Source organism: Companilactobacillus farciminis KCTC 3681 = DSM 20184, assembly GCF_002706745.1.
In the GTDB taxonomy this organism is placed as follows: Bacteria; Bacillota; Bacilli; order Lactobacillales; family Lactobacillaceae; genus Companilactobacillus; species Companilactobacillus farciminis.
In genome coordinates this window covers 346,027-403,697 of the sequence record NZ_CP017702.1, presented here as the reverse complement: position 1 = coordinate 403,697, position 57,671 = coordinate 346,027, and the positions used below count along the sequence as shown (strand labels likewise).

Annotated in this window: 58 protein-coding genes (2 of these 58 only partly in view); 20 read left to right on the top strand and 38 right to left on the bottom strand. The window is 36.6% G+C overall.

Going from position 1 to position 57,671, the window contains the following annotated elements; translation table 11 throughout:
* From LF20184_RS01905 to LF20184_RS01845, 13 genes are all read right to left on the bottom strand, one after another.
* Positions 1-1,915 carry the 5' portion of a M13 family metallopeptidase gene (locus LF20184_RS01905; protein ID WP_010021060.1) on the bottom strand. Its footprint begins 23 nt before the window's first position, so the window shows 1,915 of its 1,938 coding nt (coding positions 1-1,915); its start codon is at positions 1,913-1,915; the stop codon falls past the left edge of the window.
* A 442-nt stretch (positions 1,916-2,357) separates the two neighbouring features.
* Positions 2,358-2,822: a universal stress protein gene (locus LF20184_RS01900; RefSeq protein WP_010021062.1), complete on the bottom strand. Its 465-nt coding sequence runs from the start codon at positions 2,820-2,822 to the stop codon at positions 2,358-2,360.
* A 15-nt stretch (positions 2,823-2,837) separates the two neighbouring features.
* Positions 2,838-4,058 (bottom strand): carboxylate--amine ligase, encoded by a 1,221-nt coding sequence (locus LF20184_RS01895; RefSeq protein WP_050783105.1) that lies wholly within the window; start codon positions 4,056-4,058, stop codon positions 2,838-2,840.
* A 412-nt stretch (positions 4,059-4,470) separates the two neighbouring features.
* Positions 4,471-5,634, bottom strand: coding sequence for a BspA family leucine-rich repeat surface protein (locus LF20184_RS01890; protein WP_268869557.1), 1,164 nt, complete (start codon positions 5,632-5,634; stop codon positions 4,471-4,473).
* Between the two features lie 650 nt (positions 5,635-6,284).
* A complete protein-coding gene (gene asnB, locus LF20184_RS01885; RefSeq protein ID WP_010021065.1) occupies positions 6,285-8,204 on the bottom strand; it encodes an asparagine synthase (glutamine-hydrolyzing) in 1,920 nt (639 codons plus the stop codon).
* Between the two features lie 14 nt (positions 8,205-8,218).
* Entirely contained in the window at positions 8,219-9,388 is a 1,170-nt protein-coding gene (locus LF20184_RS01880) for a metallophosphoesterase family protein (RefSeq protein ID WP_010021066.1), read from the bottom strand.
* Between the two features lie 116 nt (positions 9,389-9,504).
* Positions 9,505-10,029, bottom strand: coding sequence for a GNAT family N-acetyltransferase (locus LF20184_RS01875; protein WP_010021067.1), 525 nt, complete (start codon positions 10,027-10,029; stop codon positions 9,505-9,507).
* 60 nt (positions 10,030-10,089) lie between these two features.
* Positions 10,090-10,767: a hypothetical protein gene (locus LF20184_RS01870; RefSeq protein WP_010021069.1), complete on the bottom strand. Its 678-nt coding sequence runs from the start codon at positions 10,765-10,767 to the stop codon at positions 10,090-10,092.
* Positions 10,757-11,575, bottom strand: a complete 819-nt coding sequence (locus LF20184_RS01865) for an ATP-binding cassette domain-containing protein (RefSeq protein WP_010021070.1) — start codon at positions 11,573-11,575, stop codon at positions 10,757-10,759. Before LF20184_RS01865 ends, LF20184_RS01870 begins: the two co-directional genes overlap by 11 nt.
* Complete coding sequence (locus tag LF20184_RS01860; protein ID WP_010021072.1) at positions 11,575-12,063, bottom strand: hypothetical protein; 489 nt, start codon at positions 12,061-12,063, stop codon at positions 11,575-11,577. Before LF20184_RS01860 ends, LF20184_RS01865 begins: the two co-directional genes overlap by 1 nt.
* A gap of 36 nt (positions 12,064-12,099) precedes the next feature.
* Entirely contained in the window at positions 12,100-12,645 is a 546-nt protein-coding gene (locus LF20184_RS01855) for a DNA-3-methyladenine glycosylase I (protein ID WP_010021073.1), read from the bottom strand.
* A 55-nt stretch (positions 12,646-12,700) separates the two neighbouring features.
* Complete coding sequence (locus LF20184_RS01850) at positions 12,701-13,171, bottom strand: universal stress protein (RefSeq protein WP_010021075.1); 471 nt, start codon at positions 13,169-13,171, stop codon at positions 12,701-12,703.
* A gap of 85 nt (positions 13,172-13,256) precedes the next feature.
* Entirely contained in the window at positions 13,257-14,363 is a 1,107-nt protein-coding gene (locus LF20184_RS01845; protein WP_010021077.1) for a glycerate kinase, read from the bottom strand.
* Between the two features lie 63 nt (positions 14,364-14,426).
* On the opposite strand from LF20184_RS01845, the gene LF20184_RS01840 reads away from it, so the two are divergent.
* Positions 14,427-15,230, top strand: coding sequence for a tyrosine-protein phosphatase (locus LF20184_RS01840; RefSeq protein ID WP_010021079.1), 804 nt, complete (start codon positions 14,427-14,429; stop codon positions 15,228-15,230).
* 245 nt (positions 15,231-15,475) lie between these two features.
* Here LF20184_RS01840 and LF20184_RS01835 read toward each other — a convergent pair whose 3' ends face one another.
* From LF20184_RS01835 to LF20184_RS01825, 3 genes are read right to left on the bottom strand one after another with little or no spacing between them, the layout of a single operon-like run.
* On the bottom strand, positions 15,476-16,231 hold the full coding sequence (locus LF20184_RS01835; RefSeq protein ID WP_010021080.1) for an ABC transporter ATP-binding protein: 756 nt from the start codon (positions 16,229-16,231) through the stop codon (positions 15,476-15,478).
* On the bottom strand, positions 16,179-17,126 hold the full coding sequence (locus LF20184_RS01830; RefSeq protein WP_010021081.1) for an ABC transporter permease: 948 nt from the start codon (positions 17,124-17,126) through the stop codon (positions 16,179-16,181). Before LF20184_RS01830 ends, LF20184_RS01835 begins: the two co-directional genes overlap by 53 nt.
* An 11-nt stretch (positions 17,127-17,137) precedes the next feature.
* Positions 17,138-18,103, bottom strand: a complete 966-nt coding sequence (locus tag LF20184_RS01825; protein WP_010021082.1) for an ABC transporter substrate-binding protein — start codon at positions 18,101-18,103, stop codon at positions 17,138-17,140.
* An 831-nt stretch (positions 18,104-18,934) separates the two neighbouring features.
* Between LF20184_RS01825 and LF20184_RS01815 the strand changes: the two genes are divergently transcribed.
* Both LF20184_RS01815 and LF20184_RS01810 read left to right on the top strand, forming a co-directional pair.
* A complete protein-coding gene (locus LF20184_RS01815) occupies positions 18,935-20,140 on the top strand; it encodes an MFS transporter (protein WP_010021083.1) in 1,206 nt (401 codons plus the stop codon).
* A gap of 50 nt (positions 20,141-20,190) precedes the next feature.
* Positions 20,191-20,580: a winged helix-turn-helix transcriptional regulator gene (locus tag LF20184_RS01810; protein WP_010021085.1), complete on the top strand. Its 390-nt coding sequence runs from the start codon at positions 20,191-20,193 to the stop codon at positions 20,578-20,580.
* 94 nt (positions 20,581-20,674) lie between these two features.
* Here LF20184_RS01810 and LF20184_RS01805 read toward each other — a convergent pair whose 3' ends face one another.
* The 3 genes from LF20184_RS01805 to LF20184_RS01795 form a co-directional block, all read right to left on the bottom strand.
* Positions 20,675-20,860: a hypothetical protein gene (locus LF20184_RS01805; RefSeq protein WP_010021087.1), complete on the bottom strand. Its 186-nt coding sequence runs from the start codon at positions 20,858-20,860 to the stop codon at positions 20,675-20,677.
* 917 nt (positions 20,861-21,777) lie between these two features.
* Entirely contained in the window at positions 21,778-24,132 is a 2,355-nt protein-coding gene (locus LF20184_RS01800; RefSeq protein WP_010021089.1) for a phosphoketolase family protein, read from the bottom strand.
* Between the two features lie 102 nt (positions 24,133-24,234).
* Complete coding sequence (locus tag LF20184_RS01795) at positions 24,235-24,963, bottom strand: GntR family transcriptional regulator (RefSeq protein ID WP_010021090.1); 729 nt, start codon at positions 24,961-24,963, stop codon at positions 24,235-24,237.
* 558 nt (positions 24,964-25,521) lie between these two features.
* On the opposite strand from LF20184_RS01795, the gene LF20184_RS01790 reads away from it, so the two are divergent.
* From LF20184_RS01790 to LF20184_RS01780, 3 genes are all read left to right on the top strand, one after another.
* Positions 25,522-26,226, top strand: a complete 705-nt coding sequence (locus LF20184_RS01790; RefSeq protein WP_099240395.1) for a helix-turn-helix domain-containing protein — start codon at positions 25,522-25,524, stop codon at positions 26,224-26,226.
* Entirely contained in the window at positions 26,223-27,116 is an 894-nt protein-coding gene (locus tag LF20184_RS01785) for an IS3 family transposase (RefSeq protein ID WP_099240391.1), read from the top strand. Before LF20184_RS01790 ends, LF20184_RS01785 begins: the two co-directional genes overlap by 4 nt.
* 188 nt (positions 27,117-27,304) lie before the next feature.
* Complete coding sequence (locus LF20184_RS01780) at positions 27,305-27,895, top strand: NADPH-dependent FMN reductase (protein ID WP_010021091.1); 591 nt, start codon at positions 27,305-27,307, stop codon at positions 27,893-27,895.
* 58 nt (positions 27,896-27,953) lie between these two features.
* Here LF20184_RS01780 and LF20184_RS01775 read toward each other — a convergent pair whose 3' ends face one another.
* On the bottom strand, positions 27,954-28,943 hold the full coding sequence (locus LF20184_RS01775; RefSeq protein WP_010021092.1) for a bile salt hydrolase: 990 nt from the start codon (positions 28,941-28,943) through the stop codon (positions 27,954-27,956).
* 166 nt (positions 28,944-29,109) lie between these two features.
* Between LF20184_RS01775 and LF20184_RS01770 the strand changes: the two genes are divergently transcribed.
* Complete coding sequence (locus LF20184_RS01770) at positions 29,110-30,048, top strand: Dyp-type peroxidase (protein WP_010021093.1); 939 nt, start codon at positions 29,110-29,112, stop codon at positions 30,046-30,048.
* Positions 30,049-30,116: 68 nt separating this feature from the next.
* Here the strand turns inward: LF20184_RS01770 and LF20184_RS01765 are convergent, their stop codons facing one another.
* Together LF20184_RS01765 and LF20184_RS13125 are read right to left on the bottom strand one after the other, a co-directional pair.
* The gene (locus tag LF20184_RS01765; RefSeq protein WP_010021094.1) at positions 30,117-30,299 is read right to left on the bottom strand and encodes a hypothetical protein; all 183 of its coding nucleotides are present in this window, start codon (positions 30,297-30,299) and stop codon (positions 30,117-30,119) included.
* Positions 30,300-30,359: 60 nt separating this feature from the next.
* A complete protein-coding gene (locus LF20184_RS13125; protein WP_010021095.1) occupies positions 30,360-30,512 on the bottom strand; it encodes a DUF6095 family protein in 153 nt (50 codons plus the stop codon).
* 188 nt (positions 30,513-30,700) lie between these two features.
* Here LF20184_RS13125 and LF20184_RS01760 point away from each other — a divergent pair, with 188 nt between their 5' ends.
* Complete coding sequence (locus LF20184_RS01760) at positions 30,701-31,819, top strand: SLC13 family permease (protein WP_010021097.1); 1,119 nt, start codon at positions 30,701-30,703, stop codon at positions 31,817-31,819.
* Positions 31,820-31,865: 46 nt separating this feature from the next.
* Here the strand turns inward: LF20184_RS01760 and LF20184_RS01755 are convergent, their stop codons facing one another.
* From LF20184_RS01755 to LF20184_RS01730, 6 genes are all read right to left on the bottom strand, one after another.
* Entirely contained in the window at positions 31,866-32,417 is a 552-nt protein-coding gene (locus LF20184_RS01755) for a ClbS/DfsB family four-helix bundle protein (protein ID WP_010021099.1), read from the bottom strand.
* Positions 32,418-33,097: 680 nt separating this feature from the next.
* Positions 33,098-34,516: a C69 family dipeptidase gene (locus LF20184_RS01750; RefSeq protein ID WP_010021101.1), complete on the bottom strand. Its 1,419-nt coding sequence runs from the start codon at positions 34,514-34,516 to the stop codon at positions 33,098-33,100.
* Between the two features lie 17 nt (positions 34,517-34,533).
* A complete protein-coding gene (gene sdaAA, locus LF20184_RS01745; RefSeq protein ID WP_010021102.1) occupies positions 34,534-35,400 on the bottom strand; it encodes an L-serine ammonia-lyase, iron-sulfur-dependent, subunit alpha in 867 nt (288 codons plus the stop codon).
* Between the two features lie 11 nt (positions 35,401-35,411).
* A complete protein-coding gene (gene sdaAB / locus LF20184_RS01740; protein ID WP_010021103.1) occupies positions 35,412-36,083 on the bottom strand; it encodes an L-serine ammonia-lyase, iron-sulfur-dependent subunit beta in 672 nt (223 codons plus the stop codon).
* 138 nt (positions 36,084-36,221) lie between these two features.
* Positions 36,222-37,658 carry a C69 family dipeptidase gene (locus LF20184_RS01735; protein WP_010021105.1) on the bottom strand — a complete coding sequence of 479 codons (1,437 nt, stop codon included), beginning with the start codon at positions 37,656-37,658 and terminating at the stop codon, positions 36,222-36,224.
* A gap of 152 nt (positions 37,659-37,810) precedes the next feature.
* Positions 37,811-39,226, bottom strand: a complete 1,416-nt coding sequence (locus tag LF20184_RS01730) for a glycoside hydrolase family 1 protein (protein WP_412766380.1) — start codon at positions 39,224-39,226, stop codon at positions 37,811-37,813.
* A 150-nt stretch (positions 39,227-39,376) separates the two neighbouring features.
* Here LF20184_RS01730 and LF20184_RS01725 point away from each other — a divergent pair, with 150 nt between their 5' ends.
* Positions 39,377-40,099 (top strand): GntR family transcriptional regulator, encoded by a 723-nt coding sequence (locus tag LF20184_RS01725; RefSeq protein WP_010021108.1) that lies wholly within the window; start codon positions 39,377-39,379, stop codon positions 40,097-40,099.
* Positions 40,100-40,134: 35 nt separating this feature from the next.
* On the opposite strand, the gene LF20184_RS01720 is transcribed toward LF20184_RS01725, so the two are convergent.
* Positions 40,135-41,157: an LCP family protein gene (locus tag LF20184_RS01720; RefSeq protein ID WP_029606595.1), complete on the bottom strand. Its 1,023-nt coding sequence runs from the start codon at positions 41,155-41,157 to the stop codon at positions 40,135-40,137.
* Between the two features lie 151 nt (positions 41,158-41,308).
* Between LF20184_RS01720 and LF20184_RS01715 the strand changes: the two genes are divergently transcribed.
* Positions 41,309-41,797: a cysteine hydrolase family protein gene (locus tag LF20184_RS01715; protein ID WP_010021110.1), complete on the top strand. Its 489-nt coding sequence runs from the start codon at positions 41,309-41,311 to the stop codon at positions 41,795-41,797.
* A 33-nt stretch (positions 41,798-41,830) separates the two neighbouring features.
* On the opposite strand, the gene LF20184_RS01710 is transcribed toward LF20184_RS01715, so the two are convergent.
* Positions 41,831-42,100, bottom strand: a complete 270-nt coding sequence (locus tag LF20184_RS01710) for a hypothetical protein (RefSeq protein WP_010021111.1) — start codon at positions 42,098-42,100, stop codon at positions 41,831-41,833.
* Positions 42,101-42,210: 110 nt separating this feature from the next.
* The gene (locus LF20184_RS01705; protein WP_029606596.1) at positions 42,211-42,537 is read right to left on the bottom strand and encodes a thioredoxin family protein; all 327 of its coding nucleotides are present in this window, start codon (positions 42,535-42,537) and stop codon (positions 42,211-42,213) included.
* 161 nt (positions 42,538-42,698) lie between these two features.
* On the opposite strand from LF20184_RS01705, the gene LF20184_RS01700 reads away from it, so the two are divergent.
* Positions 42,699-42,968, top strand: a complete 270-nt coding sequence (locus tag LF20184_RS01700; RefSeq protein ID WP_010021115.1) for a metal-sensing transcriptional repressor — start codon at positions 42,699-42,701, stop codon at positions 42,966-42,968.
* A 279-nt stretch (positions 42,969-43,247) separates the two neighbouring features.
* Here LF20184_RS01700 and LF20184_RS01695 read toward each other — a convergent pair whose 3' ends face one another.
* Together LF20184_RS01695 and LF20184_RS01690 are read right to left on the bottom strand one after the other, a co-directional pair.
* Positions 43,248-43,934 (bottom strand): VIT1/CCC1 transporter family protein, encoded by a 687-nt coding sequence (locus LF20184_RS01695; RefSeq protein ID WP_099240527.1) that lies wholly within the window; start codon positions 43,932-43,934, stop codon positions 43,248-43,250.
* 28 nt (positions 43,935-43,962) lie between these two features.
* Positions 43,963-44,652: a VIT1/CCC1 transporter family protein gene (locus LF20184_RS01690; RefSeq protein ID WP_010021117.1), complete on the bottom strand. Its 690-nt coding sequence runs from the start codon at positions 44,650-44,652 to the stop codon at positions 43,963-43,965.
* A gap of 201 nt (positions 44,653-44,853) precedes the next feature.
* Here LF20184_RS01690 and LF20184_RS01685 point away from each other — a divergent pair, with 201 nt between their 5' ends.
* Together LF20184_RS01685 and arsC are read left to right on the top strand one after the other, a co-directional pair.
* A complete protein-coding gene (locus tag LF20184_RS01685; protein ID WP_010021118.1) occupies positions 44,854-45,318 on the top strand; it encodes a Fur family transcriptional regulator in 465 nt (154 codons plus the stop codon).
* The gene (gene arsC / locus LF20184_RS01680) at positions 45,311-45,733 is read left to right on the top strand and encodes an arsenate reductase (thioredoxin) (RefSeq protein WP_010021119.1); all 423 of its coding nucleotides are present in this window, start codon (positions 45,311-45,313) and stop codon (positions 45,731-45,733) included. The genes LF20184_RS01685 and arsC overlap by 8 nt, the downstream gene beginning before the upstream one ends.
* Positions 45,734-45,784: 51 nt before the next feature.
* Here arsC and LF20184_RS01675 read toward each other — a convergent pair whose 3' ends face one another.
* The 4 genes from LF20184_RS01675 to LF20184_RS01660 all read right to left on the bottom strand — a co-directional run bounded on the left by LF20184_RS01675 (position 45,785) and on the right by LF20184_RS01660 (position 48,940).
* Positions 45,785-46,582, bottom strand: a complete 798-nt coding sequence (locus LF20184_RS01675) for a metal ABC transporter permease (protein ID WP_010021120.1) — start codon at positions 46,580-46,582, stop codon at positions 45,785-45,787.
* 1 nt (position 46,583) lies between these two features.
* On the bottom strand, positions 46,584-47,252 hold the full coding sequence (locus LF20184_RS01670; protein WP_010021122.1) for a metal ABC transporter ATP-binding protein: 669 nt from the start codon (positions 47,250-47,252) through the stop codon (positions 46,584-46,586).
* Between the two features lie 2 nt (positions 47,253-47,254).
* The gene (locus tag LF20184_RS01665) at positions 47,255-48,157 is read right to left on the bottom strand and encodes a metal ABC transporter solute-binding protein (RefSeq protein WP_010021124.1); all 903 of its coding nucleotides are present in this window, start codon (positions 48,155-48,157) and stop codon (positions 47,255-47,257) included.
* A 357-nt stretch (positions 48,158-48,514) separates the two neighbouring features.
* Positions 48,515-48,940 (bottom strand): Fur family transcriptional regulator, encoded by a 426-nt coding sequence (locus LF20184_RS01660; protein WP_010021125.1) that lies wholly within the window; start codon positions 48,938-48,940, stop codon positions 48,515-48,517.
* A gap of 134 nt (positions 48,941-49,074) precedes the next feature.
* Between LF20184_RS01660 and LF20184_RS01655 the strand changes: the two genes are divergently transcribed.
* The 7 genes from LF20184_RS01655 to LF20184_RS01625 all read left to right on the top strand — a co-directional run bounded on the left by LF20184_RS01655 (position 49,075) and on the right by LF20184_RS01625 (position 56,474).
* Positions 49,075-49,767, top strand: a complete 693-nt coding sequence (locus LF20184_RS01655) for a response regulator transcription factor (RefSeq protein WP_010021126.1) — start codon at positions 49,075-49,077, stop codon at positions 49,765-49,767.
* Positions 49,764-51,152 carry a sensor histidine kinase gene (locus LF20184_RS01650; protein WP_010021127.1) on the top strand — a complete coding sequence of 463 codons (1,389 nt, stop codon included), beginning with the start codon at positions 49,764-49,766 and terminating at the stop codon, positions 51,150-51,152. The genes LF20184_RS01655 and LF20184_RS01650 overlap by 4 nt, the downstream gene beginning before the upstream one ends.
* Positions 51,153-51,633: 481 nt before the next feature.
* Positions 51,634-52,338, top strand: coding sequence for a helix-turn-helix domain-containing protein (locus LF20184_RS01645; RefSeq protein WP_099240395.1), 705 nt, complete (start codon positions 51,634-51,636; stop codon positions 52,336-52,338).
* Positions 52,335-53,228 carry an IS3 family transposase gene (locus tag LF20184_RS01640; RefSeq protein WP_099240391.1) on the top strand — a complete coding sequence of 298 codons (894 nt, stop codon included), beginning with the start codon at positions 52,335-52,337 and terminating at the stop codon, positions 53,226-53,228. The genes LF20184_RS01645 and LF20184_RS01640 overlap by 4 nt, the downstream gene beginning before the upstream one ends.
* 197 nt (positions 53,229-53,425) lie before the next feature.
* Positions 53,426-54,928 carry an AMP-binding protein gene (locus tag LF20184_RS01635; RefSeq protein WP_010021128.1) on the top strand — a complete coding sequence of 501 codons (1,503 nt, stop codon included), beginning with the start codon at positions 53,426-53,428 and terminating at the stop codon, positions 54,926-54,928.
* A 2-nt stretch (positions 54,929-54,930) separates the two neighbouring features.
* Positions 54,931-55,740: an ABC transporter permease subunit gene (locus LF20184_RS01630; protein WP_010021129.1), complete on the top strand. Its 810-nt coding sequence runs from the start codon at positions 54,931-54,933 to the stop codon at positions 55,738-55,740.
* 11 nt (positions 55,741-55,751) lie between these two features.
* The gene (locus LF20184_RS01625) at positions 55,752-56,474 is read left to right on the top strand and encodes an ABC transporter ATP-binding protein (RefSeq protein WP_029606598.1); all 723 of its coding nucleotides are present in this window, start codon (positions 55,752-55,754) and stop codon (positions 56,472-56,474) included.
* A gap of 51 nt (positions 56,475-56,525) precedes the next feature.
* Here LF20184_RS01625 and LF20184_RS01620 read toward each other — a convergent pair whose 3' ends face one another.
* A protein-coding gene (locus LF20184_RS01620; RefSeq protein WP_029606599.1) for an L-type lectin family protein crosses the window boundary here: on the bottom strand, positions 56,526-57,671 show its 3' end. It continues 2,250 nt past the right edge of the window; 1,146 of the gene's 3,396 nt are visible here — the last part of the coding sequence; the start codon falls outside the window, past its right edge — the gene reads right to left on this strand; its stop codon occupies positions 56,526-56,528.

Sequence of the window (57,671 nt, the reverse complement as noted above, 5' to 3'; positions counted from 1 at the left end):
CTGGATCTAACCACATACCATCTTGATCAGTTACATCAAAGGCATCGTAGAATTCATCCATGTTTTGTGCCATTACGTTAGCACGAAGTGGTGCTGGTGAATGAACGTCAATTGACAAGAACATTTCTGTTAATTGCTTAGTTGACTTGTTTCTCCAAACACGAGCCCAGTTAATGAAGAATTTCTTCACGTCAAAGTCGCTTTCTTTTTTAGCAGCTTCAAGGGCACAACGAAGTCCACCAACATCGGCTACGTTTTCACTGACAACTAGAGTTCCGTTAACTTTACTACCAGCGTAAGGAATACCATCGAATTCTTCAATCATCTTCTTAGTTAATTCCTTGAACTTAGCGTAGTCGTCTTCAGTCCACCAGTTATTCATATTACCGTATTCGTCGAATTGAGCACCGTTGTTATCAAAGGCATGAGAAATTTCATGGGCGATAACGGCACCGATTCCACCGAAGTTTTCACTGCTTGTTTGGTCCAAACTGTAAAATGGTGCTTGTAAAATTGCAGCTGGGAAAGTGATGTCATTTCTTGATGGATCGTAACAAGCGTTAACCATATGTCCTGGCATCAACCATTTAGTACGGTCGACTGGCTTATGATATTGATCTAACGCATCTTGAGCGACAACTTTTCTAATGCGAGAAACGTTATCGTACAATGAATCATTTTCATTAATTTCAAATTTACTGTAAAGGTCGTCAATCTTGTCAGGGAAACCAACTTTGATAACAATCTTATCTAGTTTGACGATAGCCTTTTTCTTAGTATCTTCACTTAACCAAGTGTTTTCTGAAAGACGTTGTTCGTAAATTGAAATCATCTTTTCAACCATGCTGCGAACGTCTTCTTTGGCCTTTTCACCGAAATATTTCTTACCGTAATAAGTACCGACAACTTGTGAGAAAATACCAGCAGCGAAGTTATAAGCATACTTAGTTCTGTTTTGAAGTTCTTTAGCACCGCTCAAAGCTAGATTGTATTCGCCGATTGTTTGACGGAATTCTTCATCAAGGATTGAGGCATTCTTAGTTAAGAATTTGACCATCATCCAAGCCTTGATATTTTCAAAAGTATCATCGTTAACTAATTTGTTCAAATTGTCCAAATATCTTGGTTCTTCAATGATAACTTTCTTTGGTGTGTCATTGATTTGATCAACTACTAAACTCTTCAAGTCCAATTTGTCAGATTTCTTTACGAATTCATCGAAGTCCATTGGATTGTAAACTTTAGTATAGTCAGCCCATTCTTCAGAACTCTTTACGATTGGAACTAATGACTTATCAAAAGCCAAAGCCTTTTCAACGATTTCTTTAGCATCCTCTAACTTGTAGCCAATCATTGAAAGCAAACGTCCAGCAACTTCACCGTACTTAGCCAACAAAGCTTTTCCGGATTCATTACCCTCGTCATAATAAGTCTTGTCAGGCAAAATCAAACCAGCACCGGCAACGCAAACGACATTCTTAGAAGTGTCTTTCATATCAGCTTCAACACCGATATCGATTGGCAATGGGAAACCATTTTTAGAAAGTGAAGCAATATCTTTACTAATATCAGCCAAACTTTCCAAATCATTGATTCTTTGCATATCTTTTAGAATTGGTTGTTGATGAAATTTGCTCAAATGATCAACATTGTTAGCCAAACGATACAATTTCACTGCTTGCAACATCAATTCATCTGGAATTTTATTTTCATCGTTTGCAAATTCATGGAAGTCTTTCATTAATGACTTTTCAACACCCTCATCAAGGTCCATAAATCCACCTGTACGTGACTTATCGGCTGGAATCTTAGCATTTTCTTGCCAAGCACCATTGACAGCCAAGTACAAATTATCTTTATAATCGGCTGGTTTAGCATCAATCATATCCCCTGCGCCACCGATAACTTTACTCATTAACAATATAATTCACCGCCATTATTTTTAATTCTCTCTTATTTGATGTAATATTCCGTCCTCCATAGCAAAGAAAATTTGGCTGGAACAATGTGGGCACGACTTGGAGCCTTTGCTAAGACCAAAACCGGGCAAAGTCTTCAAGCTCGACCTTTCACTAGGCAATAAATTGCCAAGAGAAATTTCACATTTGAGCCAATTTTCTTTGCTATTCCAGACTAGATAGTGGTTTTATTTTTTAATTACTAACGAAGTAAAAAATAAAAGACGTTATCTAGTCGGTAGTGACAGCAATTTACTACTAACCATCGCTTAGAAAGAATTTTTATTTTTAAGGAATACTATATCACTCTTTAGATTCTATTAAAAAAATTATGTTTATCCAAAAAATAGTGGACTATCTGATTGATATGTCCACTACTTGTTATTCATTTTTATAAAACTATCTGATTACACTAACCGAACACTTAGCGTTGCTGACAATTTTAGAAGCTTGAGAACCAATGGTATTACGACCACGATTCTTTTCTTCAACACCAACAATAACTAAGTCTGGCTTAAAACTAGGAATTACTTCATCCACGATAGTACTTGCTGGATTTCCTTCAGTTACCATCAAATGAATATCTTTAACTCCATATTCTTGAGCCTTTTTGCCATAGACGGCTAATAACTTTTTGATTTGTTCACGACGATCTTTCAATACATCTGGATCTAGAGATTGAAAGATGTTTAGGTCGCCTGTTTCCAAGACTGATACGATTCCTAATTCTGAACTGTGGTGTCTTGCCATAGTACATGCATAGTTAAAAGCATTCTTTGATGAAACAAAATCATCTGAATCCACGCAAATCATGATTCTGGAATAGTCTACTCTTTCAACTTTGTAATCTCTTAATTCATCCATCTATAATTCCTCCAGTTATTTAAAGTCTCGTCCTTTATTTTCTTGGAAGTACTTGTCGAATCTCTTTACATAGTTGTGGAACATGTAAGTCAATAATAACCAACGTTTGAATGACTTATCTTTGTCATAGAAAACTGTTGTCCCGATACGGTCTTGTTTGATCAATTCATCGGCATACTTAGTAGCATCGTTTTTGGCAGCGTACTTGTTAAAGACTTTAACTGGAACACCCAACCATAATTTGTGTTGAGCTTTGTTTTTGTTGGCATAAACTGTTGGTTCATTTTCCAAAGTTCCTTCAACGTAATCTTCAACAACGTACTTAGCTAAATTATAACCATTCAAAGTAACGAAGAAACTACTTCTACCTTGACGTAAGTTGATTTCAAAGAACTTGAAAGTCTTATCACGAGAGTCATACTTCATATCAAAGTTAGCATAGCCTGTGAATTCGATATCTTCAAGGAACTTTTGAACACGGTCATAAACATCTTGATTAAATTCGGGGATGATAGCCACATAGTTACCGATTGATTGTGGTGTAGGATCTTCCAAAATAGGGTGTCCTAGACACATCATCTTCACATGGTGGTCTTGATCAACATAGGCATTCAAAACACGCATGTTGGAATCATCACCGGGAATAAAGTCTTGAAGGATCAAGTCAGATTTATAACCATTATCATAAATCTTACCTACGATACTCATATATTCCTCTTGAGAGTGAATTGTGAAAGCCTTTTTACGACCTTCAAAATGAATATCCAACCATTCAACACTATTAGCTGGCTTCAAAGCCACTGGGAAATCAAAAGGAACATCTAAGTCCTTCTTGCTTTCATACATATCTTTAGTGATGATTTTTGTGAGTGGATGTGGCAAACCATGTTCATCCGCAACACGATAAAAACTTTCTTTATTATTTAATGATTTTAATAAATCGTAATCGACATATGGGCAGACAAAAGTCTTAGATAATTCTTCTTTATGCTTGCTAATAAGTTCCGCATAACCGTCCCCGCAACCAATCAAAATAACTGGTTCTTCATGGTCTTGGTACTCTTTAGCAATCTCACGCATTTTTTCAATAAAAACAGGGTCTTCAGAAAATCCTGGGTGAAGAGTTAAGCTTAAGATTTTTGTATATCTTGTAGGTGCCAATTGGATATCGGCATAGGCCTTAACAGTGCCCCCATATAGTTCATGGAAAGCACGAGCCATTCCGTAAACATTCATGTCACTACCTAATAAGATAGGTGTGAACTTTTTTCCTGATTCAGTTTCGATAGGGATCAACCTCTTACTATATTAATTCTATTTTTAATTTTTCACACATTTCAAACAAAATTATACCATAATCAATTTATCACAACGAGACAAGCTTATACATTTAATTATTCAGGCTTATTCTTTTCTTAAATAATTGAGAACAAACAGCTCAACCACGGTCTTAAATTGATTTTGTGATATTTTAAACTAATATCGACATTTGGCATAAAAATTTCATCTATAGTAACGTCATAACGCCGATATTAATTTATTTGTATCCGTCATACATGCGTTATCTTAACATGATTTGTAAAAAAATGGCACCTACTCAAATACAAGGCCTAGATTGGTCACGTTCAAGTAGATGCTATTTTAATTATTATTGGTTAACAACGTCGACTTTTTCGGCATCAACAAACTCGTTTTCGTCAATTTGATAATACTTGTGATGATTCAAATAAGCAATGTTTTGCGCTTTCCAAGTACTCAAGGCACCCAAGCCACGGTTAGTCAATGTGTCCATGCGGCAATCGACCAAACTAGTGATAACGACATCTTTCGTTTGCAAAGTCGCATCGATTTTTTTGCATTCAAAAACTTCAGTAGCTTTGATCCACTTGTGATCATCAGCTTGATAGTATTTTTGTCCATCAATTACCCAAAGTTTTTTACTCAACCAAGTACTGCCACCAACGAAACTCTTATCATCAGTCAATTCTTCGTTATCATCAAAGATTTGAGCTTGCTTAAGGTCCGGATAAACAGTTATTTCCTCATTGAAATCTTCAACCATTCCTTGGGTTTGAACCTTGGTTTTCACTGGCGTATAAGTAACGACATCTTTACTAGAAAGCTTATCCTTCAATGCCATGACTTGGATTGTCTTTTTGGCAGTCTTATAGCCTGTCTTTTGTGGGACTGGCAATTCGAAAGTGCTACCGACAAATTCTGGTTGGATATCAGTTGGTACTTCAACAATCAAATCATTGCTGAGATTGTTATTGATTTTTACCGTCATCGTACCATGATATTCTTCATCCGGCTTTACGATCCATCTGCCTTTATCAGCCTTACTCAATAGTTCACTGGAATTAATGCCGTCAACAGTAGGTTTAGGGTTATCTCTAGTTCCCGTCCCGATGTCGATCCAAGTTTTTTCTGGCATTTTCAAATCTCGTGGTTGGTTGGGAACCACAAATTTGTCACCAAACTTAATTGATTTCAATTCATCTGAAGATTTGAACATGTCTGTCATATCTTTGACATTAGTTGTATCAAAATTCGATAGATCTAATTCTTCCAAAGTTTCACAGCCACTGAACATACCTTGCATATCAGTGACTTTGCTAGTATCAAAGCTGGAAATATTTAATTCTTTCAAGTCGCGACAGCCACTAAACATTTGGGACATATCTTGGACTTGTTTGGTCTTAAAACTGGATAAATCTAATTTTTTTAGAGAATGGCAATTCAAAAACATTTGACTCATATTCTTAACTTGACTAGTATCCATATTTCCTCCCCCATTTTCTAATTTTGGAATCCCCTGAAACCACTTCCAAATTAAAATTAACGATTACACTATACCAAATTGTTAAAACTTTAGATTATTTTTAGTAATATTTTTATTATTTCTTAATATTGAGAGATTGTGATGATGGTAGTGGTGAACTGCCGTCGTCCACAAAAGCTCTGTGATTGGCTGGAACGTTGCCGACGCCACTTTGAACTACCGCATGGACCAAGTGCGCGGCATTTCAAAGCTGGGTCTTATTCTAAGCAATAAATTGCTAAGAATAATTTGGCGACTGAGCCATCACAGAGCTTTTGCTCCCGACTAGATTTCAATTTCTATTTGGATAGAATTAGACACATGCTTTCTGAATAACTATTTTATTTCTTTGTGACACCATAAAAAAAGAAGATAATATTGGAACCACAGCACTATACTGCAATTCTAATAATATCTTCTATTAATTTTTCTGAAGTTACTTATACAAAGATAAAACTCACTATCTAGTCCGGAATAGCAAAGAAAATTGGCTCAAATGTGAAATTTCTCTTGGCAATTTATTGCCTAGTGAAAGGTCGAGCTTGAAGACTTTGCCCGAACTTGGGCTTAGCAAAGGCTCCAAGTCGTGCCCACATTGTTCCAGCCAAATTTTCTTTGCTATGGAGGACGGCAATTTACGACTAAGCGTTTTGTTCGACTTTTTCTCCAGGTACAACAACTTGTGGATCAACATCTGGTTTCTTACCATTGTCGATGAAGTAAACCTTGTACCAAATCAAGAACGTGTAAATTGTCCAAACCTTACGACGGTCATCGTTTTCACCACGATAACAACCATCAAGCATCTTCAAAATAGCATCTTGATCGAAGAATTCACCAGCAAAATCAGCACTGAACAACTTACGGAAATCTTCATAAACTTCTTTAGTCTTGATCCAGTCACGAATTGGAACTGGGAAGCCTAGTTTTTCACGTTTAGCCCATTCGTCTGGTAGAGCACGTTCAGCAGCGACACGCAAAGCATACTTACTATCTTTACTGTTCAAAAGATACTTCGTAGGAATACCTGAAGCTACTTTAGCCATTTCTTTATCTAGGAATGGTACACGTAATTCCATTGAATTAGCCATACTCATACGATCAGCTTTCAACAAGATGTCATTTGACATGAATTGGTGAAGATCAAGATATTGCATCTTCTTAACTTCATCATCATAGCCACTAACTTTGTTGTAGCTTCTCATAACAATGTCTTTAACGGAACGTGATTTTTCAAATTCTGGTTTAACTAGATCAGCTGCTTCTTTTTCAGTGAAGATCTTAGCTTGTCCGATAAAGAATTCTTCGGCTTTGGCTGTTGATTCATACAAGTGCAAACGTCCTGGGAAGTTTGGCATCTTCTTTAGTCCATGAGCTAACTTGTATTTCACACCCTTAGGCAATTTCTTCAAATCTTCAGCAACAACTCTGATAGCTTTAGAATGTGAGTGGAATCCATAATTGGCATAGCCGGCAAACAATTCATCCGCACCTTCACCAGATAGGATTACCGTAACATCTCGACTAGCTAACTTAGTTAGGAAGTAAAGTGGTACACATGATGGATTGGCATCTGGTTCATCCATGTAATATTGAATCAAAGGAATAGACTTGATAGCTTCTTCCTTAGTTACGATACCACGTGTATTTTCAAGGCCTAGTTTGTCTGCCAATAATTTAGCAGCACTACCTTCTTCATAAGTACTTGTATCAAAATCAATTGAATAAGTATGTTGTGGTTTCAAAATTGCGGTAACGTAACTTGAATCCACACCACTGGAAAGCAATGAACCTACTGGCACATCACTGATTGAGTGTTCTTCAACTGATTCATGCATTGCGCGATCAATTCTCTTAACTGTTTCTTCAAATGACAAATGATTCTCTTTGAATTCCATATCCCAATACTTCTTGATGCTCAACTTGCCATTCTTGTATGTAAAGTAGTGACCTTCAGGAATTCTGAAGACGTTCTTAAAGAATGTTTCATGCAAAGCTGAATATTGGAAAGTTAAATATGGCTTCAAAGCAGCTTTATTTAATTCTTTTTTAAAGTTAGGTTCTTTCAAGAAAGACTTGATTTCTGAACCAAAAATAAATGTACCTTCACGATTGTAATAATAAAGTGGCTTGATACCAAAGAAATCTCTAGCACCAGTAATATCACCAGTCTTCAAATCGTAAATGGCAAAGGCAAACATACCACGGATTCTCTTCAAGAGGCCCTCAATGCCCCATTCTTCAAAACCGTGTAGTAAAACTTCAGTATCAGTTTCAGTAGTGAAAATATGTCCAGCTTTCTTTAAATCTTTTCTTACATCTTTATAATTATAAATTTCACCATTAAAAATAATAGCTTTAGATCTATCTTCGTTATAAATAGGTTGCATACCACTGTTAATATCGATGATACTCAAACGACGAAAACCAAACGCCGTATCACCTTCAACCAATTCACCCGAACTATTTGGACCACGATGCTTGATCGTTTCCATCATAGCTTCGATGACAGGCTTCTTGTCTGCAATATTCTTATCAACGAATCCGACAATTCCACACATAAAATAATTCTCCCTTATATTTCAAAGCTTACATACCTTGTTGCGGCTCCGTAACCAAAAATCTGTAAGCGTAGTTTGTTCGGGTCGATATTAATGAAATACCCTGATAATTCAGAAATTTCATTATATCGTCTGTCCCATTTCTTGTTATAGTCAGTTGTTAGTCCGTGTTTCTTTCCCATAAGGGCCGAACAATTTAATATTATATGATTAATTTCAGAAACTTTGTAGTTTTTTTCATAATGCATATGACCACAAATATATGTTGTTACCTTAGAAATGCCGGTAGCAGAGAAATCATAGCGAATATTTACTCCAAAATCTCCTGTTAATTCATTTTTTAATTGTCCAGTTTCTTTGTTATTGAAAGCGACTAATAACTTTTGAACCAGGTCACCGTTAAAATTCAAAGCACTGCGTCCAGAAGGACTAATGATATTAGCATGTCCCATCACAACTACGTGTTTGTCGACAGTTCTTTGCAAAACGGTGGTCAAATCCTCTAATTGTTGCTCTCTGACCCCTCGAACTTTCTTAAAGTCATATTTCTTAGAACCATTACTAAGAATATAAGGAATATCACTGGTGTCGATGAAGACGATTCGTACATCGCCCTTATCGAACCAACCCACTCTAGAAACGGGATTCAAACGTAGAATCTCAGATTGTTCAAAATCGTACTTTGTTACTAGTGAATCATAATCATCTCGGTGAAATGATGCTGACTTGAAAAAACGATGTTCATCATACTTGTCATTTTCATCATGGTTACCCTCAACGATAAAAAATGGTGGCTTGCTAGCTTGGTAATTCTCAACTGCAAACTTCAACAGTCCACGGCTGATCTCGGGCTTGTCGCTACCATCCATCAAATCGCCCAAATGAACATTGAGATCGACTCCCACATCATTGCTGACTTGATTCGCCTCAATTATATGCCTCATGCCATTGATTCCATAATAAGAAGCACTGACGACGGCTTTGGCATGAGTATCAGTTAGAACAGAAATTGTCACTGTATTATCGTTAACATTTGGCAAGACATTATTTTTATAAACACCTTCAATATAATCAACGACAAATGGTCTTGGTTTTAATCTTCTCAAAAAGTTTTCTGTTTGAGTTGAAATGAATTCTGAAGGTCTAGGTGAAAGAACCCTTCTAGCAACATTATTAAATTTCAATTTCTCATTCTCCTAATATCCAATACCTTGGAAAAATATATTAAAAAAACCATCTTAACGATGGTTAATTATGGTTCAATTATATATCAAATATACGAAAAATAATCTTTCGACGCTTAATTCAAAAGAATTTGATATGCCAATCTGACACCTTTATCTTCGTCCATCGTAATTGTACCTTTTTCTTCAAAACCGTTACTAGTAATGATGTGTTGCATTACTAAATTGTCAGGATGAGTATCGATTCTCACATCGCGATATCCCAAATAGTAAGACATCGTCATCAATTGTTGAATCAAGGCTGCACTGAGATGCTCTCCTTGATGATCTGCTTCGATTGCGATTCGATGAATGATTGAATATGTCACATCGGAGTCGTCATCCCATGATCCAGAGTTCATATCTTGGTAATTCTTATCATAACCTTGTTGTAAGGCTGCACTCCCTACGACACGACCATTTAATAATAGAACAAAACTGATACCTTCTTGGATGTCTTGTTCAAGGATTTCTTCATTTGGATAACCTTGTTGCCATTGATCGACGCCTCGGTCCTTTAAGGTCTTCTTAGCACTGTCAATAATATCAATGATTCTTGGTAGATCATCAAGTTTAGCTTGGCGCAAAAAAACGTTACTCATAAAAATCCTCCTTGTTCATCAGAGTATTAAAACAGAATTTACTATAACATTGCAATACTTTTATGCGCTTTTTCTAGTTTTTTTATAAATCAATCCGCTTATAAAAAATAGAATCATTGCATACAATAACGTTTGTCCTACTACTGATAGAAGTTTCGTTATTGAAGAAGTAGTTTGTAAAGTTATTATTATTTTTGATAAAGGAGGTAATAGCCACTCCGCTGCAGTCAAAATACCGACAACACTGCCAGAAAATGCTAAGTAAGTAAATATTAAGACACCAATTTGGCCAATCGTAGAATGATTATGCCATTGAGTTTGAAACAGCGTTGCAATTCCACTCCCCAAAAAGCCAACGCTAAAGAGACTTAGTATCCCAACAATATCTGAAAGAACATTATCATTTAAAAGCAAACTGAAGATAAAAATCAAAATACTCGAAAACAAATTCGTTATGACTGCGACTAACAATTGACTCAACCAATCAGCCCAAAAGCTATTGATTTTTTGTTTCAAATATTTGTTCTGCTGACTGTCATTGTAATAGAGATTCATGGTCGAAAAAAGTGACAAGAGAAACATTGCTATTAACAATAAACTAAATTTTTTCAAATTACCAATTTCTAACAGATGATTGGCCAACAAACCAAATGAAATAATTGAAAATAATATTGTTAAATATAAAAAGTTTTGAAAATACAACTGCAAGTAACTTTTTAACAGAATTCTAACTTTCAATTTTCCTCATCCCTTCGAATTGATAATTTAATCGTGTCATCTTGTCCAAAATGCTTTGACGTAATTTCAAAGGTACCTCTAATTCAACTTGATTATTTTGGTTAGCAACTAAAAAATTCTCAATATCTGAAGTAATCGCCATCGAATTTGGATTAACCTTAAAAACTAACAAGCCCATTGGTTCAGCTTTTTTCGAAGTGGTCTTCAAATCGCCATCTAATAAGTAGAGTTGATCAAACTTTGCGGCAATCTTTTTATCAAATTGCGTCGCTGACAAAATAATCCCCGAATTATTGTCCTTTAAATCCATTATTAAATCTAACATTTTTTGGACAGTTTTTTCACTTTGAAATGCGAAGGGTTCATCTAAAATCAAAACATTAGGATGACCTGCCACGGCTGACAAAAAATCTATTTGCCTTTTTAAACCAAGTGACAATTGATTGACCGGCGTATCTAAATAAGGACTTAATCCCATAAAAGTGATCATACCTTGAAGCTGATCTTTACGAACGGCCAAATTCTTAGATAGACGTCTCATATCTTCCAAATATTTACCGGTAGTCTGTTCAACTATCTGTGGATTTTCTTGAGGCAAATAACCGATTCTGACACCCGGAGTATACTCGATTGTTCCGCTATCTGGTGTTTTATTGTTCACGATTGCTTCTAAAAGCTGTGTTTTACCACTACCATTATCGCCATTGATACCTATTGCTTCGTTTTGAGATAAAGAAAAAGCTACATGCTTAAATGCAAAGTAGCCCTCAATTTGCAATGACAAGTCATTGACTGATATTAATTTCATTATTGCCATTCCTCAATAGCGTGAGCTGCTAATCCGATTGATAGGATTGCATCTTTAGAAATAGAATTTCTTACATCGGCGACGATAGTATTGTCATAAACAGCACCAATAACAGTAGAAGAATAGTTGACCAAATTGATATCAGTCTTAACTTGATATTCTTTTTCTGCATATGGGTCTTCATGATTGTAGGTAAAATTGATGTCGTGTCCTTCAAGTGAACCATCAACATGATTTACTTGTACGCGATCGTGCAATTCACTTAGCTTTTGATCAGGGTTTTGTAATGTTAAACGATGATCAGATTCATTTTGATAGTAGTCATCTTCAGTCATATCAAAATATTCTTTGATAGGCTTTCTCAAAACTTCTAGTGAGTCCAAAATATCGTAAACTTTTTGTGCATCGAACTTTTCTGATTTATCTTCAATTTTGTTTCTGTTTGTATAAAGCCAGTCGGCTAAAGTGCTAATAGTTTCAGAATTCATAATTATCCTCCGTCTTCAATACCATTATACTAATTTTTACTTAAAATCACAGGAATCTAAGTGGTCATTAATAACCCCTACCGCTTGCAAGAAAGAATAAATAATCGTAGGTCCAACGAATCGAAAGCCACGTTTCTTCATATCCTTGCTGATTCTCTGTGACAAATCAGTCTGTGCCGGCATCTCATTCATATCACTATAATGATTAATTATCGGTTTATTATCAACAAAATTCCAGATATAATCCGAAAATTTCTCGCCATTTTGATGCATTTCTTCAATTATTTTGGCATTGCTGATGGAAGAGTCAACTTTGAGACGATTACGAATAATCCCCTTATCTTGTAATAAAGTAGCTCGTTTAGCATCTGTATAGTGAGCCACCTTGTCGATATCAAAATTGTCATAAGCTAGACGATATGTCGCTCTTCGATTAATGATGGTCGACCAAGAAAGTCCTGCTTGAGCGCCTTCTAGTGTCAGCATCTCAAAAAAGTAAGTTTCGTTGTGATTTGGTTTGCCCCATTCGGTATCGTGATATTGTTGCATTTCTTTGGAGCTATTAGCCCAGCTGCATCGCATATTTTTTCTCCATCAAAAAAGCCGGCGATTGGCCAGCTTAAATTTATAAGTCTAATTAAATCTTATCGTTGTTAGTATCAGTTCTAACGATGATAACGTCAGTTCTAGCATTTCTTGTAACGTATTCAGAAACTGAACCAACCAACAATCTAGTTACAGCATTCATACCAGTTGAACCGATCATGATCAAATCATTTTCATATTCTTCGATAAATTCTTGAGAAATAACTGTCTTTGGTTCTCCGAAACGAACGTGGATAGCAATATCGTCTTCGTTGAAACCATTCTTAACGGCGCCATCTTTTAGTTCGTTAAGATATTTTTGGGCATCTTCGGATAGTTGGTAAATCACATCTCCGTTAAGCATTCCACCGTGTAATCCGATGAATTGTTTAGTGTCCAGGACAGTCAACACATCTAGATGTCCGCCGTTCATTTGTGCAACTTTTACGGCCTTCTTAAAAGCCATTTCAGCTTCTTTTGATCCATCTACCGGAACCAAAATCTTCTTATAATCTTGTTCCATAATTCAATCCTCCAATGCGCTTAATAGATTCCTTTGTTTTTAGATTAATGCATTCAATTATATTATTCAATAAATTGTGTCATTTTTATGCCAAAAGAGTTCTTGTTAATTGATTTGCGACCGATTCATAATTTTCAAAAACAGTAATTTCATCATCATACTCGGTCATTTGGGTAGAAAAAATACCGGTAAACATTTGCTCATAGTTTTGAAAATCATCCACAAAATTATTGCACAAAACAAAAGTCGGAATTTTCTCATCGCCAGCCGTACGACTCAAATGGTACAAGATATCATCATGCATCGATTCACTCGATATTTTATCCGTCGCAGTAATTAAAATATCAGCTGTTCGAATGATTGAATCCATCCCTGTAACTTTACTGACCCACTCAAATGATGATCGCAAAATTCGTGCATTAATCATTGCAAACGCCCCTGCCAATGTCTTAATTGAATCCGAATGTGGCATCGGGTGTACATCTAAATTATACTTCTGATTCATCTTTTCGCTAATATAAACTAAGTTATCTTCCAGAAATCCTTCTTGAGCTTCATTGAGATACTCCACTTCTTCGCACAACTTGTAAGAACTAGAGTAATTTAACAAAACAGTGATTTTAGTCCGATTGCCCAATAACTCAAAGACATCCTCTAAATCGATTCTCTGAGCGCTTATCAGCGGGTTTTCACCTTCGGGAATTAATTCCCCAGCTTCATCATAAATCTTGGCTCCTAAGGCTTGTAAGGCTCCTAGGCCACCATCAGCTACTGCCGTCTTACCTAAACAGATGACGATATTTCTCAATCCACTCGTAACAGCATCAACCACTAATTCGCCCATACCATAACTCGTTGCATGGAACAACTGATTTCGGCTTTTATTCTTTGCTAAATCTACGCCTACGACTTGTTCAGAGTCGATAATCGCGGTATCTTGACTATCAATGCTAGTAACTAAATACTGACCAGTCTTTTCTTCCCAAAAGGCATCAAAAAGAGACAGTCTGACCCACTTGCCGCCAATAGTATGCTTAACCAAAGCTGGCATACCAAATTTACTGTCGGTTACTGGCATAGTCACAATTTCGGCACTAGGCAAAGCGCGAGAAATACCACTATAAATGGCTTGACCAATTTTTTTAGAGCTAATGTGATCGCTATATTTTCCGGGTGCAATAATGAACTTCATGACGAGGATAACTCTTCCTTTTTGTTATAATAGTACATAGAAAAATATTGAGAGGTAATTAAGATGGCTAACGATAATGAACGTGTTTTAAACCTTGAAAAAGGCGTTAATTTCCGTGAACTTGGCGGCTACAAAACTAGTGATGGCAAAACTGTTAAATATCACAAGATATTAAGATCTGCTGGTTTGGCCGATTTGACTGATGACGATTTGAAATTTCTCAAGGATTACGGTCTAAAGATCGATGTCGATTTCCGTTCCAAACAAGAAGTAGACAAAAAACCTGACAAACGTCCTAGTGGCGTTCGTTACGTTTGGGCTCCAGTATTTGAAGAAGATGAAACTAAATCATCCGAAGTCCAAAGCGAAGGCTACATCCCTGAAATTGATGGTGATCCAACTGATGGCTATGCCCACATGATTGACGTTTACCGTGATATTATCACAGGTGCTTCCGCTAAAGCAGCTTATCGTAAATTCTTTAATCAATTATTACTAAATACCGGTAAAGATGAATCTTTGATTTTCCACTGCAGTGCCGGTAAAGATAGAACTGGTATGGGGGCTGTTTTCTTCTTGCAAGCTTTAGGAGTACCATTTGAAACTATCAAAGAGGACTATTTATTAACTAACAAAGCTAATAAAGAATACGTTACGGACTTACTTTCCATGTTAAAGGAAAAAGGCTACACCGATCCTGATGTCCTTAGTTCAGTTCACGACTTAATGACCGTTCATACTAATTACTTAGCCACAGCCATGAGAACTATTGACAAAGAGTACGGTAACATAGATAAGTATATCAAAAATGAATTGAAGGTAACTGACTCAGAAATCAATACTTTGAAGAAAATTTACCTCGAATAAATTTATTCTTCCAAATTTTGAAACATTGGCATCATACTTTCTTCACATTTACTCGTTATGATGTACTTGTAAGTTAAAGGAAATCAAAAAGCTTTAACTTATCCCCCCTATAAATAATCTTCATATATATAAATTAATGATTCTCACTAAAACATAACAGAAAAAATCCATCCTTCCCCCCTGATAAATGGATTAGAATCAAAAAGCTAGTTACTGATCTCTACTTCAGTAACTAGCTTTTTTGTTTAGGCGAAAGCTTCTAATAGCTGTTCTTTATTTAGATTTTGCTTTTCAATACCTTTAACGTCTAATTTTATCTGACCATCTTGAACCATGATCAAGCGATTGCCATATTTCAAGGCATCCGACATCTTATGCGTGATCATCATCGTCGTTAAGTGTTTTCTCTGTACCATTTCGTCAGTGATCTTCATAACTTCTTGACTAGTCTTAGGATCAAGCGCAGCAGTATGTTCATCTAACAACAATAATTTGGGTTGACTCAAAGTTGCCATCAATAGTGACAAGGCTTGTCTTTGACCACCGGAAAGATATTTTACTTGAGTATTCAAGAAATTCTCCAATCTCATGTTCAAAGTCCGTAAAAGTTCTTGATATTTTTCAACATCATCCCTTTTTTGATACCAGTGTAAATTAACCGTATTCGTGTGACTTTGGGCTAAAACCAAATTTTGTAAAACAGTTAAATCTCCGGCAGTCCCCATTTTGGGATCTTGAAAAACACGTGACATCCAACGAGATCGGTAAGCAACTGACTTTTTAGAAACATTGTGGTTTGCCAAATCAATTTCGCCACTGTCAGCTGACAAAGTCCCAGCAATCGTATTTAACAATGTTGATTTACCAGCCCCGTTGTTACCAATCACGGCAATGAAGTCACCCTCGTCTACTTGTAGATTGATATTTTTTAAAACGTGACGCTCATTTTCAGTCCCGGGAAAGAATACCTTTTGTAGGTGCTGTACTTGTAGAACTTTCATCGTCGGTTGCCTCCATTTGTTGTAAGTATTTTTTCAATTGACGTTTCGTTTGAATCTTATTTTGAATGATTGGTACACAGATGACGACTACCAAAATAATAGCTGACAAAATCTTCAAATCATCGGCTGGGAAACCTAAACTCATCGCCACTGTTAACAATAAGCGATAAACAATTGCCCCAACGACCATTGCTATCAATCTAGTTAAAATATTGTGACCTCGTAAAAAGATTTCTCCAACTAAGACTGAAGCTAAGCCGATAACGATTGTACCAATTCCCATTCCGATATCTGCATATCCATTACTTTGGGCAATCAAAGCTCCAGACAGAGCAATCAAACCGTTAGAGATCATGTATCCGAAGATTATCATTCCGTCAGTATTTATCCCGTTAGCACTCGACATTTCTTTGTTGTTACCAGTTGCCATCAACGACAAACCTAATCTAGTTTTGAACATCAAATACAATAAAACTACAACTAGACCAGTAACAATCAAGCCTAAAACTATCGTCTGAATATCTAAATCCCAACTAGGCAAATACTCTGTCAAAACTTTCTCATTTAGCAGAGGAACATTTGACTTTCCCATAATGTGCATGTTGATTGAATACAAACCCGTCATTGTCAAAATTCCTGCTAACAGTGAAGGAATATGCAATTTAGTATCTAGTAATCCTGTAATCAATCCTGCTAAACAGCCAGCTAGAAATCCTATTAGCGATGCTGCGATAGCCGATTGACCCTTTAACATCAAACTGACCGCTACTGCAGCCCCAAAAGGAAAACTGCCTTCAGTCGTCAAATCAGGAATATCTAAGATTCTAAAAGTGATGAAAACACCGATTGCTAAGGGTGCCCACAATAATCCTTGTCCAAGACTTGAAATAATCATAAGTTTACCTCCTAAGGTTGTTTAATTTGATCAGGATTTAAGCCAATTTCTTTAGCATAAGTTTTGTTAACGTAAAGTCTCAAAGTGTGTGAAGTTTCAACTGGCATATCTTGAGGCTTCTTTTTGTCGATCAAAATCTTGTAAGCCATCTTAGCTGTCTGTTTGCCAAGATCTTCGTAATTGATTCCATAAGTTGCTGTGCCACCGTCTTCAGCCATTTCAATTGATCCAGTTACGACTGGAAGTTTGGCTTCGCGAGCTTTTTTACCGATAGTTTTCATTGAACTAGCCATCAAATTATCAGTTGGTAGATAAATTCCGGAAACTTTGTCAGCCATTCCAGAAACGGCACTGGCAACATCGTTGGTACTAGTTACACTGACAATATTTAATTTCAAATTGTGATTCTTAGCGTATTTTTTAACCATCTTGATTTGAAGTACGGAATTCTCTTCTGATGAGTTGTACAAAACTCCAATTGGCTTGTTACTCTTAGTCAAAGTCGTCAACAACTTCACTTGTTTATCAACTGGTCCAAGATCTTTTGTCCCAGTAACGTTAGTAGCTGGTTTCTCATCTGATTTCACTAACCCAGCACTTTGCAAATTAGTAACTGCTGTTACTACGATTGGCGTTGACTTAGTCTTTTTTGCAAGAGCTTGAGCTGATGGTGTAGCGATCCCTAAGATCAAATCATTTTTCTTTTGTGTTAATTGTTGTGCCATCGAGTTCAAATTGGATTGATCTCCTTGGGCATTTTGATAGTTGTAATTTACTTTAATTGATTTATCGTGTTTTTTAATTTCTTGATTAAGTTCTTGTTTGAAACCTTTTCTAGCGGCATCGAGTGAACCGTGCGGTACAATCTGCAAAATACCGACATTTAATTCCTTACTTGATGATGAATTATTTGAACATCCCACTAAAACTAAAGCCACCATGGCTATTGTTAATAAACTAATAATTGATTTTTTCATTATTTAATCCTCCCGAAGTATAAAAAAAACCAGCTAGATTCGGATTAGAATCTAACTGGTTTCAATACACGGGCCCGAAATATTTTCTCCAGATAGATTCAACCCTGTATCTATCTGGCTTCTTAAACATGCTTAAAAGCTTTAGCCATTCGATAGATACGAACACGTACGCGTCCGTATCCAACGAAAGGATACAAACGCTATCTAAAGAAAAAGCTAAAGGCAAATTGACTATTTAAATGTGAGTGTTGATTATTAATTTTCATAATAAATTTCCTCTTTTCAATTTACAATGAATAGTAAAGCATTTAAAAATTAGTATGTCAATAAGTTTATTAAAATATTTTAATTTAAATTGCTGTAGGATTCCGTCTTCCATAGCAAAGCAAATTTGGCTGGAACAATGTGGGCACGACTTGGAGCCTTTGCTAAGACCAAAACCGGGCAAAGTCTTCAAGCTCGACCTTTCACTAGGCAATAAATTGCCAAGAGAAATTTCACATTTGAGCCAATTTGCTTTGCTATTCCAGACTAGATAGTGGTCTCTATTTCTATATAAGTTATTTCAGAAAATTAATAGAAAATATCATTGGAATTATAATATATTGCTACAAGTCTAGTAATATCTTCTTTTTATGTAAAAAAATAGAAATTAGAGTCTGGTCAGTAACAAAAGCTCAAAATCGTGCCAACCACAAGATTCTCACGGACGACGGCATCCTATAGGTACTTTTTGGTGCCTACAGCACTTTATAGTGCGTAATTGTTTATTTATCTCAACCCCCTATACTGTTACACATACTCAAATTTTAACTATAGGGGTCAGAAATTATGAACAAGAAAATATCATCTACATGGATTCTTTTGTCACTAGCTATCAGTGCTTTTGCCATTGGATCAACGGAATTTATCAGTGTGGGAATTATGCCATTGCTTACTAAAACTTTTGGCATTTCTCTTGCACAAGGAGGTCTAACTGTTTCCATTTACGCTACAGGAATTATGTTTGGCGCTCCAATTTTAGCTTTACTAACTAATCGTTGGGATCGTAAGAAATTGCTGATTGGTATCATGATTAGTTTTATCATTGGAAATACTTTAGCAGCAATCGCACCAAGTTTTATGATTCTTTTGGCTGGGCGTGTCATTGCCGCTTTGTCACACGGAATTTTTATGACGATTGCATCTTTAATTGCAGCTGATGTCGTAGCTCCTAACAAACGTGCTTCAGCAATTGCTGTCATGTTTACGGGCTTGACGGTCGCAACCATTACTGGTGTTCCGATTGGGACTTTTATTGGAAATACCTTCGGTTGGAGATTATCATTTTTCTTCTTAGTTGCCTTAGGATTGGTTGGTTTGATCACTAATATCATCCTTGTACCAAACGAATTACCATTACCTAAGCCTACTAGCGTTAAAGGTATTTGGAAAATTTTAAAACAACCACAATTGCTTTTGATTCTTCTAATTACTGCTTTAGGCTACGGAGCAACTTTCCCAGTTTACACTTACCTTACAACTATCTTGAATAAGAATATGAATTGGTCACAAAACGCCATCGTTATCATTTTGATTTTTTATGGTGTAGCTGTAGCGGTTGGTAATACTTTGGGTGGCAAATGGGCTAACAAACGTCCCTTAACTGCTCTACTCAAAATGTTTGTCGGCTTAGGTGTCGCTTTAGTTGTAATGAGATTCTTGATCAATCTTCATTTCTTAGGACTTTTGGCAGTGATGCTACTAGGATTATTTGCCTTCATGAATGTGCCTGGATTACAGCTTTATATCGTCCAATTAGCCGAAAAATACACACCTAATGAAGTTCCTTTGGCTTCAGCTTTAAACATCTCAGCTTTTAACGTCGGAATCACTTTAGGCTCAACAATCGGTGGTCAAGCTGTTGCTCACAATCAATTAGTCAACACTCCTTGGTTAGGCGTTGCCATGCTCGCTGTAGGTATTATATTGATTGGTATATTGATCAAAATGGAAAATAACGTCAAGGTCGAAGATTTAGACTTAGAAAATTGCTAAGAAATATTGACGGTGGTAGAATAACATTTACTTAATGGAGGAAAAATTTCATGAAACAAGCTATTTATAATATCGGGGTTGAAAATACTATGAGAATTATCGGTGGCAAGTGGAAGCCTATCATCCTCTGTCACTTAAAGCATGGTAAGATGCGGACTGGTCAATTACGTCGTGCTATCCCTAATATCACGCAAAAAATGTTGACGCAACAATTACGAGAACTTGAAGATGACGGCATCGTTGCTCGTAAAGTCTACAGTCAAGTTCCACCTAAGGTTGAATACTCTTTAACAGAATACGGTCACTCCTTAAATAAGATTCTAGAAGAACTTTGTGTCTGGGGTGAAGAAGATATTGACCGTCGAAAAGCTAATGGTGAAAATATTATTCTTCTAAACCGTGAAGACGTCGAATATGAAAAATTACCTTACGCCGACTAAAAAAGCTTGAGCTCATTACGAGTTCAGGCTTTTTTTATGCAAAAAAACAGACCTCGAATTGAGATCTGTCAGCAATTAATTTATTACGGATTGATTAATCAGTAAATTTGAATGTATGTGTCTTTGAAATTCTATCTTCTGAGTAGACAGCCAATGCGATTGCTGCTAGAGCAACTGCTGGAATGGTGTATCGACTTTGCAAAACGAATAACATCATTAATAAGACTGCAACCACCGCCATTAGTGCTACTTTCATGAATTTTACGTTTCTTGTTGTCATAACATCCACCCCTTAGTGTCTTTTTCTTTTTTTCCATAGATGACAATACCATGCTAAAAATGGTTTGACAACCCCTTTATACCGGCGTTTGGGCGACTATTTACAACTGTCATTTTCTTTCTAATAAACCGAGTAGCACTCTTAAAATAAATTAAAGATTTCTTACTACTGGCAGTATGTTTTTGAAAATCATTCAAATTATTTTGAAATCTTTTCTTAGAATTCTTAAAACTAAACTTAGACAATTATTTTTAAACTTATTTATGCCACAAATGCTGATATGGCGGTCTTTGTGGACAGTTGTTTATTGATTGTGAACAGTATTATTAGATTTATGCTTTTAGTTTTTTTAATATAAATTAGTAAAAAATGCCGTCGTCCGCGAAAATCCTGTGGCTGGCTGGAACATAGCCGACGCGATTTTGAGCTTTTGCATAAACCAAGTGCGCAAAATCTCAAAACTCGGTCTTTCACTAGGCAATAAATTGCCAAGAGAAAATTTGGCTATTGAGCCGCCACAGGATTTTCGCTACCGACTAGAGTCCATCTTCTATTTAGATAGAATCAAACATATACTTCTTAAATGTCTACTCTATTTCTTTGTAACACTACATAAAAAAAGATACTACTAGAGCCACAGCATCATACTGCAATTCCAATAATATCTTCTATTAATTTTCTGAAGTAATTTATATAAAGATAGAAATCACTATCTAGTCGGGAGCGAGGTACTGGAAAATGCTCAGCCGTGAAATCCCACTTAGCGATTTATCGCTTAGTGGAAGCCCAATCTTGAAGACTTTGCCCGAACCTGGGCTTAGCAAAGGCTCCAAGTTGTGGCCACCGCGTTCCAGCGTTTTCCAGTGCCAAACGGACGACGGCAGCTTAACACTTCACACTATAATCGATTATCTATCCTAAACATCCCAAGTCCAATCATTAACTTCTGGCAAATCATCACCATACTCACGGATGTACTTGTTATGTTTATCAACCTTAGCTTCCATTTCGTCAGCAAAGTCACTAGCGGCGTCACCTTGAACAGCAACAGCAGCAACTTCTGCCAAGTGGAAACGATCCATTTCATTAACTACACGCATGTCGAATGGAGTTGTAATATCACCATTTTCACGATAGCCATGAACGTATAGGTTGTGATTGTCACGGTCAAAGAAGATTTCCTTGATGATGTCTTCAAAGCCGTGGAATGCGAATAGAACTGGTTTATCAACGGTAAAAATCTCGTTGAATTGTTCATCAGTCAAGCCACGAGGGTCAACCTTTGGTGATCTCAACTTCAACAAGTCAACAACATTAACGAATCTAATCTTGAGTTCTGGTTTAGCTTTTCTCAAAATACTGATAGCAGCCAATGATTCAAGGTTTGGTTCAGTACCTGCAGCAGCGATAACGATGTCTGAGTCGCCATTGTCATTTGATGCCCAATCGATTACTTTAAGACCTTTATCGGCTAATTCTTGACCTTCTTCAATTGAATAGAATTGAAGTCTAGGTTGCTTTGAAGTTACCAATAAGTTGATCTTTTCTTGGTCATCCAAAATCTTAGGCATAACGGCAAGCAATGAGTTTGTGTCAGCTGGGAAATATTCACGGATGTATTCAGGTTTCTTTTCAGCTAAGTGAGTAATGATACCTGGATCTTGGTGAGTATAACCATTGTGATCTTGTTGGAAAGCTGTTGATGTAGCAATAACGTTAAGTGATGGATACTTGTTTCTCCAACTCAATTCGTTAGCTTTTCTCAACCACTTGAAGTGTTGTGTCAACATTGAGTCAACAACTCTCAAGAAGGCTTCATAACTGGCAAAAATTCCGTGACGACCAGTCAAAGTATAACCTTCATTGAATCCTTCAGCTTGATGTTCTGAAAGTTGTGAATCAATAATTCTACCAGCTGGAGCTTCATATTGATCATTTGGTTCGTGGACGGCTTCCATCCATTGACGAGGACTAGCATCAAAGGCGCCATAAAGACGGTTTGACATTGTTTCATCAGGTCCAAATAATCTGAATGTCTTTTCGTTCTTTCTGATAACATCACCTAGATACTTACCTAGTTCAATCATATCTTGAGCAGTCTTAGTACCTGGCTTATCAAATTTCAAAGCATAATTTTTGTAGTCTGGAAGGTCCAATGGTTTAGGATCTACCCCGCCATTAACAATTGGATTCATAGCCATTCTAGCTTGACCCTTAGGTGTGATAGCAGCAATTTCAGGCTTTAACTTACCATTTTCATCAAATAGTTCGTCTGGCTTGTAAGATTCCATCCATTCAACCAATTTGTCAGCGTGTTGCATGTCATTTTGGTCAACAGGAATTGGAATTTGGTGAGCTCTAAATGAACCTTCGATTGGTTCGCCATCCCAAGTCTTAGGACCAGTCCAACCCTTAGGTGCACGGAAAATAATTACTGGCCATTTAGGCATCTTAGCTTCTGATGCAGGGTGTTTTCTAGCTTCTGTTTGGATAGCTTTGATTTTTTCAATTGCTTCATCCATAACTTTAGCAGTTTCAGGATGCATCTTTTGAGGATCTGTGCCTTCGATGAACATTGGATCCCAGCCCATACCTTCAAAGTATTGAGTCAACTCTTCATCAGTCTTACGTGACAAAATAGTTGGGTTAGAAATCTTAAAGCCGTTCAAGTTCAAGATTGGTAGCACGGCACCATCATCAACTGGATTAATGAAAGTATTTGAGAACCATGAAGCAGCTAGTGGACCAGTTTCAGATTCACCATCACCGATAACTACAGCAGCGATTTCGTCAGGATTATCAAGGATAGCACCGACACCATGTGATAGAGAATAACCTAATTCTCCACCTTCATGCATTGAGCCTGGTGTTTCTGGAGCAGCATGAGAAGCCACACCACCAGGGAATGAAAATTGTTTAAAGAGTTTTTGCATACCCTTAGTGTCTTGGGTAATTTCTGGATAGATTTCTGTATAACTGCCATCAAGGTAAGAATTAGAAACCATTACTTGCCCACCATGACCGGGTCCTTCAATATAGAACATCTTCAAACCATATTTGTTAATAACACGGTTCAAATGAGCGTAAATAAAGTTTTGTCCAGCAATAGTTCCCCAGTGTCCGATTGGGTGAACCTTGACGTCACTAGCCTTTAATTCACGTCTTAATAATGGATTATCTTTTAAATATAATTGACCAACAGAAACGTAGTTTGCTGCTCGCCAGTATTTATCGATTAAATTTAAGTATTCTTTTGATGAGTAATCTGTCATTCCAGCACACACTCCTTATATATTTACAATTGTAATGATAGCGAGAACTATAATAAAAGTCAACCATTTTGGAAATTGGTGCGTTCCAATATTTGTAAACTCTTACTTATTGGCTAAATCAACGAAAGAATCGTATTTGAAATATTTATAATGTAGTTTCATTGTTGAGAATTCAAAGGGAGTTCCATCGTCCAAGAAGAAAATTCCTTCCATCAAGCCAACGGGTTCATTATCAGCCAAATTCAACAATTCCTTACCTTCAGCATCTGAGGGTTCAGCCGAAATATTCAAATAAGTCTTGTTAACTTCTTTGCCTAATTCAGATTCTACATAATTAAAGATAGATTCCGAAGCAATTTGCTCTGACAATTCTGGGGCCAACTTGATAGGAATATATCCCGTTTCAATCATGAACGGCACATCATCTAATGAGCGCAAACGTTTGAAAGCATAGACGAATTCACTAGGCTTCAAAAATAAATTATCTTGCAAATCTTTATCCGGATGAACCACGTCAAATTGCAAAACTTTCACGCCCGGTTTTTGCCCATTAGCGTTGAAACTATCAGTGATACCAAGGTTTTTACCACTATAGTTAAACGATGAACCTTGTTTCAAATACAAAGGATTGACAAAAGTTCCCGAACCACGTTTTTTAAAGATGATTCCTTGATCGGCCATCAATCCTAAAGCACGTTTAATTGAACTTCGACTTACTTTGTAACTTTCAGCTAAAGATCTTTCGTCAGGTAAACGCATATCTGAGAATTCACCTGCATCAATTGCCTTTTTTAAAGATGTAATAATTTTTTGATAAACTAAATCAGCCATAACTTTTCCTCATTCCATAAATTGGGTCGCACCAATTACAAACATGGTGATTATTTTTCTTGTTAAGTATATCTTATAACGTATTGAACTTACATACCAAAAAAATATTGGTCCTTAATTTATATTACTTATGAATCTTGATTAGTATAAGCATTCCGTCCTCCATAGCAAAGAAAATTTGGCTGGAACGATGTGGACACGACTTGGAGCCTTTGCTAAACCCAAAATCGGGCAAAGTCTTCAAGCTCGGTCTTATTCTAAGCAATAAATTGCTAAGAATAATTTCACATCTGAGCCAATTTTCTTCGCTATTCTGGACTAGATAGTGGTTCTATTTTTGATTCTCTAATTACTTGAAATAAATAATAAAAGACGTTATCTAGTCGGTAGTGACAGCTTTGTGGATGCTCAGTACTGAGATTTCACTTTGCGATTTATCGCTTACGTGAAAGGCCAATCTTGGAGATGATTCCCGGTTCTGGAATTAGCTTCAAGTTGTGCCCAGTACGTTCTGCTATACTCCCTTTGTGGTTGACATATGAAATGGAATAATTTCAGATGAAAATCAGAAGGGATTTTTTTATGAAGAAGTACGAATCAGAGTTCAAGATAAAAATAATTAAAGACTATTTGAAAGTAAAGTCAGAAATAATATTTACAGAATATTGCAGATCAATCGGAGTTAATCCTATTACTGCTAGAGGTTGGCTTACCTTATTTCAAGCATACGGTGAAAAGGGATTAATCCCTCAAGTTCCCAAGAAATATAGTTATGAGACTAAGATTCAAGCTGTCAGTGCTTATCTTAATGGCGAAGGGACTCTTAAAGAAGTATCTATAAAGTTTAAACTACGTTCTTCTAAACAATTGAGATATTGGATAATACAGTATAATAATGACAAGAATCTAATCAAGGCTACGCCTGTTAGAAAGAAGGTCGTTACAATGTCGAAGAAAACCACTCTTGAAGAAAGAATTGAAGTAGTTGAATACGTAACTCTTCAAAAACATTCATACTCTGAAGCTTCGGAACATTTTCAAGTTTCCTATCAACAAGTACGCAATTGGGTATTAATCGTGAAGAAACAAGGATACTCTGCCCTCGCTGATAAGCGAGGACGCAGAGGTTACGTCAAAGAAAAGAGTTTAACAGAAGTTGATAAATTAAAACTAGAAAATAGACAATTAAAGGCTGAATTAAATAAACGTAACGCTATAGAGGCTTTTGAAAAAAAATTCGAAGAAATCCAGCGTGGGGAGTGAACAAACAGCATAGGCATGCTTACCAAGCGATAAAGGAAGTATGTCAAAGCCATCATGGATGGGAAACTATCCTATTAGAGTACATAGGTGTCAGTCGACAAGCCTATCACAAAAGCATTAATCGTAAAGAAACTGTCTGGGAAAAACAAGACAGAACTCTAAAAAAACATGTTAAGAGAATATATGAAGAACACAATGGAAGTGTTGGAGCAGGTAAAATACTTACTCATCTTATACACGAAAATAAACTAGGATTTAAATTATCATTAAAACGAGTAAGAAGAGTAATGAATGAATTGAATCTTGTTTGTAAAGTACGGAAGAAAAAGATAAATAGAAAAGAAAAAGAAGAAAAATATATTCAAGATAATATCTTAGATCAAAATTTTAAAGTTACTAAGCCAAATGAAGTTTGGCTAACAGATTCAACACAAATAGAATATGGACCAAATAAAAGATACAAAGTACGACTAAGTGGAATATTGGATCTTTATGGACGTTTTCTATTGGGATACATAATAACACCCACTGAGACGGCAGAAGCTGAAATGACCATGTTTGAAGAAGTATTTAAAAATGAAGGAGACGTGCACCCTATGGTCCATACGGACCGAGGGTCAGCTTATGTAGCTAACAGTTTTAATAAATTACTAGCACAACATAAAGTTTCTAGAAGTATGTCCAGACCAGGGACTCCTTATGATAATTCACCAATGGAACGCTGGTGGAACGATTTTAAATTACGTTGGATGGATCTTCATCCTACACCAGCTACGCTGGAAGAGTTGAAGAATCTAGTTAAAGAAGGAATAGATTACTTTAACAATCAAGATAGATCAGACAAAATAAATGGCTTTACTCCAGCGGAATACCGGAATAAAGCCATTTAAATATGTTTTATAATTTTAACTCTATTGAAATGTCAACTTGACAAGGCAGAGTGCATTCCAGCGTCCACAAAGCCGAACGGACGACGGCAGTTTACCACCAATTCACATTTACTAAAGCCATACTTGGATTAATCATTTGCATTGTCTTCACATTTGGATATAGCATTAATATATACGAGGTATATATTATGGGAATAAAAATTGGAATCATTTTAGGAACGACACGCCACAATTCGCTTGGTGGTAAGATTTTTAAATATTTACAAAAGACGGTGCAAAGCAACGCTGATGTTGAATACAATTGGATCAAACTTAGTGACTATCCTTTGCCACTCTATGATCACGAGGAAACTCCTTTGGAAGACCACATTCACGATTTAAATGGTGTCGAAAGCAGTTGGTTGGAACAATTGAATCAACAAGATGGCTATTTGATTTTGACACCAGAATACGACCACGCTATCACTGGAGCTTTGAAAAATGCCCTCGATTTAGTGGGACCAGAAGTTAACCGCAAGCCTGTTTTGACGATTGCTTATTCACACTTCAGCGACGGTGGTATCTTGGCTGCTCAATCAATCGTGCCAATACTTCAAATGCTAAAAATGATTGTTTTGCCAACACCGGTCTTATTGTGGAATGCTGACGACAATTTTGCTGAAGATGGAACTTTATTAGACGCTAAAAACAGCGACCACTTTGCTAAAAGATTGAATGAAGCTGTAAATGAAATTAATTTTTACACTTCAACTTTAAAAAATAATCCTTTTAAGGAATAAAAAAACATCTATTCAGATATAGTCAATTAATGGCTACCATTATCTGAATAGATGTTTTTTAGTTCAATGCTTCAAATTCTTGATCAAGCGATACTTCAAACTCTTTTGGTTCTTTTTGATTCTTAATCAAATCGTCAGTCAATTTAGTAGCATAAACTTTACGATTGCCATAAGGAACAAAGTACATGATCTTGTTAGTCAAATCTAAAACTGTTTGATATTGAGTATAACTAGCTTCGCCATTTTCCTTGATATTAACGCCACGAGGAATCGTTACACTATCAAGCATATGCAAAATTGTGTTAACAGCTTGCTTGTTATCTTTAGGTGTTTCAGTTGAATTGCGGATAAAGGCAGTTCTCACAAAACGGTCAACGGCAGTGTAACCACCAGGTAGTCTGAACGTACCATTTTGACCCAAAGGAATAACTTCTTCATCACCGAACTTCTTAGCGCCAAAGTTAGTTGTTTGTGCACCTAGATAATTAGCCAAGTTAGTCTTGTGCCAGTTGTAATCAGGGGTGTTAGTCATTACGCCAACTTTATCTTCTTGTAGTACCAAACCGTTGCCTTGTGGTTCCAAGACGTAAGTTGCGCCAGTTGCATCACTGAAAATGAAGTGCAATGGTTGGTTTTGACCCATTACTCCAGCATTTGATTCGATCAAGTGAACTTGTTTGATATTTTCTTTCAAATCTTCAATTGACTTGTTGTTACCTAAAGCCCAAAGGATAAACTCTTCAGCAACTAAGTTGATTGCTCCGTCAGTTGGTTCTGTGTCGTATTTAGCGGCATTGGCAAAATACAATTCGGCTGCTGATAGGCCATATTCGTTGAAGCCATCAGCTACCATGTAATTATTGCCGTATTTAGCACCAGTTCCCATGATGGCGTAATCTGTTGTATAAGTTTTCTTATCATAAGAAGAAATCCATTTATATTCTTGAGGTAAAAATGTCGGTCTGCCGTTCAATTCAAAGGCAAAATCCATTGTTCTAGCTAAAAATTTTGAGCCATCTAAAGCCCCTAAGCTAAGACTTGTACACATATATCTGTACTTCCTTTCGGGAATTATCAAAATTCATTATTAAATTAATTATTCTCTTAATTAAGAACATTATCAAGAATTTTATTTTGCAGATTTTAAATATAACTCTTTTTAAATGGATATGATAAAGTATGTGTGTATAAACAAATATTCCGGAGGTAGGTTCATGACAGTTGATATAAAAAAAGCTCAAGATGTGTACAAAGATGCCGGCGAGACCGTTATTTTCACGACCTTGATGCTTAATCGCAAAGATTTGAAGACCGAAAAGGATGCCATTGAAGAATTTTCTGATATGTCCAATTCAATTATTAATAGTATGAGAATTCGTGACCCTGAAGCTCAAGCTCACATTGCTTGGGGATTTGGATCAGATGCTTGGGATTATCTTTTCCCAAATGCTCCAAAGCCAAAAGAATTAGAGAACTTTAAGGAAATAAAAGGTCCAAAATATACTGCTGTTTCAACACCTGGTGACATTTTTATCCACGTTCGTGCTACTAAAATGGCAGTTTGCTACGAATTAATGGATCAATTCATGGGCATTTTACGTCCTATCACTTCAGTAGAAGACGAAACTCATGGTTTCAGATACATCGAAGGTCGAGCTATCATTGGTTTCATCGATGGTACAGAAAATCCGGCCGGCGTTGAATCGATGGATTATACTTTGATCGACGATGACCCTGAATTTAACAATGGTTCATATGCTTTTGCTCAAAAATATATTCACAACATGGAAGCCTGGAAGAGCCTCAAGACTGAAGACCAAGAAAAAGCTATCGGACGTCACAAGTTCTCTGATCGTGAATTAGCTGATGACGAAAAATTGCCTAACGCACACAACGTGGCTTCAAAAGATGAAGAAGGTGGCGTTGAACATAAGATTGTTAGAATGAACGTGCCTTTCTCTGATCCTGCTAAAGATATCACTGGGACTTATTTCATCGGTTACTCCAAAGATTTTGCTGTAACTAATAGAATGTTGACGAATATGTTTACTAAGAGTGATCGATTACTTGATTTCAGTACTCCAATCACTGGTAATCTATTCTTCATTCCTTCTAAGACAACTCTAGAAAAAATTGCCGACGGTGAATATTAATAAATAATTAGATAAAAAATGGGAGAAGTTGGTCATATAGACTAACCTCTCCCATTTTTGCGGTTTTATTATTTGGTCTTAGAACTAAATCGCCATAAGTCCTTTACAAATAGCAATGCTAAAAAAAGCATCAATAATCCTGAGAATGCTAAGGAAATCCTTCCAAAGAAGAATCCAGGATCAACGGTCATCTCAATCACGCTAACAAGCATTGAAACGAGGACCAAAAGAGATGTGCGTTTCAAAATCATGGAAATCCCTCCCCTATTTGATAGGTCGATTATAACAATTTCCATTTTATTTGGCATTAATTATTTTGGAAAGATAACGAAAATTGCAGCAAAGAAAATTGCAACTCCAATCGACAAAGTCAGGTAATATACCGATTCCTTTTTTGCTTTGAAAGATATTGTCATTATGGCAATTCCAATGATAAACATTAAAATCGATAAAATTATTTGCATTTATTCCTCTCCCTCATGTTAATATTTAATATAGTTAGGTTATAATACATAATGCTTTTTATATAAAAATATTTTCAAAAATCTAACAATCTGAAACTAATTTGGTATTTTTTATATAATTATCTTTTTTAACGGTACTTTTATCTTTATACTAGATAAGGTACTTCTTTTTTGTAGGGGAAACGTAAATGGCCGTATTAAAACGTGTATTTTCAGATAGAGTGTTGTGGATAGCTGGGGCAGCAGCGATTTTAACATCTATCTTCATCAGTCCACCACAGATGATGGACATCAATTGGAAGACACTTGCATCACTACTATCTATGATGATTATAATCCAAATCTATGATTATTTGGACTTTCTAAAATATTACGCGGCGTATATGACACACAAAGCCAAAACGACGCGACAGATGATATTTATGTTAGCTTCTCTATCTTTTTTTGGAGCTATGTTCTTAACAAACGATGTTACAATTCTAACTTTGGTTCCTTTATTTTACCAGTTATCTAAGCATATAAAAGTTAACCCAATTTTTCCAGTCATTATTATAGCAATGGCTGCTAATCTTGGAAGTATGTTTACACCATTTGGTAATACTCACAACTTATTTCTGTTGACACATTTTGATTTAGGCATTAAACAATTCTTCATTATGTCGACTCCAATAACGATCATTACTTTCATTGCAATTTTTCTAGTCACTCGCCTTTTTCCACAAGATCCGATTGAACTAACTGAATTGCCAGCCGTCGAACTAAACATTCCAAGTTTATCTTTGACTGTCGCTGTAACAGTAGTAATCTTCTTGGGAATCTTTTCTGTTATCCCAATGTGGGGATCATTGATTGCGGCTTTACTTTTAGTAATATTCATCAATCCGCGTATTCTAGCATCCGTTGATTATTCAATTGTATTGATATTCATGTGTTTCTTCATTGCCGTTGGTAATATCAACCGTGAACCAGCAATTGTTAATAATCTACACCAATTTTTACAAACAAGAACTAGTACATACTTAACATCGATCATAACAAGTCAATTTATTAGTAATGTTCCAACCACAATTTTAGTTTCTAAATTCTCCAAATATGTTCATGCTATTTTCTTAGGTACGAATATTGGTGGTTTGGGAACCGTCGTTGGTTCACTTGCTAACTTATTAGCTTTCAAACAATATAGATTTTTCTTTAAGAAGAATCCTGGTAAATACCTCATGTACTTTACAATTATCAACTTCGCAATGTTGCTAATTATCGGTACGATCGGTTTCTTCTTAATCGACTTTGGTTTACCAGCTAAATAAAAATAACCTTTTGATTGTTTTTTACGACAATCGAAAGGTTATTTTTTTATGAGTTAACAGGATTCTTTCTTCTTAAATTAAAGTTCTTCCATTTTCTCACTTGTCTGCTGTAATTGTTGAATGGTGAAACGGCGTTGATTCTAATCCATTTTGCAACTGGCCACATTGCTTTGGTTGTAGCCCATTTGCGCTCTCCTGGTTTGAAAAGTTCGTCATGAGACATGTTTTCGATCCATGAAACTAATTCATCGACCACGCTACTCAATTCCTCTTCCTCATTTTCCAAACCGTTTGAACCGTATTTGATATTAAAATCATGATACAACTGACGCATTTGATCCCATTTGTATCCAGGAGTTGGTGTTGTAATATTTTCACCACTGGCTTCAGCCTTCTCCCATGACAAAATCATGTTGATCCAGCCAAGTTGATAAGAGAGCATTTCACGTGGAGTCTTGTCCACTTGCTCGATTCTTTCATCAGCTACATCGTCACTTATACCCTCGTATTCATCAATGAACTTGTGATAACTCTCTCTAATCTGGTCTATCAATTCTTGTGAATTTTTATATACCTGCATGCCTTCGCTACCTTTCATTGATTTTTGATTCCCAATCAGGGAAGTCCCAATTTCTATTATAGACTGAATTTTGTCACTTTGGGGAAAAAAAGCTCATGATATAGCAAGTTTTTAGTGAGAAAGCGTTTTATTTATGTTATATTAAAAAGTTAAACAAAATTTTTAGTTGGTTTTAGGATGCCGTCGTCCACAAAAGCCCTGTGATTGGCTGGAACGCTGCCGGCACTATTTTGAGCTTTTGCATGGCCCCAAAGACGCAAAATCTCAAAACTAGGCCTTTCACTAAGCGATAAATCGCTAAGTGAAAATTTGGCGGCTGAGCCATCACAGGGCTTTTGTTCCCGACTAGATTTCAATTTCTATTTAAATAGAGCTAAACACATACTTCTTAATTAACAGTCCTATTTCTACATACATAAAAAAAGAAGATACTACTAGAACCACAGCAATATGCTGCAATTCCAATAATATCTTCTATTAATTTCTTGAAGTAATTTATATAAAGATAGAAACCGCTATCTAGTCGGGAGTGAGGTCCTGGAAAATGCTCAGCCGTGAAGTTTCACTTAGCAATTTATTGCTTAGTGAAAGCCCAATCTTGAAGACTTTGCCCGGTTTTGGTCTTAGCAAAGGCTCCAAGTTGTGGGCACATTCTCCAGCGTTTTCCAGGGCCGAACGGACGACGGCAGTTTAACACATTAAAGATTTGGATCCATCTTAAAGGTCAACTTACTTAATTCAGTTCCTTTAGTAATTAAATCAGCGATATGTTCCTTAGTAGCTTCATTAAAGTGCTCAGCTATCAAATGATTTTGTTCAGTTAAGAACCTAGTCAACTCTTCACCTGATTTAGAAGCGGCCGCAACTTCAACATCAAAGACCTTTCTTCTAGCCCACTGTGCTAATTTCTTTTGATAGTCCAAATTAGGCTCTACGAACTCTGTGTAATGGCTTTCAACTATCATGGCTAATGTTTCATACATCCAATATGCGCTCTTCATATCTAATTTCTCGGGCACGTAGCTATATGTTTCGTCAATATCACTAGCATTAGTAAAGAATGGCACGTAAGGACTGAAACTTGGAATTCCTAGAGCTTTCCATTCGATACCACCAACATTAGTTTTTGAAGATTTTGGCAGTTGTAAAATGTGGGAATTAGCTGTTCTGGACAATGAAATTGCACGGTACTTCTTACTATTTTTGCCTTCACCCATTGGGTCGAACTCAGTTTCATTATAATGCGATGCTAAAACTGCTTGAATATCTTCTACTGAAATCTTTTTTTCTGGTTTTCTCAAAAATGGTAAATCTGAAGACTCTGGATCTTGTTCAATCGATGGATTGAGCATTTTTTGACCGTACCAAACTCTTGGCGTGTTGTAATGACGGTCTTGTTTAGTATCAGTTCCAAAAATATGTCTGAAGTTAAAGCCTTCAAAATCTGGATTCAAATTATTATCGGCAACGAATTCTTGAATTCCCTTGGACCACATGAAATTATCAGGATCATTAAAGTCAATTTCTTCAATTCCAATTTGGTTAGCAGCTACAGCATAACTGTCGTCAGGAATCCTAATTGCTACCCAATGATGACCAGTTGCTAATTCAACGTACCAAATTTCATCTTGATCAAAGAATTGCACGCCGTTGCCTTCAGCTGAGCCGTATTTTTCAATTAATTTACCTAAATATTCAACTCCTTGACGAGCGGAATCAATGTATGGCAAAACTAATGTCGTCATTGAATCTTCAGCCACCCCTTCAGGAATCAAAGGATCATAAGCTAAAACCAATTCATTAGCGAATACACTCTCAGTTGCACTCATCCCCACATTCTTTTCGTTGATACCATCTTCTTCATACCAACCTTCATCTTGATTAGCATCAGGTGAACTCGTATAACGATAAGCTTTTTCAGGTAATTCAACGGTCAATTTATTGTATGGAGAAACATAAGTCTCATGACGATTCTTTACTGCTGGTTGAACGAAAAATCTCTTAGGCCAATTGGCAACAAAATTATCTTCATTTCTCGCTATAAAATTAGAACCGTCTTGAGCTGCCTTTTTACCGACCATAATTGACGTACAGGCTGCATGTTTATGTTGTTTCATTTTTATCCACCTTTCGATTAATCACCAAAAATCTCTTTTTTCAATTTTAAAGCAGTTGGTGTAGTAGCTAAGCCACCTTCAGCTGTCTCTTTGAAAATAGATGGCATTTGTTGACCAACTTTGTGCATCGCTTCAACGACTTCGTCAACTGGAATAACACTCTTGATGCCAGCTAGAGCCATATCTGCAGAAATCATTGCTTGTGAAGAGCCTAGAGCATTTCTTTTAACGCAAGGAACTTCAACTAGTCCAGCCACGGGGTCACAGACTAATCCCATCATGTTCTGCAAAGTAATCGAAATTGCTTCAGCTGCTTGTTGAGCACTGCCACCTTTAGCACAAACCAAAGCTGCTGAGGCCATCGCTGCAGCTGATCCAACTTCTGCCTGGCAACCACCTTCAGCTCCGGCTATCGATGAATTATTAGCAATCACCAATCCAAAAGCTCCAGCAGTAAATAAGAAGTCGACTTGTTGGTCTCTAGTCATTTTCAATCTGTCTCTAACTGCAACCAAAACACCAGCTAAGACTCCGGCACTTCCGGCTGTTGGCGTGGCACAGATTAGCCCCATTTTGGCATTGACTTCATTGACAGCAACCGCATTTCTAACTGCTTCTAAAATCGGTTCACCACTTAAAAAGTCGCCCTTTTGAATGTACTCGTTCATCAATTTGGCATCCCCACCAGTCAAACCAGTAACGGATTTAACTCCAGCGACACCTTCTTGAATCGATTGTTCCATGACTTCCAAGTTACGTTCCATTTGTGAACGGATGAATTCTTTACTGCGGTTAGTATTCTCCATCTCGGTTTGAACCATCAAGTCAGCAACGGAATCGTATTTGGCACTCTTTTCAACTAATTCTTTAATTGTATAAAACATCTTTTTATCCCCTATTCAAAATACGTTGCATTATCGACATGTGGCAGTGACTTTAATTTATCCAAAATCTCTTCTCGGTCGCGACGTTCATCTACTTCAATGATCATAATGGCTTTTTCGCCCTTAGAAGCTCGAGTGACAGTCATCGTTCCAATATTGATATCAAAATTAGAAAAGACATTAGTAACTTTAGCAATCATACCAGCTACATCTTGATGAACTGTGATATAAGTTGGTGTACCCAAACTCAAAGACATCTTGAAACCGTTGATTTCTGAAATTTGAATATTTCCACCACCGATAGATACTCCAGTGACTGATAATTCATGGTCTCCCTTGACGAGAGTAATTTTAGCCGTATTCGGGTGAGCTACTTTGTCACTCTTAGGCACGAAGGCTACTTTAATACCTGACTCATAAGCAATTTTCAAAGAATCGGATAAACGTCTATCATCCGGTTCCATACCTAACAAACCACCGACAATAGCGACATCAGTCCCATGACCACGATAAGTTTTTGCAAAGGATTCATATAGGTCGATCGTAATTTTATCTGGCTTTTCGCCGAAAATATCATGGACCACTTTTCCTATTCGGGCAGCACCAGCAGTATGAGAACTACTTGGTCCAACCATTACTGGTCCGATAATATCGAAAACACTTTTAAAACGTACGTCTTTCATGATAATTTACCCCTATTTTTCGTTAACTAAAGTTTACAATTATTAGGTGGTAAATTCATTAATATTTTTATCTATTAAACAAAATAACGATAAATACGCTCTATTTTTTGGAGGTATTTACCGTTATTTTTGTATTTTTTAAAGATTTGGATCCATCTTAAATGTTAATTTACTTAATTCTGTACCTTTAGTAATCAAATCGGCGATATGAGCTTTTGTCTCTTCATTGTAGTGTTTGACGATCTCATGATTTTGTTCCGTCAAGTAGTCCGTCAAAGCTTCACCTGACATAGTAACAGCCTTCTTATCGACTTGGGCGATTTTTCTTCTAGCCCATTCTGATAATTTCTTTTGATAATCAAGATTAGGTTCAGTAAATTCGCTGTAGTGACTTTCGACAACCATAGCTAATGTTTCATACATCCAGTAAGCACTCTTCACATCGAGTTTTTCTGGTGTGTAGCTGTATGATTCGTCAATATCATTGGCGTTAGTAAAGAATGGAACTTGTGGACAGAAACTAGGTACACCAAAGCCAGTCCATTCAACACCGGCCGCACCATTCTTATCTGAATCTCTCATTTGAAGAATGTGGGAATTGGCTGTACGTGACAAAGAAATTGCACGATAAGTTCTTCTCTCGTGTTCAGTACCATTTCCTAATGGATCGTATTTTGTTTCGTTGTAATGCGACTTCAAGATATATTGAATATCTTCAACCGCAATCTTCTTTTCAGCTTTTCTAATGAAAGGAAGTTCTGGTGATTCTGGGTCTTGAGTATCATCTGATGGATTCAAATAACGTTGAGCAAACCAAACACGTGGTGTGTTGTAGTGATGATCTTGTTCAGTATCTGTACCAAAGATATGTCTGAAATCCCAACGGTCAAAGTCTGGGTTTAGTCCGTGTTCTTCGACAAATTCTTGGATACCGTCAGCCCACATGTAGTTGTCAGGATCATTGAAGTCGATGTCTTGAATAGCAACTTGGTTAGCAGCTACGGCATAGCAGTCATCAGGAATTCTTACCGCTACCCATTGGTGTCCTGTAACAACTTCCATGTACCAAACTTCATCTTTATCAATAAATTGCAGTCCGTTACCTTCAGCTGAACCGTATTCAGCCACTAATTTACCTAAATATTTAACTCCATCATGAGCAGAGTCAATATATGGCAAAACCAAAGTTGCTAATGAATCTTCAGCCAAACCATTTTTAACGTATGGGTCAAAAGCCAAAACTTTTTCGTTAGCATAAACACTTTCAGTTGCACTAAGACCAACATTTTTTTCGTTAAAGCCATCTTCTTCATTAGGACCAGTACTTTGGTCAGCATCCAATGTTGAAGTATAACGATAGCCACTTTCTGGATATGGCATTGTCATTTTGTTATATGGTGAAACATAAGTTTCGTGACGATCTGAAACCGCTGGTTGAACGATGATTCGTTTTCTATAAATAGCATTAAGACGGTCTTCGTTTCTGGAAATATAAGTGGCTCCATCCATCGAAGCCTTCTTACCCACCATCATGGATGTACATGCTGATGATTCAATCCGATCTAGCTCTGTCATTTTAGAATCCCCCAATATAAATTTTTCGTTCTTATATTATTATGATACTCGTTCTGGGAAATGAGTGACACTCTCAATTTATTTTATTATTTGGTGTAAATTCCGTCCTCCATAGCAAAGAAAATTTGGCTGGAAAGAACTGAAAAAACTCTTTAAGCATATTGTGTTTTCTCAGTCTCTAAATCTAAGTCATCCAAATTCTCACCATTAGATTCAATAACTTGTTTTAACCACCAATAACTCTTCTTAGGAATCCGTTCCATGTCCTTCAAATCATGGTTCGTCCGATTGACATAAACCGTTCCGTAGCGTTTGTCCACATTGCCACTAGAACTTGGGATATCAATCAAGCCCCAACCTAAATAGCCAAGCACTTCAACGCCGTCTTCAAAAATGGCATCTTTCATCGCTTGAATGTGGTCACGCATATAATTTATCCGTCCATCATCTTGAATTTCTTGACCTTTATACTCTTCACTCATACCTAGACCATTTTCAATTGGAAACATTGGTACGCTGTATTCGTTATAAACCTTTGCCAAAATATCTCTAAAACCAGCTGGATCAATTTGCCAACCGTATTCTGACGTTTCTAAATAAGGATTCTCTTTACTACCATAATCTAAATACAAATTAGGCACTGTATTGCGTGGAACCTTCGTTGAATCAATCGTTTCACTACGATAATAACTAAAAGCTATGAAATCTGAGCTTACTTGAATCAAAGCTTCATCATCGTTTAATTGATAGTCCATTTCAATCTTATGATTTTTGACGTATGTCATTACTTCATGCGAGTAACGTCCATAAATAAAGGCATCGAGCAAATTGCGATTCAAAAATTCGTCAATTTTTCGTGCGTACAAAACATCTTGAGGATTAGACGTAGCTGGATAAACCTCACTATAAGCTAACATCCCACCTATTTGGCAATCAGTATGTTCGTGAATAAAATTAGCCACTCCAGCATGAGCTAGCATCACATGATGACTAATTTGGTAAAGTTCATCAATTGTTTTATCACCCTTTAAATAACCAGAAATATCAAAAGCTTCACTCGTATGGTAAAGATTCTGTTCGTTGAATGTGATCCAATATTTTACTCGATTTCCAAACCTTTTCACCATTTCAATACCATATCTAACAAATGCTTGAACTACTGGACGCGATAAAAAGCCGTTATATTTTTGAGCTAGAGCCAATGGCATGTCGAAATGATACAAACAAATCATCGGTGTAATATTACGTTTTAAGAGTGCATCAATCATCTTGCTATAAAATTCGATACCTTTTTCATTAAAATTGCCATTTCCTTCAGGATCAACCCGACTCCAAGAAATTTGAAAACGATAGAAATTCATGCCTTGACTAGCCATCAAATCAAAATCTTCCTCAAAACGATGATACTCATCAATACCATCTTTCCAATCAGAAGTACTATTAGTAGCTGGTCTGACATCATAAACCGACTTGCCTTTACCATCCAAGTTCCATGCACCTTCTGTTTGCATACTAGACGTAGAATTTCCCCAGAAAAAATCCTTTGGTAATTTATTTGTCATAATCATTCCGCCTCTCTGATTGAATACGCTTTCATCATATCACAAAAAGTGGTAATGTAAATAACAAACAGGTAATAAGTATATACTTTTAAATAGAAAAGAAATTTAAGCTTTTTCATGATAAACTTAACCATGAACAATTAGGGAGATAATGTTATGGCTTACAAATATAAAGAAGTTGCCGACTCTTTACGCAAGGCAATCAAAACAGGTAAATATGAACCTGGGGAACATTTACCAGACCAAAACCAAATTGCTAAAAATTTTAATACTACTCGTATTACAGTCCACAAAGCACTCCAATTATTGATGGTTGAAGGAATGATCTATTCAAAACGTGGTGCGGGAACTTTCGTTAGAAAAGATTATATTGCTGATGATCACAGTAAATTCGGCAAAGTTTCTCCTATCGATAAACCTTTTGGTGCTACCAAAACCAACGCCGGCAAATCCGTTACTAGTAAAGTCCTAGAATTATCCGCTCGCATCCCCACTGAAGATGAAGCCGATAAATTACTCATCAAACCGACCGAACCAGTATACGTAATTCGACGGGTACGTTACGTTAACGGAGTAGTCTTTGCTTACGAAAACACAATCATGCCTACCGCTATTACTACTTTGACCGAAGATATCCTCAAAAAGTCAATCTATGGTCACATGCAAAAAGAAGGCATGACGATTGAAGGAACTCACCGAATCGTTTCTGCTGATAAAGCTACTCAAATTGATGTCGAAACCGGTATTGCTGAAGAATTAGGCGAACCAGTTTTGGTCATCAATCAACTGAGCTACTTAGAAGACGGTCAGCCATTTGAAATATCTGAGTCCCGATTCCCTTATAAGACTAGTCAATTAACTGCTGACATAACACTATAGGTACACAAAAAGCGCACTTTTTACAGTGCGCTTTTTTAATACGTATTATTAGTATAGAAAGTTGTATCTAAACCGAAAGTATTGTAATCAGTATCATCTTCATTTTCGAAGAAAGTCTTATTTTTAGCATTTAATTGTGTTTCAGTATTGTTCAATGTTTGCGCTGATAAACCTAAATTATCACGTAGTTTATCTGAAGCCTGTTGCATTGTTTCTGTTGGCAAGATTTGATAGGAACTACCATTGATCCAAGCGTTACGACCTTGAAGTTGGTTGAAGTCCATCGTCTTTGCACTGCCATGGTACTTCAAAATAATTTGGTCTATCTGACTAGTAGTCAAATCAGTACTGATATCGCTGCCCAAGTCTTTAATTAAATTAGGCAATTTAGTTAGATATCTAGGTTGCTCGAGTTTTTGAACTACTGCTTTCAAAATTTGTTGCTGACGAATTTGACGACCGTAGTCTCCTCGTGGATCTTGATAACGCATTCGAGCGTAAGTTAAAGCTTGTTTACCATTTAGATGATGCGTACCTTTAGGAATTGTAATTCCATCAAAGGAAACTTTTAAATCACTCGTTACGGTCACACCACCTACGAAATCAACCGTCTTTTCCAAGGCCTCCATATTGATTGCTATATGGTAGTCAACTGGAACCCCCAACATGCTACCTACAGTACTCTTAGCCATCTTTGATAAACCGATATTGTAGGCAGCGTTGATTTTTTGAACATTTTTTTCTTTGTCGCCAACCATTTCAGCTAAAGCATCTCGTGGAATAGAATAAGCGACAGTTTTTTCAGTTTTAGGATTCAAAGTCAATAACATCATGGTATCCGAATTACCACGATCGACACGACCGTCAGTCCCCGTATCTGCTCCCAAAAGTAAGATGGAAAATGGCTTGCCATTATTTATTTTGTTGGAAACACTCTTTTTATTAGTATTTAAAGAATTAAGAGATTGTTGCGTGTGATATAAGAACACTCCCCCTGCACCTAATGCTGCTAATAGAAGTACACCTATAATTATTGAAACTATTTTTAATTTTTTCATTTTTATATCCTATATTTTTTTATGATTCCTATTATAAGAGCAAATAATACTTGTTATCAAATTTTTAGGAACATTTTTCAATAATATCGCTTTCATAAATTGAACCAAAATGATAATCTCAAACTATAAAAATGTTTTAGGGGGGATTAAAATGTCAGAATTAGCTGATGCTTTAATCGTAATTGATATGCAAAAGGCTCTACAGTACAGTTATAACTTCGATGGACTGATTCACAGTATTAACAATCGAATTTCTCTATACCGTCAAGCCAACTTGCCTATCATTTTTATTCAACACAATGATCAAGATATCGTTCGAGGCAGTGAATTATGGCAACTATCAGGAAAATTAGACAAACAAAAAGAAGACATCGTAGTTGAAGAATTTCATCCTAATGCCTTCTATCAAACTAATTTAAATAAGGTCTTAATGAATCACAATATTCATACGATCGAACTCTGTGGTGCTCAAACTGAATACTGTTGCAATGCTACAATTGTCATGGCGCACGGTCTTGGCTACAAAATTCTTATGGAACACGACATGACGACTACCTTTGACAACGACTACATGATTGCTGAAGATACGATTTCTTTCTTTGAAGATATTTGGAATCAACGTTTCGTTACCTTCCAATAAAAAATAAAAAAGCCGATCACTTCGGCTCTTCTATTACGCGTAGGTTACGCCACTATGAACTAATTCATATCCGTTCAAATTCAAATCACCCAGCACTCGATTGATGGTTTTATCTGGGAAACTACCGTCCATCTTATATACTAAATAATATTTTGAAGAATCATCCGATGCAATCCAGCGCCCTAATCTTGCCAATTCGGGATAAACTTTTGGATCAAAATCAACCGACCGCCCGAAGTCGATGGTTATGATCTCTCCTTCAAACCAACTGATGTATTTCAACGTTCTGGGTAAAGTAGCCATGTGCAATCATCCCTTCTGAAGAATTTTGTGACCGTTTTCACAGATAAATATAACACCTTTTGAAGGCAAAAAAATATCCGATACCAAAAAAGTATCGGATATTGTCATTTTTACATGTATTTCTCTAAGGCCATGCGGAATTTCTCTTCTGGTTGGTAACCGACCATACGTCCTACAACATTACCATCTTTCTTGATAATAAATGTTGGGATACCTTGGATACCAAAGTTATTAGGTGTATCAGGGTTGTGGTCAACGTTCATAGAAGTAAACTTGATCTTGTCGCCTAATTCATCTTTAGAAGATAACTTTTCCAAAATTGGATTCATCATCTTACATGGAGGACACCAGTCAGCGTTAAAATCTGTAATAACTAGTCCCTTACTTGTCTCGTCGTTGAATGTATTATCTGATAATTCAGTGATATTAGCCATCATTCAATCTCCTTCTCATATCTTATGTACACAATATACCCCCTAGGGTAAAAATACGCAACTATTTTGTTTTATCAACAAGTTATAGATTAAAATAACAATTATTTGCGACCCGTTACCCATATGGGTATAATTGACTAAACAAACCAATTTGGGAGGATATTATGTCTCAAACACCCGAAGAAATCGCCAGCAAAAAAATTACTAGTCGCTTAAAACGTTCACGTGGACAACTTGATGCCGTGATGAGAATGATGGACGAAGACAAACCTTGTGATCAAGTCTTGATGCAGTTATCTGCTGTTAAGTCTAGTGTCGACAAAGCAATGAAATTAGTCATTGCCCAAAACATTCGCAAAAATTCTAATTGTACTGATGAAAAACAACTTGAAGAATTGCAAAAGTCGTTGGATTTGATGCTGAAAACTAAGTAATCTTCTAAGCATGCCGTCGTCCGTGAAAATCTGGTGGCTGGCTGGAACATAGCCGACGCGATTTTGAGCTTTTGCATGGCCCAAAGACGCAAAATCTCAAAACTCGGTCTTTCACATAAGCGATAAATCGCTAAGTGAAATGTGGCTATTGAGCCGCCACCAGATTTTCACTCCCGACTAGATTTCAATTTCTATTTAATAAATATTAAAAAAATCTCATTAGAATGCAGATACTAACATTCTAATGAGATTTTTTAGATTGAAATTATTTTATATTTATTAAAGCATCAAACCGACTGAATAGTGAATTGCCATAGTTACGATACCGACAATCACATTTCTGATAATAGCGGTTTTAACCAGACCATCACCTAATTTAGCACTCAAGAATCCTGTCAAAGCAACTGACAACGTAACGGCTAAAATTGTTCCTGGCCATTTGATGGCATTTGGTAACAGTGTCATCGCTACTAATGGGAAAATCCCACCAGATGCGGCGGAGACTAGTGAAGAAAAGGCGGCATCCCAAGGATTCATGTAATGTCCTAGTTGTAAATCGTACTTAACACGGACAACTGTTCCTAGAGCATCTTGTTCCATCAATTCTTTAGCAATTTTTTCAGCAGTAACTTGCTTGACGCCACGGTCAACGTAGAACTTAGCTACAACATCCAGTTCATCTTGATAATTAGTTTTGATCAGTTCACGTTCTTTTTCAATCGCAGCTCTTTCGGTATCCTTTTGAGAGCTGACTGAAGCGTATTCTCCAGAAGCCATTGAAAAAGCACATGCAAGCAAATCTGATAGTCCAGCAATAAAAATCGTGAAGGTATTAGTTGTCGCTACAGCAACTGAGAACAAAACACCGACAACAGTTAAAATACCATCATTTGAACCTAAGACTCCAGCACGAAGAGTATTTGAACGTTCGGCCATTGTTTTCTTTTGTTTTTTTGGTTTAGACATTGTCATTGATTTCAACGTTTCTCACTCCTTAATGTGCGAATAAAGATCCAATTAAATAAGTTACTAACATCGTCAATAATCCAGAAACGATATTTCTCAAAACGGCTTTACCACGGTTGGCACCACCTAGAGCTGCAGCAGTGTAGCCGGTAATAGCTAGAGCAATCATCACGGCAATAACGGTCGCAACCATTTTAATGCTTTGAGGAAACATCGTAATGGAAACTAGTGGCAAAATCGAACCGGTTGGAAAAGAAATCATTGAAGCCATCGCTGCTGCAATCGCACTCGTCTTTTCTTTGGGATTAAAGCCATATTTTTCACGGACGGCAACATCTAGTGGATCATCGCTCATCATTTCTTTAGTCGCTTGAGTAGCCAATTCATTGGAAATACCTGTTGCTTGATATTTATTGCGAATGAAATCAAATTCATCATCGTAATGTCCATCTAAAGCTGCAGATTCTTTTTCTACCGCTCTTTTTTCAGAATCACTCTGGGTACTAACTGAAACCCATTCACCCATCGCCATTGAAACGGTTCCGGCCAACATTCCGGCGATACCTGATAGAAAAATAGCGTGATTATTACTTTGAGCACTAGCAACACCGATAACAATACCGGCGATTGAAATAATCCCATCATTAGCACCCATAACACTGGCACGCATGACGTTGATTTTTTCAGCCAAACTTTGTTTTTTCTTTGCTTTAGGCATGATGCTCACTCCTTAATTTTTTATTACATTGGAATGGTTCTCATCTGTTAACGACTACATAATAACGCAAGCTTTTTTAAAAGTAAACGAAATGCCTTTTTAAAACGTTTTCAATATTTTCAAAAGTTTTCTTTGGTATTCTCTCTAGTTTCGTCATATAATTACATTGAAATGATTCTAAGGTAGAAAGGAAGATTGCTCATGGCTAGTAATGCTGTAATGGAAGAAACACTACAAGTCCTAAAAGATCATAAGCTCAGGGTTACTCCACAACGGCACATTATTTTGGCATACTTGGTTAGTCATCATAATCACCCTACCGTTGAAACAATTCGTGATGGTCTCAGTAAAGAATTACCCAATATTGGGGCATCTACGATTTATAATACGCTAAACACTTTTGTTGACCACCATTTAGTCGTCGAACTACAAAATGGAGATGGAAGTACGCACTATGATTACTTCGGCACACCCCACTATCACGCTATTTGTACGAACTGTGGACGGATTGTAGACGTTACGTATCCTGGATTTAGCAATACTGAAAAGAGCCTTGAAGAAAAAACTGCTGAGATTTCTGGTTATATGATTTCTGGTAATCACATGGAAGTTTATGGCTTATGCCCTGAATGTCAAATCAAGTTAGGAATTAAGAAAAATGACTAAGAGTATTTATTTTTTGTGTAGTGGCAATGCCTGTCGCAGTCAAATTGCTGAAGGATACGCTAAACAATATTTACCTGATTGGAATGTTCAAAGTGCTGGCGTGAGAGTCGACGGATTGAATCCCTGGGCTGTCAAAACTATGGCTGAAGATGGAATTGATATTTCTCAACAATATTCTAAATTGATCGATCAAGACTTCCTCGACCAAGCCACCGTTGTCATAACCCTTTGTGGTGAAGCCCGTGATAAATGTATCATTCCTCAAAGTACTCGTTGGTTGCACTGGCCTATCAACGACCCTGCCCTAGCAACTGGTAGCGATGAAGAAATTGCGACTGCTTTTAGATCTTCACGAGATGATATCAAACAACGCATTATTCAATTAGCTCAATACGTAAAAAATCAATCTAAATAACAGCAAAAGCCCTGCTAGACAATCTAGCAAGGCTTTTTTATTGTGCAGATATTAATGATTCAATTTCCAATTTTTATAAGTCAAACCACAGAAGTAAGCTAAAACTTCAAAACTGGAGATAAAGAAAGTAACTGGCCAATTGGTAATAAACGCGAGATACAAGCCTAACCAAACACCAGCTAACGACAATCCTACCGAAACCATCAACAACTTAGGAATCGTATGAACCAAATATTTAGCCGTAGCACCGGGCAATGTCAACAATACGAAGACCAACAATGATCCGACGATTTGAGCACCGATACTAACACTCAAGGCTAAAGTTACTAAGAAAGCAATCGATAATAAACGAGTCTTCAAACCGGCTGCTCGAGCACCGATATGATCGAAGGAATCAAATGACAATGGCTTATAAAAAATTATGAAAATAGCAATTACTACCACTGCCAAAATCACTAATTGCTGAACTTCTTTGGTGCTAATCCCAACGATACTACCAAATAAAATATTCGTCGCATAGCTACTAGATTCTGAAGATAGTGATAGAAACAGAATTCCTAAACCAATAAACAGCGAAGAAATAGCACTGATAGAAGCTTCTCTTCGTGAACTCTCTGAACTCAAGCTTCCAACCGCAATCGAACTAATAATCGTGAAAAGAATCATCCCCGCCAAAGGAGATATTCCAATCAGAATTCCAAATGATGCTCCAGCAAAACCAATCTCTGACAAAGTATGCGAGAGAAAGGACATATTTCTAGAAACTACGAAAACACCAACGATACCAGCTGTAATAGCGATGAAGGTACTAGCGATAAAGGCTTGGCGCATAAATTCATATTCAAACATCTCATCCCTCCATCTCAAACATTTTTTCTGAAATACGACTGATAGGAACTTCTCTCAAAGTTTTATTTTGGAAGAAAAGTGCCTTAGTCGTATATTTTTTCGTCAATTCATAGTCGTGCGTTATGAAAATAACTGTCAGTTGATATTTTTTATTCAATTCAGCAACTAAGTCCATCAATTGCATTTTGACTTCAACGTCTAAACTAGCAGTTGATTCATCGAGAATGAGAATTTTAGGGTCATTTAACAGTGCTTGTGCTAAGTAAGCTTTTTGCTTTTCACCACCAGATGCTAATCCTAGAGGGCGGTCCTTTAAATCAGTTAATCCCGTCTTCTCCAAAATTTCTTGAATCAATTGATCATTTTCATGACGTTTCGTTGGACTGAGCGTAAATTTCAAATTGAGTCGAATAAACGCTTCAATGCTTAGTGGATAATCGTTATCGATGTTTCGAAACTGCGGAACATAGCCGATTGTCTGCTTGTGATCGAAGTTCAATTCTCCACTAGTTTTGGGCTCTAGCCCCATTAGTATCTTAACTAGAGTAGTTTTTCCAGAACCATTTGGTCCAATTAAACTTAAAAAGTCGCCTTGATTTATTTTAAAATTCACATCTTGAAAAACTAATTGATTTCCAAAACGTTTAGTTAAATTCTTTGCTGCAATCAAAATTATTTTTCACCTTGTAAAATTTTATTCATTGCTTTGTATTGAGACAACATCCATTCAGTGTAAGTCTTATCTTTTGGCAATGTTTCTGTAACTTTAAGAACCGGAATATTATTTTTCTTCGCTAAATCAACCAAATTATTCACGAGTTTGCTGTCTGTTTGAGTATTTAAAACGAAGAAAGCAATCTTTTTGGCTTTGATATTATCCTGCATTGTTTTAATCGTTTGCGGAGTTGGATCAGTTCCATTTTCGACTGCCTTTTCAAATTCTTTATTGCCTACCTTGAAACCAGTAGCTTTAATCGAATAGTCGAAAACTGGTTCACTGACATAAACTTCCTTATCAGTTACCTTTTGTGAAGCCGTCTTGAGTTTTGATAATTCAGCTTTCACAGGTTTTAGTGAAGCGATGTATTTCTTAGCATTTTCTTGAAAATACTTCTTATTCTTAGGTTGTTGCTTAGATAGTTCATCAGCCAAATATTGTGCATACTTAGGCATCGTTTGAGGGTTGTACCAAATATGAGGATTATCACCAGTTTTTTTATCCATGACATCTTCACCAATTTTGACATAAGTCCCGTCTTGTTTATCCAACTTATTCATCCACGAATCGTACCCAAGACCATTGGCAACTGTAACGTCGGCCTTACTAACGATTTGAGCAGTTTTAGTCGTTGGCTCAAAATCATGGGGATCCACGGCAGGATTACTAATGATTGAAGTAACGCTACCCTTGTTGCCAACAACCTGCTTAGCAACTTCGCCGTAAAAATCAGTCGTTGTGACGATATTTAATTTATCCGAGGAAGTACTAGTTTTTTTATTAGTACAACCTGCTAAAACCACGACAAAAATCAGGCTTAAAATAATTCCAATAAATTTTTTCCCTTTAGAAAACATAAGAAATTCTCCTTAAACAATAAAAGTTACTATTTAACCCTAAACTAATGTCCTTAAAAAGTAAATGATAAATTTTACTATTTAACATTTTTCCATATTAATTAATGTTATATTCCGTCCTCCATAGCAAAGAAAATTTGGCTGGAACAATGTGGGCACGACTTGGAGCCTTTGCTAAGACCAAGACCGGGCAAAGTCTTCAAGCTCGACCTTTCACTAGGCAATAAATTGCCAAGAGAAATTTCACATTTGAGCCAATTTTCTTCGCTATTCCGGACTAGATTCTGTTTTCTTTTTTTAGATAAAATTCAAAAACATCTATTAGATAACAATCAGTTGTATCCAATAGATGTTTTTTTATTCAGCCTTCAATTTTTTAGTACAATCAGCGCAAAGTCCATATACTTCCAAAGCGTGTCCTTCGACTGTATAGCCTGGCAATTGATCGGTAAAAAACTTGATTGGGCAAGCTTTTAATTCAGTAACTTTGCCACAATTCTTGCAGACAAAATGATGGTGATGACGATGATTAAAATCACATTGATACTTCACTAAAGTCTTATCTTTTTCTTGAGACTCTACCAAACCAATTTCTTCAAATTCTTTTAGATTGCGATAGATTGTATTATTACTTACTCCCGGATACAAAGATCGCATATAGTCGGCAATATCGTTGATTGATACGTATTGAACGGTAAATTTACTGAGAAATTCCAATAAATCTTTGCGTTGTTTGGTTACTTTATAATGGTTCTTTTTCAAAACCTCAATTGCTTTTTCCACTTATCTCACCTTTTCTAACTAATCCATTGTAGTGTAACATAATTAGTAATTATTACGCATTAGAAAGTTTTAGTTAGTATTAAGGTAAAATTGCTACTATAATTATAGAAAATATTCTTTGGGAGATTTTATTAATGAAAAATACAATTTTAATTGTCGAAGACGAGCGCAGTCTTTCCAGTTATGTTAGTAAAGAGCTCCAATTTGAGGATTTCGATGTCATTGTTGCCAATGATGGAATTGAAGCTTTGGACCTCTATGAAAAACATCAAAATGATTTACTACTGATTCTATTAGACTGGATGCTGCCAAAATTAGACGGCATGGAAGTTTTGCGTCGAATCAGAAAACATGATCAAGTTCCCGTAATCGTCATGACAGCTAGAGATTACGTTGGCGATAAGGTTGCCGGATTGGACAATGGTGCCGATGACTACATTACTAAACCTTTTGAAATTGAAGAATTATTAGCTAGAGTGCGTGTCATTAAACGTCGTGCCCAAAATATGTCTGAACCCGATCAAACTTATCAAATTGCTGATTTAACTTTAAATACCAAATCACACCAAGTTACTCGTAATAACGAAAATGTTCAATTAACTCGCCGCGAATATGATTTATTGCTGTTCTTTCTACAACATATCGGCAAGGTCTTTACCCGTGATGAATTACTCGATAACGTTTGGGGCGAAGACTTTCTCGGTCAACAAAATGTGGTCGATGTCTATGTCGGATATCTACGTAGCAAAGTCGATGGCAAAAATACCAAACCCTTGATTCAAACGATCCGTGGCGTCGGATACTCACTTGAGAATGTTGCCAAATGACAAGTAAAAAATCCCTGACTTATCAAGAACTGATCAATAATGCAATTCGCAAGTTAGTGATTATCATTACCTTGGCGATCAGCGCGCTAATTTTAATAGTTGTCGGCGTCCAACAATATTCGCAGACCGTTCACGAAGCACGCGGCCAAATGATGAGTTTGTATTTTTCCAACATCGATGACGTACCGGGATTTATTCAGTGGAGTAACCAAAATAACCGCCACACAAAACAAAATACGGTAATTCGAGTCAAAACAAAAAAATCGTCAATCACTGCCGCTTCTGATCGAGCTGGACAACAAATCATGACGACTTCAGCTTCCAAAAAATTCATCAACCAGCACAAATTCAGTATTTTCCCTGGACAACACATCGTCTATGTTCAAAAATTTGGATTTTTCCTGTTTTATCAGAAAAAAGATAACGACACGACCTATCAACTGTGGACTAGTCTATCTCGCCTGATGAATAGTCTGATCTTGTTGTTAATCTTAATTAGTATCATTGTTTTTGTTACCTTAGGCTTTGGAACTTGGTGGGCTCAACGTTTGGCCGAAAAACTCAGTGCACCAACGATCGATTTGGTCAACGAAACACGTAGCACAACTAAAGACCCCGACTTTGATCAACCTAAACTGACAGTCCCTACTAGTCCTCAAGAAATTAAAGAATTGGGTGATGCTTTCAATGAATTGCTCGATACTCAAAACAAACGCCTACAACGAGAGCGAGATTTCGTTTCAAATGCATCGCACGAATTGAGAACTCCTATTGCGGCTGTACGTGGCAATTTGAATTTAATCAAGCGCCACGGCGACAAACATCCCGAAGTGATTCCTGAATCCTTAGGTTACATCGATGAAGAATCTTTGCGGATGCAACATTTGATTGAAAACCTACTTCACCTATCCCGAGCCGACCGAGCTGAATTAGTTTTAGAAAAAATTGACTTATCAGAAATCACCAACAGTATAGGTCAACAATATAAGAAGACAATTGCCAAAGAACTGAACTTAGATATCCAACCTGACCTTCACATTTTGGGCAACGTTGACGCCTTGAAACAAGTTATCGTAGCTCTGTTGGATAATGCCAATAAATATTCACCAAATAATACTTCCATTAAATTATCGCTTAAACAAAATGGTTCAAAAATTGATTTATCCGTAGCCGATCAAGGTATCGGTATTCCCGACGACCAAAAGCAACTCATTTTCCAAAGATTTTATCGAGTAGATACTTCACACTCAACCGAAATCAAAGGTAGCGGTTTAGGATTATCGATTGTTTCGCAATTAGTTAAATTGAACAACGGTCTGATTAAGGTTTTGGATAATCAACCACACGGTTCTATTTTTAAAATCGAGTTTGATACCGACAAGTAGATATATAAATTTAACTAAATGACTGTAGCTAAATGACTGTAGCTAAATGACTGTAGCTAAATAACTGTAGCTAAATAACTGTAGCTAAATAACTGTAGCTAAATAACTGTAGCTAAATAACTGTAGCTAAATAACTGTAGCTAAATAACTGTAGCTAAATAACTGTAGCTAAATAACTGTAGCTAAATAACTGTAGCTAAATAACTGTAGCTAAATAACTGTAGCTAAATAACTGTAGCGTCGTCCTTAAATCCCTTTTTTCTCAATTAGTTGAGTACTATCAATAAGAAAAATTCCAGGGATTTTTCGGACGACTAGATTCAAAAATGGCATTTATCCAAATCTGGATGGATGCTTTTTATTTATCTAAAGTTAAAAATAAGGCCACTATCTAGTCCGGAATAGCAAAGGCTCCAAGTCGTGCCCACATTGTTCTGCTATACTCCCTTTGTGGTTGACATATGAAATGGAATAATTTCAGATGAAAATCAGAAGGGATTTTTTTATGAAGAAGTACGAATCAGAGTTCAAGATAAAAATAATTAAAGACTATTTGAAAGTAAAGTCAGAAATAATATTTACAGAATATTGCAGATCAATCGGAGTTAATCCTATTACTGCTAGAGGTTGGCTTACCTTATTTCAAGCATACGGTGAAAAGGGATTAATCCCTCAAGTTCCCAAGAAATATAGTTATGAGACTAAGATTCAAGCTGTCAGTGCTTATCTTAATGGCGAAGGGACTCTTAAAGAAGTATCTATAAAGTTTAAACTACGTTCTTCTAAACAATTGAGATATTGGATAATACAGTATAATAATGACAAGAATCTAATCAAGGCTACGCCTGTTAGAAAGAAGGTCGTTACAATGTCGAAGAAAACCACTCTTGAAGAAAGAATTGAAGTAGTTGAATACGTAACTCTTCAAAAACATTCATACTCTGAAGCTTCGGAACATTTTCAAGTTTCCTATCAACAAGTACGCAATTGGGTATTAATCGTGAAGAAACAAGGATACTCTGCCCTCGCTGATAAGCGAGGACGCAGAGGTTACGTCAAAGAAAAGAGTTTAACAGAAGTTGATAAATTAAAACTAGAAAATAGACAATTAAAGGCTGAATTAAATAAACGTAACGCTATAGAGGCTTTTGAAAAAAAATTCGAAGAAATCCAGCGTGGGGAGTGAACAAACAGCATAGGCATGCTTACCAAGCGATAAAGGAAGTATGTCAAAGCCATCATGGATGGGAAACTATCCTATTAGAGTACATAGGTGTCAGTCGACAAGCCTATCACAAAAGCATTAATCGTAAAGAAACTGTCTGGGAAAAACAAGACAGAACTCTAAAAAAACATGTTAAGAGAATATATGAAGAACACAATGGAAGTGTTGGAGCAGGTAAAATACTTACTCATCTTATACACGAAAATAAACTAGGATTTAAATTATCATTAAAACGAGTAAGAAGAGTAATGAATGAATTGAATCTTGTTTGTAAAGTACGGAAGAAAAAGATAAATAGAAAAGAAAAAGAAGAAAAATATATTCAAGATAATATCTTAGATCAAAATTTTAAAGTTACTAAGCCAAATGAAGTTTGGCTAACAGATTCAACACAAATAGAATATGGACCAAATAAAAGATACAAAGTACGACTAAGTGGAATATTGGATCTTTATGGACGTTTTCTATTGGGATACATAATAACACCCACTGAGACGGCAGAAGCTGAAATGACCATGTTTGAAGAAGTATTTAAAAATGAAGGAGACGTGCACCCTATGGTCCATACGGACCGAGGGTCAGCTTATGTAGCTAACAGTTTTAATAAATTACTAGCACAACATAAAGTTTCTAGAAGTATGTCCAGACCAGGGACTCCTTATGATAATTCACCAATGGAACGCTGGTGGAACGATTTTAAATTACGTTGGATGGATCTTCATCCTACACCAGCTACGCTGGAAGAGTTGAAGAATCTAGTTAAAGAAGGAATAGATTACTTTAACAATCAAGATAGATCAGACAAAATAAATGGCTTTACTCCAGCGGAATACCGGAATAAAGCCATTTAAATATGTTTTATAATTTTAACTCTATTGAAATGTCAACTTGACAAGGCAGAGTGCATTCCAGCCAAATTTGCTTTGCTATGGAGGACGGCAAACTTTCTAAGAAATTCTTATTAAACCCTTACCAAACCTAAGTAGTTACCTCAACCCAATGATTGTAAACTATGTTTATTCAATCGAAAGGACATGGTGAACTACTTATGTCAGAACTTACTGAAAGATTACAACAACAATTGATTGCTGGCGCTACTCGTCCTTTAATGCAAGATGCAAATCAGCATTGGTACACCGGCAGTGAACTTAACTTAGAAAAAAACGTATGGAAAAATTATTGGAAAAATAAAGGTATCGGTCACAACGATATCGTTTTAGTTAGCTTAACAAATTCAGTTACTTACTCTTTGGTCATTCAAAGTCTTTGGGAAATTGGTAGTATCGTTCAAACCTTGAATCCTGCTGCCACTGAAATTCAAATCAGTGAACTTGAAGACCAATATCATTATTCAGCTATTATTTTTGACTCTGATATTCAAGAATTAAAATTTTTAAACGATATTTTTACTAATCAACCTCGTTTGACGACCTTGCACGAATCAGAAGTACAAATCTTCGTTCGCAACAAGCACATCGCCCATTTAGCAGAAACGCCGGAAGATGACCAAATTGCTTTGATCATGCATACTTCTGGAACTACTGGCAAACCTAAACGAGTTGGTCTAACTCACAAACAACTTTTAGCTGGAGCTTTTAACGTCATCGACAGTGAAGAATTGACTGACCAAGATAGCACCTTTATCTTAATGCCAATGTTTCATATTAACGCGATGGTTATTTCAAATTTGGCAACCCGCTTATCTCATGGACAACTGCTATTTCGTCCTAAATTCAGCGCTCATCTTTTCTGGAAGGAAGTTAGTAGTGAACAGGTAACCTGGGTTTCATTGACACCAGCTATCATCGCCATCTTATTACAACGTGATGAACAACCAACTCACACTAACTTGCGATTTCTCCGGACTGCTTCAGCCCCTCTCCTCCCAAGCATCCACGCACAATTTAAAGAACGTTTCGACATTCCGCTAATTGAAAGTTACGGCATGACCGAAGCTGCTAGTCAAATTGCCCAAAATCCACTCAACCAACCTATTCAAAAAACTGTTGGTAAAGTTGTTGGAACACAAATTAAAATTTTTGATAATAACTATCACGAAGTTGGAAAGAACAAAATCGGACAAATTGCTCTCAAAGGCGACAGTGTCATTACTCATTATTTGGATCCTCAGCCTGAAGCCTTCCACGATGGTTGGTTATTGACTGGAGACCTCGGTTCACTGGATGACAATGACTACCTACAGATCGCTGGTCGTAGCAAAGAAATGATTATTCGTGGTGGTGAAAATGTTAATCCACTCGCTGTCGAAGATTGCTTGCACAATTTAAAATTTATCCGCGAAGTAGCCGTCGTTGGTACTCCTGATTTAATTTATGGTGAAACTGTCACCGCCGTTATCGTCCCTAAGAAACTCAGTCATGATCATCGCCACCAATTGGCCTTGTTGAACGAATTAGCAAATGAGCAATTATTACCTGTTGAACGCCCCACAAAATACATTTTTAGTACTGAATTACCTAAGAATGCAACTGGAAAAATTCAACGTACACTTCTAGCTCAAGAAGTGGTTCAACAAAAAAAGGAGGCTTAATCATGCAAAAGCCGATGACTTTAACGACGACACGTAAAAAAATCAATCTGCCAGTCGACAAAATCTTGCCTTTCTTAATCCCCATTATCGTGATTTTATTTTGGCAAGTTAGTAGCACTCTAGGTTGGTTATCAAGCTCAGTTTTGCCTTCTCCCTTAGCTGTTTTACAAGATGGTATTGAATTAACGCAATCTGGAGAACTTCCCAAAAATCTCAGTATCAGTCTTTATCGAGCTACAGTCGGACTCATAATCGGTGGTGGCGTTGGTTTTATCCTTGGATTTATCAACGGAATGTCCAACACTTGCCGCTTACTATTTGATTCATCGATTCAAATGTTTCGTAACATCCCCCATTTGGCTTTGATTCCACTAATTATCCTTTGGTTAGGTATCAACGAATCAGCTAAGATTTCACTAGTTGCTATCGGAACAATGTTTCCCGTCTATATCAATACTTTCCATGGAATTCGTTCAGTCGATCCAAATTTGATTGAAATGGGTAACTCATATGAACTATCAAAACGCCAAATGTTTTTCAAAATCATTTTCCCGGCCGCTTTGCCACAAATATTAGTCGGTATTCGCTACGCCTTAGGTGTAATGTGGACTACTCTGATCGTTGCCGAAACTATTTCAGCTAGTTCAGGTATTGGCTATATGGCAAACAACGCTGAAGACTTCGTCGATATGGAAACTGTTATTTTATGTATCGTTGTCTACGCGGTACTTGGTAAAATTTCTGATTTAGTTGCTAAAAGTTTTGAAAGTCTCTTATTAGATTGGCAAAATACTGGAAGGAGTAATGCTTAATGGATAATTTAATTAATAATTCAATGATCACAATTAAAAATGTAAATAAAACTTATAATAATTTAACTGCTTTACACGATGTCAGTCTGGACATCAAACAAGGTGAATTCATCGCCCTAGTTGGTATGAGTGGTGGTGGTAAAAGTACCTTGTTACGACTCATCGCCGGCTTAGAACAACCAACTAATGGTTCAGTTCAAATCAATTCTAACGATACAAAATCTTTGATTCGCGTAATGTTCCAAGAAGACAGATTACTTCCCTGGATGTCCGTTTTAGACAATTTATCCTTTGGTTCAAAAGATAAAAATACTAAAGCGCATGCCAAAGAACTACTCGATTTAGTTGAATTAGGCGACTATGCCGATCACTTCCCTAACCAATTATCTGGTGGTCAAAAACAACGGGTCGCCTTAGCTAGAGCTTTGATGAGACATCCTAAAATTTTATTGTTAGATGAACCTTTAGGAGCTTTGGACGCTTTAACAAGACGCAAGATGCAAGATTTGATCTTAGACATTTGCCAAAAACAAAATTTAACGACTATCTTAGTTACCCACGATGTTGAAGAAGCTGCTCGCATGGCCGATCGCATCGTTGTCATGAAAGATTCAACTAACTCTTATGAAGAAACCTGCCCTAAGAATCGCAATGCCGGTCAAATTGGCATCGTCGCTGATCGAGTTCTCGGTGAAATTCTGGAAGAACCCGAAGTACAACAACAAACTGCTTAATCAAAAAAATCCTGAAATTATCTATCAATTAATAGATATTTCAGGATTTTTTTATAGCACACTGTCAGTTAAAGTCCAGTCAATCGTTCCTACATAAGTACCTGCTTGTCCATAATTGACCACACTTAAGAAGATTCCATCGTCATCATTCCAATCTTCGGTGACATCTCTTGATCTTTCCACTAATCCACTATCCGTCTCAGAGGCTATCAAAACGTTATCGTGATAAAGCGGAACTTCATTCTTATTTTTTTCATAAATTAAATAAGCTTCCATCTTCGATTTTGAGCCGTCAGCATTGGTCTTATAGAAAAAGTCGTTTTGTTTAGCATATAATTTCCACGCCGTTTTATAACTATCAACAGTAATGTCCCATTTACCAGCTCTATTCAAAAGTCCACTTTCCATCGTGGTTACTTCTCCATAACGAAGCGATTGAAAACCATAATCAGTGACATTCAGAGACATTTCCTTACTCTTAACATTTATTACTAATTCTGTACTACTCTTTCTTCCATAAGAATCATAAGCAACGCTATCGACCGTATGGTAACCATCACCAGTTATCCCAGCATTCGTTCCTGGGAAAAAACTAGTATATTCAACTGGTGTCCCACTATAACCTTGCTCAACAGTCGGTGTTCTATAATGCGCGTAAGCAGTATCTTCTGCATCATGAGCTTTATAAAAGTCAGTTAGACTAGAAACTTTAGCAACATAGTCATGATCATTAGAATATTCAAAAGTGATTGGCACCTGAATATAACTACGTGATCTGACCTTATACTCATCAGGAGTCGAAATAACTGGCGTGAGTTTAGGAACATCAATCACAAATTTTACTGTATTAGATTGATAATCTGAATTATGAAGTTCGACTGTTATTTCATTACGCCCTTCTCTAATACCAGGCGACTTAGGGTCAGCCATACGTTTATCGATTGTCGGTACTGAGATAGTATTTCCATTTTGATATACCGTCTTTAAAGTAAAATTAAACTTTCCATCGGCAACAGTTGAAAAATCGACTGGATCTTGTGCCTCTTGTCCTTCGTTCTTGATAGTATAAGTTCCAGTTAATTTCTTATCTTCAGTTGAACCGTCAGAAAACTCATACGTTCCATCTAAATCAAATGGTGGTCTCTGTTCATCACTCGTCACTGTGATATTTTCGACATCTGGGTTAGCTTTAGCCGT

What these genes read in the sequence shown, in the direction of transcription:
- LF20184_RS01900 (WP_010021062.1), bottom strand. Translation starts at nt 2,822, where the DNA reads ATGGATGAATTAAGAGATTACAAAGTTGAAAGAGTAGACTATTCCAGA.
- LF20184_RS01895 (WP_050783105.1), bottom strand. Translation starts at nt 4,058, where the DNA reads ATGAATGTTTACGGAATGGCTCGTGCTTTCCATGAACTATATGGGGGC.
- asnB (WP_010021065.1), bottom strand. Translation starts at nt 8,204, where the DNA reads ATGTGTGGAATTGTCGGATTCGTTGATAAGAATATTGCAGACAAGAAG.
- LF20184_RS01875 (WP_010021067.1), bottom strand. Translation starts at nt 10,029, where the DNA reads ATGAGTAACGTTTTTTTGCGCCAAGCTAAACTTGATGATCTACCAAGA.
- LF20184_RS01865 (WP_010021070.1), bottom strand. Translation starts at nt 11,575, where the DNA reads ATGAAATTAATATCAGTCAATGACTTGTCATTGCAAATTGAGGGCTAC.
- LF20184_RS01860 (WP_010021072.1), bottom strand. Translation starts at nt 12,063, where the DNA reads ATGAATTCTGAAACTATTAGCACTTTAGCCGACTGGCTTTATACAAAC.
- LF20184_RS01855 (WP_010021073.1), bottom strand. Translation starts at nt 12,645, where the DNA reads ATGCGATGCAGCTGGGCTAATAGCTCCAAAGAAATGCAACAATATCAC.
- LF20184_RS01850 (WP_010021075.1), bottom strand. Translation starts at nt 13,171, where the DNA reads ATGGAACAAGATTATAAGAAGATTTTGGTTCCGGTAGATGGATCAAAA.
- LF20184_RS01845 (WP_010021077.1), bottom strand. Translation starts at nt 14,363, where the DNA reads ATGAAGTTCATTATTGCACCCGGAAAATATAGCGATCACATTAGCTCT.
- LF20184_RS01840 (WP_010021079.1), top strand. Translation starts at nt 14,427, where the DNA reads ATGGCTAACGATAATGAACGTGTTTTAAACCTTGAAAAAGGCGTTAAT.
- LF20184_RS01835 (WP_010021080.1), bottom strand. Translation starts at nt 16,231, where the DNA reads ATGAAAGTTCTACAAGTACAGCACCTACAAAAGGTATTCTTTCCCGGG.
- LF20184_RS01830 (WP_010021081.1), bottom strand. Translation starts at nt 17,126, where the DNA reads ATGATTATTTCAAGTCTTGGACAAGGATTATTGTGGGCACCCTTAGCA.
- LF20184_RS01825 (WP_010021082.1), bottom strand. Translation starts at nt 18,103, where the DNA reads ATGAAAAAATCAATTATTAGTTTATTAACAATAGCCATGGTGGCTTTA.
- LF20184_RS01815 (WP_010021083.1), top strand. Translation starts at nt 18,935, where the DNA reads ATGAACAAGAAAATATCATCTACATGGATTCTTTTGTCACTAGCTATC.
- LF20184_RS01810 (WP_010021085.1), top strand. Translation starts at nt 20,191, where the DNA reads ATGAAACAAGCTATTTATAATATCGGGGTTGAAAATACTATGAGAATT.
- LF20184_RS01805 (WP_010021087.1), bottom strand. Translation starts at nt 20,860, where the DNA reads ATGACAACAAGAAACGTAAAATTCATGAAAGTAGCACTAATGGCGGTG.
- LF20184_RS01800 (WP_010021089.1), bottom strand. Translation starts at nt 24,132, where the DNA reads ATGACAGATTACTCATCAAAAGAATACTTAAATTTAATCGATAAATAC.
- LF20184_RS01795 (WP_010021090.1), bottom strand. Translation starts at nt 24,963, where the DNA reads ATGGCTGATTTAGTTTATCAAAAAATTATTACATCTTTAAAAAAGGCA.
- LF20184_RS01790 (WP_099240395.1), top strand. Translation starts at nt 25,522, where the DNA reads ATGAAAATCAGAAGGGATTTTTTTATGAAGAAGTACGAATCAGAGTTC.
- LF20184_RS01780 (WP_010021091.1), top strand. Translation starts at nt 27,305, where the DNA reads ATGGGAATAAAAATTGGAATCATTTTAGGAACGACACGCCACAATTCG.
- LF20184_RS01775 (WP_010021092.1), bottom strand. Translation starts at nt 28,943, where the DNA reads ATGTGTACAAGTCTTAGCTTAGGGGCTTTAGATGGCTCAAAATTTTTA.
- LF20184_RS01770 (WP_010021093.1), top strand. Translation starts at nt 29,110, where the DNA reads ATGACAGTTGATATAAAAAAAGCTCAAGATGTGTACAAAGATGCCGGC.
- LF20184_RS01765 (WP_010021094.1), bottom strand. Translation starts at nt 30,299, where the DNA reads ATGATTTTGAAACGCACATCTCTTTTGGTCCTCGTTTCAATGCTTGTT.
- LF20184_RS13125 (WP_010021095.1), bottom strand. Translation starts at nt 30,512, where the DNA reads ATGCAAATAATTTTATCGATTTTAATGTTTATCATTGGAATTGCCATA.
- LF20184_RS01760 (WP_010021097.1), top strand. Translation starts at nt 30,701, where the DNA reads ATGGCCGTATTAAAACGTGTATTTTCAGATAGAGTGTTGTGGATAGCT.
- LF20184_RS01755 (WP_010021099.1), bottom strand. Translation starts at nt 32,417, where the DNA reads ATGAAAGGTAGCGAAGGCATGCAGGTATATAAAAATTCACAAGAATTG.
- LF20184_RS01750 (WP_010021101.1), bottom strand. Translation starts at nt 34,516, where the DNA reads ATGAAACAACATAAACATGCAGCCTGTACGTCAATTATGGTCGGTAAA.
- sdaAA (WP_010021102.1), bottom strand. Translation starts at nt 35,400, where the DNA reads ATGTTTTATACAATTAAAGAATTAGTTGAAAAGAGTGCCAAATACGAT.
- sdaAB (WP_010021103.1), bottom strand. Translation starts at nt 36,083, where the DNA reads ATGAAAGACGTACGTTTTAAAAGTGTTTTCGATATTATCGGACCAGTA.
- LF20184_RS01735 (WP_010021105.1), bottom strand. Translation starts at nt 37,658, where the DNA reads ATGACAGAGCTAGATCGGATTGAATCATCAGCATGTACATCCATGATG.
- LF20184_RS01730 (WP_412766380.1), bottom strand. Translation starts at nt 39,226, where the DNA reads ATGATTATGACAAATAAATTACCAAAGGATTTTTTCTGGGGAAATTCT.
- LF20184_RS01725 (WP_010021108.1), top strand. Translation starts at nt 39,377, where the DNA reads ATGGCTTACAAATATAAAGAAGTTGCCGACTCTTTACGCAAGGCAATC.
- LF20184_RS01720 (WP_029606595.1), bottom strand. Translation starts at nt 41,157, where the DNA reads ATGAAAAAATTAAAAATAGTTTCAATAATTATAGGTGTACTTCTATTA.
- LF20184_RS01715 (WP_010021110.1), top strand. Translation starts at nt 41,309, where the DNA reads ATGTCAGAATTAGCTGATGCTTTAATCGTAATTGATATGCAAAAGGCT.
- LF20184_RS01710 (WP_010021111.1), bottom strand. Translation starts at nt 42,100, where the DNA reads ATGGCTACTTTACCCAGAACGTTGAAATACATCAGTTGGTTTGAAGGA.
- LF20184_RS01705 (WP_029606596.1), bottom strand. Translation starts at nt 42,537, where the DNA reads ATGATGGCTAATATCACTGAATTATCAGATAATACATTCAACGACGAG.
- LF20184_RS01700 (WP_010021115.1), top strand. Translation starts at nt 42,699, where the DNA reads ATGTCTCAAACACCCGAAGAAATCGCCAGCAAAAAAATTACTAGTCGC.
- LF20184_RS01695 (WP_099240527.1), bottom strand. Translation starts at nt 43,934, where the DNA reads ATGTCTAAACCAAAAAAACAAAAGAAAACAATGGCCGAACGTTCAAAT.
- LF20184_RS01690 (WP_010021117.1), bottom strand. Translation starts at nt 44,652, where the DNA reads ATGCCTAAAGCAAAGAAAAAACAAAGTTTGGCTGAAAAAATCAACGTC.
- LF20184_RS01685 (WP_010021118.1), top strand. Translation starts at nt 44,854, where the DNA reads ATGGCTAGTAATGCTGTAATGGAAGAAACACTACAAGTCCTAAAAGAT.
- arsC (WP_010021119.1), top strand. Translation starts at nt 45,311, where the DNA reads ATGACTAAGAGTATTTATTTTTTGTGTAGTGGCAATGCCTGTCGCAGT.
- LF20184_RS01675 (WP_010021120.1), bottom strand. Translation starts at nt 46,582, where the DNA reads ATGTTTGAATATGAATTTATGCGCCAAGCCTTTATCGCTAGTACCTTC.
- LF20184_RS01665 (WP_010021124.1), bottom strand. Translation starts at nt 48,157, where the DNA reads ATGTTTTCTAAAGGGAAAAAATTTATTGGAATTATTTTAAGCCTGATT.
- LF20184_RS01655 (WP_010021126.1), top strand. Translation starts at nt 49,075, where the DNA reads ATGAAAAATACAATTTTAATTGTCGAAGACGAGCGCAGTCTTTCCAGT.
- LF20184_RS01650 (WP_010021127.1), top strand. Translation starts at nt 49,764, where the DNA reads ATGACAAGTAAAAAATCCCTGACTTATCAAGAACTGATCAATAATGCA.
- LF20184_RS01645 (WP_099240395.1), top strand. Translation starts at nt 51,634, where the DNA reads ATGAAAATCAGAAGGGATTTTTTTATGAAGAAGTACGAATCAGAGTTC.
- LF20184_RS01635 (WP_010021128.1), top strand. Translation starts at nt 53,426, where the DNA reads ATGTCAGAACTTACTGAAAGATTACAACAACAATTGATTGCTGGCGCT.
- LF20184_RS01630 (WP_010021129.1), top strand. Translation starts at nt 54,931, where the DNA reads ATGCAAAAGCCGATGACTTTAACGACGACACGTAAAAAAATCAATCTG.